The organism is Pantoea stewartii subsp. stewartii (assembly GCF_008801695.1).
In the GTDB taxonomy this organism is placed as follows: domain Bacteria; phylum Pseudomonadota; class Gammaproteobacteria; order Enterobacterales; family Enterobacteriaceae; genus Pantoea; species Pantoea stewartii.
On the sequence record NZ_VZPF01000012.1, the window covers coordinates 1 to 57,671 of the forward strand.

41 protein-coding genes and 9 pseudogenes (1 of these 50 running past the window's edge) are annotated in these 57,671 nt (G+C 54.7%); 15 read left to right on the forward strand and 35 right to left on the reverse strand.

Features of this window, described 5'->3' with window-relative positions; genetic code table 11:
- Positions 1-174, reverse strand: a pseudogene (locus F7Q90_RS04855) (IS630 family transposase); the annotation flags it as partial.
- A gap of 335 nt (positions 175-509) precedes the next feature.
- Between F7Q90_RS04855 and tsgA the strand changes: the two are divergent.
- On the forward strand, positions 510-1,688 hold the full coding sequence (tsgA, locus tag F7Q90_RS04860; protein ID WP_006120993.1) for an MFS transporter TsgA: 1,179 nt from the start codon (positions 510-512) through the stop codon (positions 1,686-1,688).
- Between the two features lie 36 nt (positions 1,689-1,724).
- Here tsgA and F7Q90_RS04865 read toward each other — a convergent pair whose 3' ends face one another.
- The 14 genes and pseudogenes from F7Q90_RS04865 to pilM form a co-directional block, all read right to left on the reverse strand.
- Positions 1,725-3,008 (reverse strand): cytosine deaminase, encoded by a 1,284-nt coding sequence (locus tag F7Q90_RS04865; protein WP_006120994.1) that lies wholly within the window; start codon positions 3,006-3,008, stop codon positions 1,725-1,727.
- Between the two features lie 353 nt (positions 3,009-3,361).
- Positions 3,362-4,366, reverse strand: coding sequence for a tryptophan--tRNA ligase (trpS, locus tag F7Q90_RS04870; protein WP_006120995.1), 1,005 nt, complete (start codon positions 4,364-4,366; stop codon positions 3,362-3,364).
- A gap of 17 nt (positions 4,367-4,383) precedes the next feature.
- Positions 4,384-5,061 (reverse strand): phosphoglycolate phosphatase, encoded by a 678-nt coding sequence (locus tag F7Q90_RS04875; RefSeq protein WP_006120996.1) that lies wholly within the window; start codon positions 5,059-5,061, stop codon positions 4,384-4,386.
- A complete protein-coding gene (gene rpe, locus F7Q90_RS04880; protein WP_006120997.1) occupies positions 5,045-5,728 on the reverse strand; it encodes a ribulose-phosphate 3-epimerase in 684 nt (227 codons plus the stop codon). The genes F7Q90_RS04875 and rpe overlap by 17 nt, the downstream gene beginning before the upstream one ends.
- 66 nt (positions 5,729-5,794) lie before the next feature.
- Positions 5,795-6,607: an adenine-specific DNA-methyltransferase gene (dam, locus tag F7Q90_RS04885; RefSeq protein ID WP_006120998.1), complete on the reverse strand. Its 813-nt coding sequence runs from the start codon at positions 6,605-6,607 to the stop codon at positions 5,795-5,797.
- 96 nt (positions 6,608-6,703) lie between these two features.
- A complete protein-coding gene (locus F7Q90_RS04890; RefSeq protein WP_006120999.1) occupies positions 6,704-7,759 on the reverse strand; it encodes an SPOR domain-containing protein in 1,056 nt (351 codons plus the stop codon).
- 71 nt (positions 7,760-7,830) lie between these two features.
- Positions 7,831-8,919: a 3-dehydroquinate synthase gene (aroB, locus tag F7Q90_RS04895; RefSeq protein ID WP_006121000.1), complete on the reverse strand. Its 1,089-nt coding sequence runs from the start codon at positions 8,917-8,919 to the stop codon at positions 7,831-7,833.
- A 38-nt stretch (positions 8,920-8,957) separates the two neighbouring features.
- Positions 8,958-9,479, reverse strand: coding sequence for a shikimate kinase AroK (aroK, locus tag F7Q90_RS04900; RefSeq protein ID WP_006121001.1), 522 nt, complete (start codon positions 9,477-9,479; stop codon positions 8,958-8,960).
- A 363-nt stretch (positions 9,480-9,842) separates the two neighbouring features.
- Positions 9,843-10,742: pseudogene (pilQ, locus tag F7Q90_RS04905) on the reverse strand (type IV pilus secretin PilQ); the annotation flags it as partial.
- Positions 10,743-10,921: 179 nt separating this feature from the next.
- Positions 10,922-11,296 (reverse strand): hypothetical protein, encoded by a 375-nt coding sequence (locus F7Q90_RS04915; RefSeq protein ID WP_044242684.1) that lies wholly within the window; start codon positions 11,294-11,296, stop codon positions 10,922-10,924.
- Positions 11,232-11,627 (reverse strand): HofP DNA utilization family protein, encoded by a 396-nt coding sequence (locus F7Q90_RS04920; protein ID WP_006121002.1) that lies wholly within the window; start codon positions 11,625-11,627, stop codon positions 11,232-11,234. Before F7Q90_RS04920 ends, F7Q90_RS04915 begins: the two co-directional genes overlap by 65 nt.
- Complete coding sequence (locus F7Q90_RS04925; RefSeq protein ID WP_237166092.1) at positions 11,614-12,000, reverse strand: HofO family protein; 387 nt, start codon at positions 11,998-12,000, stop codon at positions 11,614-11,616. The genes F7Q90_RS04920 and F7Q90_RS04925 overlap by 14 nt, the downstream gene beginning before the upstream one ends.
- 94 nt (positions 12,001-12,094) lie before the next feature.
- Positions 12,095-12,637, reverse strand: coding sequence for a PilN domain-containing protein (locus F7Q90_RS04930; RefSeq protein ID WP_006121003.1), 543 nt, complete (start codon positions 12,635-12,637; stop codon positions 12,095-12,097).
- Entirely contained in the window at positions 12,637-13,443 is an 807-nt protein-coding gene (gene pilM / locus F7Q90_RS04935) for a pilus assembly protein PilM (RefSeq protein ID WP_006121004.1), read from the reverse strand. Before pilM ends, F7Q90_RS04930 begins: the two co-directional genes overlap by 1 nt.
- A gap of 116 nt (positions 13,444-13,559) precedes the next feature.
- On the opposite strand from pilM, the gene mrcA reads away from it, so the two are divergent.
- Positions 13,560-16,112, forward strand: a complete 2,553-nt coding sequence (mrcA, locus tag F7Q90_RS04940; RefSeq protein ID WP_006121005.1) for a peptidoglycan glycosyltransferase/peptidoglycan DD-transpeptidase MrcA — start codon at positions 13,560-13,562, stop codon at positions 16,110-16,112.
- 62 nt (positions 16,113-16,174) lie between these two features.
- On the opposite strand, the gene nudE is transcribed toward mrcA, so the two are convergent.
- Positions 16,175-16,741 (reverse strand): ADP compounds hydrolase NudE, encoded by a 567-nt coding sequence (gene nudE, locus F7Q90_RS04945; RefSeq protein ID WP_006121006.1) that lies wholly within the window; start codon positions 16,739-16,741, stop codon positions 16,175-16,177.
- 387 nt (positions 16,742-17,128) lie between these two features.
- Between nudE and F7Q90_RS04950 the strand changes: the two genes are divergently transcribed.
- The 5 genes and pseudogenes from F7Q90_RS04950 (at position 17,129) to pckA (ending at position 23,198) form a co-directional block, all read left to right on the forward strand.
- On the forward strand, positions 17,129-19,264 hold the full coding sequence (locus F7Q90_RS04950; RefSeq protein WP_006121007.1) for an intracellular growth attenuator family protein: 2,136 nt from the start codon (positions 17,129-17,131) through the stop codon (positions 19,262-19,264).
- Between the two features lie 54 nt (positions 19,265-19,318).
- Positions 19,319-19,987 (forward strand): annotated as a pseudogene (gene yrfG / locus F7Q90_RS04955) (GMP/IMP nucleotidase).
- Entirely contained in the window at positions 19,984-20,385 is a 402-nt protein-coding gene (hslR, locus tag F7Q90_RS04960; RefSeq protein ID WP_006121008.1) for a ribosome-associated heat shock protein Hsp15, read from the forward strand. The pseudogene yrfG and the gene hslR overlap by 4 nt, the downstream one beginning before the upstream one ends.
- Before the next feature lie 45 nt (positions 20,386-20,430).
- Positions 20,431-21,297, forward strand: a complete 867-nt coding sequence (gene hslO / locus F7Q90_RS04965) for an Hsp33 family molecular chaperone HslO (protein ID WP_006121009.1) — start codon at positions 20,431-20,433, stop codon at positions 21,295-21,297.
- 281 nt (positions 21,298-21,578) lie between these two features.
- Positions 21,579-23,198 (forward strand): phosphoenolpyruvate carboxykinase (ATP), encoded by a 1,620-nt coding sequence (gene pckA / locus F7Q90_RS04970; protein ID WP_006121010.1) that lies wholly within the window; start codon positions 21,579-21,581, stop codon positions 23,196-23,198.
- Between the two features lie 36 nt (positions 23,199-23,234).
- On the opposite strand, the gene envZ is transcribed toward pckA, so the two are convergent.
- Both envZ and ompR read right to left on the reverse strand, forming a co-directional pair.
- Positions 23,235-24,599, reverse strand: coding sequence for a two-component system sensor histidine kinase EnvZ (gene envZ / locus F7Q90_RS04975; protein WP_006121011.1), 1,365 nt, complete (start codon positions 24,597-24,599; stop codon positions 23,235-23,237).
- Positions 24,596-25,315 (reverse strand): osmolarity response regulator transcription factor OmpR, encoded by a 720-nt coding sequence (gene ompR, locus F7Q90_RS04980; protein WP_001157751.1) that lies wholly within the window; start codon positions 25,313-25,315, stop codon positions 24,596-24,598. The genes envZ and ompR overlap by 4 nt, the downstream gene beginning before the upstream one ends.
- A 533-nt stretch (positions 25,316-25,848) precedes the next feature.
- Here ompR and yjbE point away from each other — a divergent pair.
- From yjbE to F7Q90_RS05000, 4 genes are all read left to right on the forward strand, one after another.
- A complete protein-coding gene (yjbE, locus tag F7Q90_RS04985; protein ID WP_006121012.1) occupies positions 25,849-26,097 on the forward strand; it encodes an exopolysaccharide production protein YjbE in 249 nt (82 codons plus the stop codon).
- Between the two features lie 148 nt (positions 26,098-26,245).
- Complete coding sequence (greB, locus tag F7Q90_RS04990) at positions 26,246-26,722, forward strand: transcription elongation factor GreB (RefSeq protein WP_006121013.1); 477 nt, start codon at positions 26,246-26,248, stop codon at positions 26,720-26,722.
- A gap of 99 nt (positions 26,723-26,821) precedes the next feature.
- A complete protein-coding gene (locus F7Q90_RS04995; RefSeq protein WP_006121014.1) occupies positions 26,822-29,146 on the forward strand; it encodes a Tex family protein in 2,325 nt (774 codons plus the stop codon).
- 224 nt (positions 29,147-29,370) lie between these two features.
- Entirely contained in the window at positions 29,371-31,056 is a 1,686-nt protein-coding gene (locus F7Q90_RS05000) for a sugar phosphorylase (RefSeq protein ID WP_151160784.1), read from the forward strand.
- On the opposite strand, the gene F7Q90_RS05005 is transcribed toward F7Q90_RS05000, so the two are convergent.
- Entirely contained in the window at positions 31,057-31,326 is a 270-nt protein-coding gene (locus F7Q90_RS05005) for a YdgH/BhsA/McbA-like domain containing protein (protein ID WP_006121016.1), read from the reverse strand.
- Positions 31,327-31,495: 169 nt separating this feature from the next.
- Entirely contained in the window at positions 31,496-32,272 is a 777-nt protein-coding gene (gene bioH, locus F7Q90_RS05010) for a pimeloyl-ACP methyl ester esterase BioH (protein WP_006121017.1), read from the reverse strand.
- A gap of 38 nt (positions 32,273-32,310) precedes the next feature.
- On the opposite strand from bioH, the gene gntX reads away from it, so the two are divergent.
- Positions 32,311-32,991, forward strand: coding sequence for a DNA utilization protein GntX (gene gntX / locus F7Q90_RS05015; RefSeq protein ID WP_006121019.1), 681 nt, complete (start codon positions 32,311-32,313; stop codon positions 32,989-32,991).
- A gap of 58 nt (positions 32,992-33,049) precedes the next feature.
- A complete protein-coding gene (gene nfuA, locus F7Q90_RS05020) occupies positions 33,050-33,625 on the forward strand; it encodes a Fe-S biogenesis protein NfuA (protein WP_006121021.1) in 576 nt (191 codons plus the stop codon).
- 37 nt (positions 33,626-33,662) lie between these two features.
- On the opposite strand, the pseudogene malQ reads toward nfuA, so the two are convergent.
- The 5 genes and pseudogenes from malQ to glpE form a co-directional block, all read right to left on the reverse strand.
- Positions 33,663-35,735, reverse strand: a pseudogene (gene malQ, locus F7Q90_RS05025) (4-alpha-glucanotransferase).
- A gap of 9 nt (positions 35,736-35,744) precedes the next feature.
- The gene (malP, locus tag F7Q90_RS05030; protein WP_006121022.1) at positions 35,745-38,138 is read right to left on the reverse strand and encodes a maltodextrin phosphorylase; all 2,394 of its coding nucleotides are present in this window, start codon (positions 38,136-38,138) and stop codon (positions 35,745-35,747) included.
- Between the two features lie 152 nt (positions 38,139-38,290).
- Positions 38,291-39,049, reverse strand: a complete 759-nt coding sequence (locus F7Q90_RS05035; RefSeq protein WP_006121023.1) for a DeoR/GlpR family transcriptional regulator — start codon at positions 39,047-39,049, stop codon at positions 38,291-38,293.
- Between the two features lie 39 nt (positions 39,050-39,088).
- Entirely contained in the window at positions 39,089-39,907 is an 819-nt protein-coding gene (gene glpG / locus F7Q90_RS05040) for a rhomboid family intramembrane serine protease GlpG (protein ID WP_006121024.1), read from the reverse strand.
- Positions 39,908-39,936: 29 nt separating this feature from the next.
- A complete protein-coding gene (gene glpE / locus F7Q90_RS05045) occupies positions 39,937-40,263 on the reverse strand; it encodes a thiosulfate sulfurtransferase GlpE (RefSeq protein WP_006121025.1) in 327 nt (108 codons plus the stop codon).
- Positions 40,264-40,494: 231 nt separating this feature from the next.
- Between glpE and glpD the strand changes: the two genes are divergently transcribed.
- Entirely contained in the window at positions 40,495-42,000 is a 1,506-nt protein-coding gene (gene glpD / locus F7Q90_RS05050; RefSeq protein ID WP_006121026.1) for a glycerol-3-phosphate dehydrogenase, read from the forward strand.
- A gap of 1,168 nt (positions 42,001-43,168) precedes the next feature.
- On the opposite strand, the pseudogene glgP reads toward glpD, so the two are convergent.
- The 6 genes and pseudogenes from glgP to asd form a co-directional block, all read right to left on the reverse strand.
- A pseudogene (gene glgP, locus F7Q90_RS05060) lies at positions 43,169-45,616 on the reverse strand (glycogen phosphorylase).
- Between the two features lie 18 nt (positions 45,617-45,634).
- Positions 45,635-47,069, reverse strand: a pseudogene (gene glgA, locus F7Q90_RS05065) (glycogen synthase GlgA).
- 63 nt (positions 47,070-47,132) lie between these two features.
- Positions 47,133-48,425, reverse strand: a complete 1,293-nt coding sequence (gene glgC / locus F7Q90_RS05070; protein ID WP_006121028.1) for a glucose-1-phosphate adenylyltransferase — start codon at positions 48,423-48,425, stop codon at positions 47,133-47,135.
- A 13-nt stretch (positions 48,426-48,438) separates the two neighbouring features.
- Positions 48,439-50,418 (reverse strand): glycogen debranching protein GlgX, encoded by a 1,980-nt coding sequence (glgX, locus tag F7Q90_RS05075; protein WP_167387054.1) that lies wholly within the window; start codon positions 50,416-50,418, stop codon positions 48,439-48,441.
- A pseudogene (glgB, locus tag F7Q90_RS05080) lies at positions 50,415-52,598 on the reverse strand (1,4-alpha-glucan branching enzyme). The gene glgX and the pseudogene glgB overlap by 4 nt, the downstream one beginning before the upstream one ends.
- Before the next feature lie 897 nt (positions 52,599-53,495).
- Positions 53,496-54,605: an aspartate-semialdehyde dehydrogenase gene (asd, locus tag F7Q90_RS05085; RefSeq protein ID WP_006121030.1), complete on the reverse strand. Its 1,110-nt coding sequence runs from the start codon at positions 54,603-54,605 to the stop codon at positions 53,496-53,498.
- A gap of 219 nt (positions 54,606-54,824) precedes the next feature.
- Here asd and F7Q90_RS05090 point away from each other — a divergent pair, with 219 nt between their 5' ends.
- Positions 54,825-55,418 (forward strand): YhgN family NAAT transporter, encoded by a 594-nt coding sequence (locus F7Q90_RS05090; RefSeq protein ID WP_006121032.1) that lies wholly within the window; start codon positions 54,825-54,827, stop codon positions 55,416-55,418.
- Between the two features lie 42 nt (positions 55,419-55,460).
- Here the strand turns inward: F7Q90_RS05090 and F7Q90_RS05095 are convergent.
- From F7Q90_RS05095 to gntR, 4 genes and pseudogenes are all read right to left on the reverse strand, one after another.
- Positions 55,461-56,402, reverse strand: a pseudogene (locus F7Q90_RS05095) (gluconate:H+ symporter); the annotation flags it as partial.
- A 188-nt stretch (positions 56,403-56,590) separates the two neighbouring features.
- Positions 56,591-56,980, reverse strand: a pseudogene (locus tag F7Q90_RS05100) (GntT/GntP/DsdX family permease); the annotation flags it as partial.
- 3 nt (positions 56,981-56,983) lie between these two features.
- On the reverse strand, positions 56,984-57,520 hold the full coding sequence (gene gntK, locus F7Q90_RS05105; RefSeq protein ID WP_006121033.1) for a gluconokinase: 537 nt from the start codon (positions 57,518-57,520) through the stop codon (positions 56,984-56,986).
- Positions 57,521-57,656: 136 nt separating this feature from the next.
- Positions 57,657-57,671, reverse strand: partial view of a gluconate operon transcriptional repressor GntR gene (gene gntR, locus F7Q90_RS05110; protein WP_006121034.1) — the 3' end only. It continues 981 nt past the right edge of the window; only the last 15 of its 996 coding nucleotides appear in the window; its start codon lies off the right edge, out of view — the gene reads right to left on this strand; the stop codon is at positions 57,657-57,659.

Below are 57,671 nucleotides of genomic sequence, written 5' to 3' on the forward strand. Positions count from 1 at the left end.
ACCAATCGATGAGCGGGCACAGCAGAGTGTTCTGGCAACATGACTGACGGTGTCACCACGATGCAGCATCAGCATGGCGGTGAGCCGCCGGGCGTGGTTTTTGTCCTTTGTTTTATGGATAGTTTTCTGCATCAGGCGTCGTTCGGTTCTGGGTATTGGTGCTATGATCGACATTGCTCAGTCCGGCTGGTGATTTGGGATATTCAGCGATTGATCAGATCGCATAAACCGGACTGAGTTCCCTCTAAGTGATCTACTATTCCGAGCAGTTATTTAGCTCAAAAACGATATTGATCGTAAAGAGCATGTAATACAAGAGCCAGCGTTTTACCTATATTTACGCTAAACGCACCCAAAAACGCCTGAAAAAGATTGCTTCCGCTTCGTGACTAAAATCACAGTATTGATGAAATCAATGACAACAGTTTTCACTCTTAGTTTATTAAGATCACGGTTCCGTTTACAATTTCTGCCGCTTCAGCGCTCCCGCTTCCCAACAGGTTCAGAACATGACAAATCGTAATCGTATCGGCCTTACCTGGATTAGCTTTCTTTCCTATGCGCTCACCGGTGCCCTAGTGATTGTCACCGGTATGGTAATGGGTGATATCGCGAAAGATTTCCAGATTCCCATCGACAGTATGGGTAACACCTTCACTTTCCTGAACAGTGGCATCCTGGCTGCCGTTTTCCTTAATGCCTGGTTGATGGTCATTGTGCCGCTCAAACGCCAGTTGATTTTTGGCTTTGTGCTGATGGTATTAGCCGTTATCGGACTGATGACCAGCCGGGATCTGTCGGTATTTTCGCTGTGCATGTTCGTACTGGGCGTCGTCAGTGGTATCACCATGTCGATTGGGACGTTCCTGATTACCCACATGTACGAAGGCCGCCAACGGGGTTCACGCCTGCTGTTCACGGATTCCTTCTTTAGTATGGCTGGCACCATTTTCCCGATTCTGGCCGGCATTTTACTGGCACGTCATCTGCCGTGGTACTGGGTTTACGTCTGCATTGGCGTCATTTACGTCGGTATTTTTATCATGACGTTATTCGTGGAGTTTCCGGTTCTGCGTAAGCCAGAGAACAGCCCAACGGTTGAAAAAGAAAAATGGGGACTGGGCGTACTGTTACTGGCGATTGCCGCCTTATGCTACATTCTTGGCCAGCTCGGCTTTATTTCCTGGGTGCCTGAATATGCCACCAAAGTGATGGGCATGAATATTGATGATGCCGGTCAACTGGTAGGAAGCTTCTGGACCGCTTATATGGTCGGCATGTGGGTATTCAGCTTCCTGCTGCGCTTCTTCGATCTGCAACGTATTCTGATGGTACTGGCAGGACTGGCCACGGTGCTGATGTACTGGTTCGTAAGCAGCCAGGATGCAAGCATGTTGCGGTGGATTATTCTGACGCTGGGCTTCAGCTCAAGCGCGATCTATACCACCATCATTACGCTCGGCTCTCTACAAACCAAAGTCGCGTCTCCCAAGCTGGTTAACTTTATTCTGACCTGTGGCACCGTGGGTACCATGCTGACCTTCGTCGTTACGTCACCCATTGTGAAAAACAGCGGCGTGCACAGCGCGCTGCTAACGGCAAATGGTCTGTACGCCGTGGTGTTTATCATGTGTGCGTTGCTGGGCCTGGTGACCAAACACCGCTCGCACGGTCATATCACGCATTAATCCTCTCAGGGCGGCGGCAACGCGCCGCCCTTTGCTTCAACGCCTGAAGGTCACCGCTTCCCAAGTGTCCAGACAGATTTTGCTCTCTGCGGGCTGCGTCGCCGCGATGACCTTTCCACGCCGAAGCGAATAACGCACCGGCACCTGCCGCCTGACCGCATCAAAACCGTTCTCTGCGGGCAGAATGATAAAACTGGCTTCATGACCGCGCTGAATACCGTACTCTGCTAAATTCAGCGTGTTGGCACTGTTGCGTGTAATCAGATCGAGCCCGGCATTAATTTGCTCGTACCCCATCAGCTGACACACATGTAATCCCATATGCAGCACCTGAAGCATATTGCCCGTACCCAGCGGATACCAGGGATCGAATACGTCGTCATGGCCAAAACAGACGTTAATCTCCGCCTCCAGCAGCTCTTTCACCCGGGTAATGCCGCGGCGTTTGGGATAGCTGTCAAAGCGACCCTGTAGGTGAATATTCACCAAGGGATTGGCAACAAAGTTGATGCCGGAGAGCTTCAGTAAGCGAAACAGACGAGAAGTATAAGCCCCGTTATACGAGTGCATCGCTGTGGTATGGCTTGCCGTGACGCGCGCACCCATCCCGTCACGGTGTGCCAGCGCGGCAACGGTTTCGACGAAGCGTGACTGCTCATCGTCAATTTCGTCACAGTGCACGTCCACCAGCCTGTCGTAACGGTTGGCCAGCGCGAACGCTTTATGCAGGGATTCCACGCCGTACTCCCGCGTGAACTCAAAATGGGGAATCGCGCCGACGACATCCGCGCCGAGTCGCAGCGCTTCTTCAAGTAGCGCTTCGCCATTAGGGTAAGACAGAATGCCTTCCTGCGGGAACGCCACGATTTGAATCGTGATCCAGGGCGCCATCTCCGCTTTCAGTTCCAGCATAGCCTTGAGGGCGGTTAACGTCGGATCGGACACATCCACATGCGTGCGCACAAACTGTATGCCATTCGCGATCTGCCATTTCAGCGTTTGCATCGCGCGCCGTTTTACATCCTCATGACTCAATAAGGCTTTCCGCTCTGCCCAGCGCTCAATACCTTCAAACAGCGTGCCGGACTGATTCCAGGCCGGTTCACCCGCCGTTTGGGTGGTATCCAGGTGAATATGAGGCTCAATAAAAGGCGCGTACGCCAGGCCGCCTTCCGCATCCAGTGCTGCGCCCTCGGCTGACAGCTGCTGAGGCTGCGCCGTGATGCGGGCGATTTTTCCTTCCACGATCTCTATCTGCCACAGCCCTTCCCGGGTGGGCAAACGCAGATTGTTTATCCAGCGAAGTGATGCTGTTGTCATTCCGGGCTCCTCATGCGTTAAGCGCTGCGAAGTAAAGCTAACACGATCTCTCTGCCGTGCTCCAGATGACTTTATTCGTTATTTAAATCACTTAGCGCGTACGAGGCTGAACCGGTGCCCTGCCTCTGCGGACAGGTCAGGCGCGACAGCAAAAGGTCGGGGACGAATAAGATGACATGATTACCGAAAGCGAAACGCAAGAAGGGTTGGCACACGTTCCGCTCCGTTTGCGCGTGGTACCTAGCCGTCATTTTCCTTTGTCGGCAGCGTGGTCAGCCTGCGCCGCCCATTACGCCGGGGGGAAAATCAAAACGGCGAGCCTTCGCTCGCCGTTTGACTTACAACGTTACCGATCAGGGTTGAGAAACAAACCCGACCGCTTCATAGACTTTTTTCAGGGTTTCCTGCGCCTGGGCACGGGCTTTCTGTGCACCGTCACGCATCACCTTTTCCAGTAACGCCTCGTCGTTGCGGAAGCGATGATAACGTTCCTGCAGGTCTGTCAGCATGCCCGATACGGCTTCTGCGACCGCGCCTTTCAGGTGCCCGTACATTTTGCCTTCGAACGCCTGCTCCAGCGTGGTCACCGGCGTACCGGTTACGCCTGACAGGATGTCCAGCAGATTCGAGACGCCCGCTTTCTCTTTAATGTCATAGCGGATAACCGGCGGCTCTTCAGAGTCGGTCATCGCACGCTTAATCTTTTTAACCACCGATTTGGGATCTTCAAGCAGGCCGATCACATTGTTGCGGTTATCATCCGACTTAGACATCTTTTTCGTCGGTTCCAGCAGCGACATCACGCGTGCGCCTGATTTTGGAATGAATGGCTCCGGCACCTTGAAGATATCGCCATACAACGCATTAAACCGGCTCGCAATATCACGGCTCAGCTCAAGATGCTGTTTCTGATCTTCACCCACCGGTACCTGCGCGGTCTGGTAAAGCAGAATGTCGGCAGCCATCAGCACCGGATAACTGAACAAACCCGCGTTGATGTTTTCTTCATAGCGTGAGGATTTGTCTTTGAACTGGGTCATGCGGCTCAGCTCACCGAAATAGGTGTAGCAGTTCAGAATCCAGCTGAGTTGCGTGTGCTCCGGCACATGCGACTGAACAAAGATGGTGCTCTTCTCGGGATCGATGCCGCAGGCCAGATAGAGCGCCAGCGTATCTAAGGTGGCTTTACGCAGTGCAACCGGATCCTGGCGCACGGTGATGGCGTGCAGATCGACGATACAGTAAATGCAGTGGAAATCGTCCTGCATCTGCACCCACTGACGCAGCGCCCCCATATAGTTGCCAATGGTCAGTTCGCCGGACGGCTGTGCGCCGCTGAAAACGATGGGTTTGCTCATGCTTATGTCCTGATAAATTACAGCCCGATAGCGGGCAAAAGTTCGTCAAAAGAGTCAAGGGTCAGATCGGGCTGGCTGCTGGCAATAGGTTCACCATAGTTATAGCCAAACGTCATGCCGACATTGGGTACGCCGGCAGACTGCGCGGCCAGAATATCATTGCGTGAATCCCCGACAAACAGCAGTTGTGAGGGCAGCAGCCCCCATTTACCCAACACCAGAAAAATCGCGGCAGGATGCGGTTTTTTAACCACCACATCATCGCCACCAATGATCAACGAAAACGCCTGGTCGATTCCCAGCGATTGCAGCAGCGGCGCGACAAACGGCGTCGGCTTATTGGTCACAATCGCCATCGGCATGCCTGTGGCCTGTAACCGTGTCAGCGTCTCTTTGACCTGAGGAAACAGGGTACTGCCCGCCTCCACCGTGCTGGCATAATGTTTGTCAAACAGCACACGCGCATCACGCTGCTCGTCCGGGTGTGGCTCGCGTCCGAGCGCCCAGGTCAGCGCACGGCACATCATAACGTCGGCACCATTCCCAATCCACGTTGACACGCGCGCCACGCCAGCAGCAGGCAACGCCAGGTCTGCCAGCGTCAAATCGATCGCATCCGCCAGCCCCGGCGCGCTGTCAACCAGCGTACCATCTAGGTCAAAGGCCAGCCCACGAATATCAGTGAAATGAGCCATTCGCTTTCTCCAGCTCGTTCCGCATGTCGTCGATCACTTTCTTGTAATCCGGATGGCCAAAGATGGCCGAACCGGCAACGAACATATCTGCACCCGCTGCCGCGATTTGCGCAATGTTATCAATCTTCACACCACCGTCGACTTCAAGGCGAATGCTGTAGCCGCTCTGATCAATCCGCTTACGCGCTTCACGAAGCTTGTCGAGCGTGCCGGGGATAAATGACTGACCACCAAAGCCGGGGTTCACCGACATCAGCAAAATGATGTCCAGTTTATCCATCACATAGTCGAGGTAGCTGAGCGGAGTGGCAGGATTAAAGACCAGGCCTGCTTTGCAACCGTGCTCTTTGATTAACTGCAGCGTGCGGTCAACGTGCTCGCTCGCTTCGGGGTGGAACGTGATGTAGGTCGCGCCAGCCTTGGCAAACTCGGGGATTAACGCGTCCACTGGCTTCACCATGAGATGCACATCGATCGGGGCTGTGATGCCATAGTCACGCAGCGCTTTCAACACCATCGGTCCCATTGTCAGATTCGGCACGTAGTGGTTGTCCATTACGTCGAAGTGAACCACGTCGCCTCCGGCCGCCAGTGCCTTCGCGGTGTCTTCACCCAGGCGAGCAAAGTCTGCCGAAAGGATGGAAGGGGCCAGCAAATATTGTTTCATCCGATTCTCCACTGTTGTACGCCAGCATGATGGCTGGCGTAGTACCCTGGTCGCGGACGAAACAGACTAGCTATAGAGTGCCAGCAGTTCGTCGACCTTGGTGCGACCGGTTATGCTTCGGCTAATAGAACGCCGGACTTTGACCACATGTAACACGGCATCCTGATACCAGCAACGCGTCAGTTCCGTATCATGGTTAGAAATCAGGACCGGAATTTGACTCTCAGACGCCAGCTTTGCGGCCAGTTGCGCCAGATGCTGCTGCTCATGCAGGCTAAAACTGTTGGTGTGGTAAGCCGTGAAGTTAGCCGTTGCGGACAGCGGCGCGTACGGCGGATCACAATATACCACAGAGCCTTTTTGGGCATTGTTCAGGGTAACATCGTAGGATTCACAGACAAACGTCGCCTTTTGCGCCCGTTCGGCAAACCAGAGCAGCTCGGCTTCCGGGAAGTAAGGTTTACGATAGCGCCCAAACGGCACATTGAACTCACCACGCAGATTGTAGCGGCACAGGCCGTTGTAGCAGTGGCGATTCAGATAGAGGAACAGCAGCGCACGCTGATAAGCGTCATGACTGAGGTTAAACTCCGTGCGCAGTTGGTAATAACGGATTTCGCTGTTTGTTTCGCTGGTAAACAGTAAACGCGCATCGCGAATAAAATCCGCCGTGCGCGTTTTGACAATATTGTAGAGATTGATGAGATCGTTGTTGATGTCGGCCAGATGATAGCGATCAAAATCGGTGTTAAGAAACACGGAGCCCGCGCCAACGAAGGGTTCGATCAGGCAATCACCTTGCGGCAAATGACGGTGGATCTCTTCGACTAAGGGAAATTTTCCCCCCGCCCATTTCAAAAAAGCGCGATTTTTTTTCATGCTGTCGTGGTAATTACATCTTATTGTGAGGCTGTGGTTGAACCGACAGCAGATCTGCGCTTAAAACAGGGCCCGCATGGGCAGGCCCCACATCACTTATTGACTGGCTTCTTTCCTGACCTGACTGACCGGTTTCACCCAGGGATTCTGTGCACGTACCTCTGCAGGCAATGTCGCAACGGCACGCTTTGCGTCGGCCGGCGTGGCGTAAGAACCACTGACCAGCACATACCAGGGTTGACCATTGCGCGTGGTTTTATACACATGGTACGCACTCAGGTTTTGCTTCTTCGCCCAGGCATTCAGGCTTTCCGCTTTAGATGCGCCGCTCAACTGCAACGTGTAGTTGCCGCCCGGTACTGATTTGCTGGCCGTAGCGCTACTGCCCGCCGCTTTTGCCGGCGCGTTATTCACGGATGAGTGCGCTGGCGTTGTGTGGGTTTTATGCTCGCTGGCTGCGGGTTTAGACGCCGTTCTGGCAGGCTCACGCGTATGACGCGGCGTGACGGGTGCCTGCGCGGCGTTTTGACGACCTGTAGCGGGAAGACTCGCCGCTGCACCTGCTTTCCCACTCACCGTAGCGGGTGCGGTCGGCAGAGAACTGTTGCCTTCTGCACCCTGTGCGGCGCCATCCACCTGCTGTTGCTGGTTGGTCAATGCGCTGTTCAGGTCGCCGGGTAATGTAATGCGTTGCTGATTAGCCGGGGTTTCAACCGGGGCTGCCTGCGTGGGTGTGGATGCAACCGGTGGCATGGAAATATCACGTGGCGCATTTGTCGCCCCCGCTGCCGGTTCCGCTCCTGCTGCATTCGGAGTGCCGGTGGAAGGCTGTGCTGTTCCCGTGGCGTTCTGACCGCCGCTCATGGCGGTGGAGCCGCTGAGATCAATATTTTTTCCGTTGCCCGATCCTGCGGCCCCGCTGGTGGCGGTGCCTTTGTCAGTAGAGGACGACGCGGATTTGCTGTCGTCAGCGCCGTTGAGCGCTAAGCCAATGCCCAGCACGAGCAGCAGCAACACAAGGATACCGACGCCCATCATGACGTGCTGGCGCGAGACCGGAGCTTTCGTCGCAGAGGACGATTTACGTGGGCGCGAGGGACGACGGTCACTGGCGTCAGGTTTTAACTCATCATCCGGTTTGAACTCATCCATTTTGCCTCCTCCGTAAAGCGGCCGTTCGCACTGCGCACCCGCGCGTCGCGTCACCACTTACCTGCTGAATATCAAGATTTCTGGCAGTCATTAATTGCCGCCATCACCATATCATGAGCCACGCCACCACGCACTTCAGCGCGGCCTATCGCCAAAGGCAGTATCAGACGTAATTCGCCCGCCAGCACTTTTTTATCGCGCATCATATGGGGCAAATAGTCTTCGGCCTGCATCTCAACCGGTCCGTGTACCGGCAAACCGGCGCGCTGCAGTAACGCGATAACGCGTTCGCAATCCTGCTCGCTGAACTGACCAAGACGTTGCGCGGTTCGCGCCGCCATCACCATACCAGCGGCAATCGCTTCACCATGCAACCAGTTGCCATAGCCCATATGCGCTTCAATAGCATGGCCAAAAGTATGACCCAGATTCAGTAATGCGCGCTGACCGTTTTCACGCTCATCCGCGGCGACAACCTCGGCTTTCAGCTCACAGCAACGACGGATGCACCAGGCCAGCGCGGCTTCATCCAGCGCCAGAAGGCGGTCAAGATTTTGCTCAAGCCAGTGAAAGAATTCACCGTCCAGAATGATGCCGTATTTAATCACTTCAGCCAGACCGGACGCCAGCTCACGCGGAGGCAGTGACCGGAGACATTCCGTATCAATCACGACCGAAGCGGGCTGGTAAAATGCACCTATCATGTTTTTGCCAAGAGGATGGTTAACCGCCGTTTTTCCGCCAACCGACGAGTCAACCTGAGACAGCAGCGTGGTCGGCACCTGAATGAACCGCACACCACGTTGATAGCTTGCCGCAGCAAAACCGGTAAGATCGCCAATCACGCCCCCACCCAGCGCCACCAGCGTGGTATCGCGCCCGTGGGGCTTTTGCAGGAGGGTGGTAAAAACCTGATCCATCACCGCCAGCGTTTTGTGCTGCTCACCGTCGGGCAAAATCACCTGATCCGTCTTCACTCCCGCCGCCTTTAGCCGCGCCGTGACCTTATCCAGGTAAAGCGGTGCCAGCGTCTCGTTCGTGACCAGCATGGCATTATCACCCGCTTTTAACGGCCAAAAAGAAGCCGGATCATTAAACAGTCCGGCGGCGATAGTGATGGGGTAACTGCGTTCCCCCAATGAAACGGTGATCTTCTCCATGATGCTCGATACCTGTCAAAGAGCTTTCAAACGTTGGATCAACTTTTTTCCAACATTTGGATAATCTGATTCGCCACCACTTTTGCACTTTGATCGTCAGTGCGGATGGTAACATCGGCGATCTCTTCATACAGCGGGTTGCGTTCAGCGGCCAGCGCTTCAAGTACTTCACGCGGTGGCGACTCGACCTGCAGTAAGGGGCGTTTTTTGTCACGCTGCGTACGTGCCAGTTGTTTCTCAATAGTGGTTTCAAGATAAACCACGACGCCGCGGGCGGAGAGACGATTACGTGTTTCCCGGGATTTTACGGAGCCACCGCCGGTCGCCAGGACGATGCCCTGCTTCTCGGTCAGTTCATTGATGATTTTTTCTTCACGATCGCGGAAGCCAGCTTCGCCTTCAACGTCAAAAACCCAGCCCACATCCGCTCCGGTGCGTCGCTCAATTTCCTGATCGGAATCGAAGAACTCCATATTGAGTTGCTGAGCCAACTGACGGCCAATAGTGCTTTTGCCGGCACCCATCGGCCCAACCAGAAAGATATTGCGTTTCTCTGCCATTTTGTCGGTATTACTAAGAATTCGTTAATGATACCCCGCTTTCAGCATTTTACTGGCGGGACAGGAACTGAGACTTCATGAGCGTTAGCAAGAGTCAGACGAAAAATTATCTCAACACTCAAGGCTGTTTGGCAACCGATTATATTGCTTACAGCACATCCATTTCTGAATTGGCCTGTTGTTCGCGAAACTGTAAGGCGTCAGTAAAGCGTTGTGACATGACTGCGTACAGAGGAATTCGCTCATCTGCTTGCCGGGTTCTTCCAACTCAGACGCTTACAACGTGTTAAAAATCGCTAAACCTTGTAAGCTAATTCCTGTCCTGCGTCAACGCAGTTAAACTTTAAGGGCACATTTTCCGTTTTATCGTGCCGTAAGCGCTGCTTCCCTGACCAATCGCGGCGTCATGAAGATCACCAGCTCGCGTTTTTTATGTTCTTCAGCCTGCTGGCGGAATAATCCCCCCACGACAGGCAGACGGCCAAGTAACGGCACCTGCGTTTGTCCCTGAGTGCGCTGCTGATGGAAAATACCGCCCAGGGCCAGTGTTTGCCCGTCGTTAACCGTCACCTGCGTTTCCATTTCCTGCTTATCAATCGACAGCACCTGCGAGGCGCTGGTCTGAACCACGCGCCCCGGCACGTTCTGGCTGATACGTATTTTCAACTGAATGCGGCCATTGCCTAAAACGGTGGGCGTGACTTCCATGCCCAGCACCGCTTCTTTGAATTCGATACTGGTTGCGCCGCTGTTACCGGCTGAGACTTCATAAGGGATTTCGGTGCCCTGTTTAATCGACGCGGTTTGCTGATGCGACGTAAAAAGCCGTGGGCTGGCGATGATTTCAACCTGGTTTTCCTGCTCCAGCGCACTGAGCTCCAGATCCAGCACTCTGCCGCCTGTCCGCGACAACGTGACGCCCAGCGAAACAGCGGGCGAGCTCAACCCCAGGGGAATAGCCAGAAGCGGGTGATGTAAAGCCCGGCTGAGGCTTTCACTATCCTCAGACAGTCGCCAGTTGACGCCCAGCTCATGCAGATTCTCTTCACTAATCGTCACGATATGGGCCGCCAGCTCAACCTGCTCCAGCGGCACATCCAGCGCCTGAATCCAGCGCTCCGTGTCTTGCAGCGCCGGTTCAGTGTCGCGCAGCAACAGGCTGTTGGTGCGCGTGTCCACAGAGGCGCTCCCGCGCGATGTCATAAGCGACTGGCGTTCCCCTTGCAGGCTGCGATGCACCTCACTGGCACTGGCATAGAGCAGGTTGATCCTGCGCTGCAGGCTTTGTTGAATAAATGGATTTTATGCTGTGGTACTATGAAAACGGTTGTTTCAGATAACATAAAATCAATGCATTACATGCTTGCGTATGACGGTGTTCTGTCTGGCATCAGCGTTTTCTACCAAAACAGTGCAGACAAAACAGAATGATTACCTATTATTCAACAAAGCCTGCGCTGCATTAAAGGACGCTGCTGACGCGCTTCCGCCTGTTGTACCTTTTCTGCTTCGCGCCGCTGCTGCTGCCAGCGCTCGGGATAAACCAGCAGAACGTTATCTTCTTCCAGCACAGTCAGTTGCGCCATCCGCGCGACCAGCGACAGCGCCTGTTGCCAGGAGACGTTGTCCAGCCGCAGTGACAGCGTTCCGTTAACCTCAGGGGAGATCATCAGGTTGATCTGCTGGTAATCAGCCAGCGCCTGTAAAATGCGCTCAATCGGCGCATCATCAAACGCGAGGCTCAGGCCCTCATCAGGGCTGGCGTGAGCGGGGATCTGGCAAAACAGCAGGAGGGTCAGAATCGCTATCCTTATCATGCAGGCGTCCTTTGAGATGAAACGTGAAACGTTGGGCCGGGCAACTGCCCAGAATAAATAGCTGAAGCGAACGGGAAGTAAACCGGAGGGTTTGCCAGGGGAACAACGGAAAAGGCTGGTCGCTCAGGACGTGAACAGATTTGCCCTGTGGCGTCAGTAGCCAGCCCTGAAACCGGGGAGCACGACCAATGATGCCCTGCAAACGCCATTCGCTGAGAGGTTCAACCTCCGCCAGGCAGGCCGCGCCAGGAAGGGGACGAAACGGATCGCGTGCCTGCGCAACGCCAGCGCCACAGCTGAGTAACAGCAGAACAACACTAATGGGTTTCATCAGCGTCCAGCCAGAGTTGCGCCACCAGATAGTCAGAATGAGCGGTTAACTGAAAGCGATCAGGAAACGCCGTTGCAGACGTTGAAAGCGCAGAAAACAACGGCGGAAACTGGGCCCATTGCAGATGGAAAGTGAGGGCTCGAGGCTGTTCATCGGGCAGCCACTGCTCAAGCGCTGCACCCCGCTCTGCGATGATCGCCTCCAGCGTCGATGACGCGGCTGACTTTTCCATCTGAATCTGCTGAAGTTGTGCCTGTAAAACAGCAAGGGCGGGATAGTGAGCCAACTGTCGCTGCAGCTGTTGCAGGCGCACCTGCTGCTGCACGCATTGATGCCTGGCATCAGCCAGCACCCGTTTTTGCGGCTGTAGCACGGTCCACTAGGCCACACACAGCAGGCAGACCGCGCCCGCCAACAGGCAGCCATAACGCAGCGGTGGAGCTAACCGCATCCAGTGCCCGGTAAGGCTACTCACTAGTCGCCTCCTTAAGGCGAATATGCAAGACGAAGCGATACTCCCCATCAGGCTGGCGTTGCACATTGCCTTGTTTGATTTGTGAAAACAGCGCCACATCGCTTAAGCGCTGACGAAAGGCGCGAATCTCCTGCATATGCTGCGCTTTGCCCTCCAGTTGTAACGACGTTTCCCGTTTATCCAGTCGCGTTAACCACAGCCCGTCGGGCAGCAAAGCAGGCAACGCAAGCCAGAGTTGCTGCCAGACGTGAAACTGCCTGCTCTGCTGGTGCAGCCAGTGGCGGCGCTGCTGCGCCTCATCCAGTTGTTTCAGCAGTCGCTGTTGCTGCACCACCTGCTGTTCAGCGGCCTTAAGGGCATGACTGAGGCCGACATGCTGACGCTGAACCCGTCTGAGCGCCTTATGGTTCCGCCAGCACTGTCCTGCCACCAGCAGCACGACCAGTCCTGACGTGACAGCCAGCATACGTAAGCTCTGACGCCGTTGACGCTGCCAGCGCCAGTGCCGCCAGGGAAGAAGGTTCACAGCGACCATCAGCAATCCTCTTTCCGCAACGCCAGCCCGGCGGCCAGGACGAAGGCCCCCGGATGCGCGGGCAAAGGTGGCTGCTGATAGCGAAATGTTTGCAGGGGAGAGAACGGCAACGTGCCAGCCGGCGGCAATGCGTTATCGGCATCACAATAATAAAGCGACGTCGCGTGGGGAAAAGCCTGCTCACGTAGCGCGTCAAAACCGCCCTCTCCGGCAAAAAGTGCGGCGTTGACGCCATCGCTCCACAGGTAACGTGCATCCTGGCGTAAAACCACTACACTTCCCGCAGCCAGTTGTGCCTGTTCTATGACGATGTTGAGTGCGTTCATCGCCAGTTCAAACACAGAGCATTTAAGGCCGGCCTGCTCCAGCGGTGTCCGCCACTGCGTAACGACATCCCGCCGTGCAGCCGTGACGCTTAGCCGTTCCAGGGTGGGATCGACACGGTAATCCAGGGCCAGTTCACTGGCGTCCACCGGGAAAAGGCGCTGAGCGGATGCCCGGACAAAGCGGCCCAGTGCGGGTTCTTTTAAGGGCGGATCAGGCAGAGAAAGCGGTTGCTGTAGTGCCAGGTGCGCGGGAAGACAGACCCGTAACGTATAGCGCCGTGGTAACAACTTACGCCACTGGCTTAATACAGACAGCAATGCAGGGGAAGATTGCAGCACACCGTTTCTTAACGTATCTTGCGGCAGCCGTTGCTGCCACCAGTGGCATAATTGCCAACCCCGGCGACGACGCAGGATGGCAAGGGCACAGCACTGCCGGTTCTGAATATCCAGTCCAATTTGCCAGGTGTGAAAAGCCATGCGCGCGATCTCCTTATCGTCCGGAAAAATGGACATATCAAAGCGTCTGGCTTGCCTTTATACTACTGCGCGGTTGCTTATAAACTGCCCAAACGACAACAGATGGGAAATCTCAGGTGAAGTTCGTAAAGTATTTATTAATCCTTGCAGTGTGTTGCATCTTGCTGGGAGCTGGCTCGATTTATGGTTTGTACAAATATATAGAGCCCCAGTTACCCGACGTTAACACACTGAAAGATGTGCGTTTTCAAACCCCTATGCAGGTTTACAGCGCCGACGGCGATCTTATCGCCCAGTATGGTGAAATGCGCCGTATTCCGCTCAGCCTGCAGCAGGTTCCACCTGACATGGTCCATGCGTTTATTGCGACGGAAGACAGCCGCTTCTATGAGCATCACGGTGTGGATCCCATCGGGATTTTCCGTGCCGCCAGCGTTGCCCTGGTTTCAGGCCATGCGTCCCAGGGGGCCAGTACCATCACACAGCAACTGGCGCGTAACTTTTTCCTCAGTCCGGAACGCTCCCTGATGCGTAAGGTAAAGGAAGCCTTTCTGGCGATTCGCATTGAGCAGCTGCTGAATAAAGACGAAATTCTTGAGCTTTACCTGAATAAAATCTATCTCGGCTACCGGGCTTATGGCGTTGGCGCAGCCTCGCAGGTGTATTTTGGCAAACCCGTTGGCGAGCTGTCGTTGAGTGAAATGGCGACCATCGCCGGGCTGCCGAAAGCCCCGTCAACCTTTAACCCGCTGTATTCCCACAGTCGTGCTGTCGCCCGGCGCAATGTGGTGCTGGCTCGTATGCTGGACCAGAAATACATCACCCAGCAGCAATATAATGAAGCACGTAATGCGCCGCTGGTCGCCAGCTATCATGGCCCGAAAATCGTCTTCTCCGCGCCCTATCTGACCGAGATGGTGCGCCAGGAAATGGTGAAACGCTATGGCGATAATGCGTATACCGATGGTTACAAGGTTTACACCACCGTGACGCGCCGTCTGCAGGAATCCGCGCAGGAAGCCGTGCAGAACAACGTCATCGCCTACGATATGCGTCACGGCTATCGTGGCCCTACCAGCGTGCTGTGGAAAGTCGGCGAGCCAGCCTGGGGGCAAACGCAGATTGTTAAAGCATTAAAAAATCTGCCTCTGTACGGGCCGCTTCATCCGGCCGTCGTAACGCATGTCCAGAGTGACGAAGCCACCGTCATGATGAAGGATGGCAGCAATGTGTCACTGACGATGGCGGGCGTGCGCTGGGCGCGTGCCTTTAAATCGGACACAGTACAGGGACCGACACCAAAAAGCATTGCACAGGTGCTTCAGCCGGGCCAGCAGATCTGGGTACGCCAGGTCGGCGATACATGGTGGCTGGGCCAGGTACCGGATGTGAACTCGGCCCTGGTTTCACTGGACCCTAACAACGGCGCGGTTCGCGCACTGGTCGGGGGCTTTGACTTTAACCAGAGCATGTTTAACCGCGCGACTCAGGCGCTGCGCCAGGTGGGTTCAAACATCAAGCCGTTCCTGTATACCGCGGCGATGGATCGCGGGTTAACGCTGGCCTCCATTCTGAACGACGTACCGATTTCTCGCTGGGATGCCGGTGCCGGTGCGGACTGGCGTCCAAAGAACTCTCCGCCCACTTACGATGGTCCGATTCGTCTGCGTCAGGGGCTGGGGCAGTCTAAAAACGTTGTCATGGTTCGTGCCATGCGTGCAATGGGCGTGGATTACGCCGCAGAGTATCTCCAGCGTTTTGGCTTCCCGGCACAGAATATTGTGCATACCGAATCGCTGGCCCTGGGTGCCGCGTCGTTCACACCGCTGCAGGTCGTGCGGGGCTATTCGGTCATGGCTAACGGCGGCTTCCTGATCGATCCTTATTTCATCAGTAAGATCGAAAATGAACAGGGACAGACCGTTTTCGAAGAGAAACCCAGAATTGCCTGTCCGCAGTGCAACTTACCGGTGATCTACGGTGAAACCAAAAAAGCGCTGGCGCTGAATGCGGAAAGCGTTGAGAACGTTGCCCCGTCCGCCCCACAGCAAAATCAAGCCGTGCCGCAGCCTGAGCTGGAGCAAGTGCCCGCCCAGCCTCAGCAGGGTGGCGATCAGCAGTATGCGCCGCACGTGATTAACACACCGCTGTCCTTCCTGATCAAAAGCGCACTGAACAGTAATATTTTTGGTGAGCCAGGCTGGATGGGCACCGGCTGGCGTGCCGGACGCGACCTGAAACGTAATGATATCGGCGGGAAAACAGGGACGACTAACAGCTCCAAAGATTCCTGGTTCTCGGGTTACGGCCCGGGCGTGGTGACCTCGGTGTGGATCGGCTTCGATGATGCGCGTCGCGATCTGGGTCGCAGTACGCTTTCTGGTGCCATTCCCGATCAGATTTCGGGCTATGAAGGCGGGGCGAAGAGTGCACAGCCTGCATGGGATGACTTTATGAAAGTGGCCCTTGAAGGTGTACCTGTTCAGCCGTTAACGCCGCCTGAGGGCATTGTTACCGTGACCATTGACCGCAGTACGGGCAAGCTGGCCAATGGCGGAGGAAACACACGTCAGGAGTACTTTATCAACGGAACACAGCCAACTGAATATTCGGTTCATGATGCAGGTACGACCATTATGGACAATGGCGAAAGTCACGAACTGTTCTGATAAACGTGAGAGGCGGCCTGGCCGCCTCTCCGCTTTATACCGCCCGGAAATCTGGTGCTCAATCAGTAATGCAGACGGCCCTGCTTCACCAGCCACTCACGCACCATAAACAACGCACTGACGTTGCGCGCTTCGCGGAAATCAGGCTCCTGCAGTAACGCCAGCATGTTGCTTAACGGCCAACGGTGGACCACCAGCGGCTCAGGCTCATCCCCTTCCAGCTTCTCCTGGTAAAGCCCTTCTGCAACCACGATGTTCATCTTGCTGGAAAAATAGGACGGTGCCATCGTCAGTTTACCCAGCAAAGTTAACTGGCCAGCCCCGAATCCCGCTTCCTCTTTCAGTTCACGGTCGGCCGCCTGATTAACCGTTTCACCCGGATCGATTAAGCCTTTTGGAAAGCCCAGTTCATAGCTTTCCAGGCCCACGGCATACTCTTCGATCAGAATCAGATGATCATCAATGATGGGCACAATCATGACTGCCTCGCGTTCCGACGGTTTCATGCGTTCATAAATGCGCCGGGCGCCATTGCTGAAGGCCAGGTCGACCGCTTCGACAGTAAACAACCGTGAACGTGCTACGGTTTCTACATTGAGGATGTCAGGTTTTTTTAACGACTTTTTCATATCAGCCTCAAACTTGCTGCGCCAGCACTCCGTAGCGAATTAGCATACCTAACCGTGGAGCATTGTGCGACTCAATGACGTCATCCGGTTACGCAGCCCACGTTTTCTCTATGCAATAACGGCTCTATTTCGGGCGCAAAAAATTTGCGTTAGTCAATATCTGCCTTCAAAATTCAGACAATGCCGATACAATACTATGTGCATGATAGTTACTATTCTGGCACTGTGTGCTGTAATAACGCCTAATCAAATGATTTACAGTACAATTTTGTTTGTTGTTAAACTTGTCAGAGTTGTTTAACCTCCCATCAATCGCCTGAAATCAGGGGCGCGTCTGGGGACGTAAGTCTAAAGTGAAGGCAGTATTTTGGCTGAATTGAGCAAAGCATGAGCACAATAATTATTATATTGGCCTTAGTGCTAACCTGTTCAATTCTGGCAGGTATTGGATTTTGGTACGCTATGCGGCGCAGGCCGCCGTTGGCGAAACCGTTGCCATTCATCAGCCCGCCCTGCCGTAAACTGACTGAAAGAGAGCGCAGAGCCGTAGAGCAGTATCTTGCCGCCCTGGAAAAACAACCCCGTATTCTCAGCCCTGGTGAATCCCGTCGTCGGCACGAAAAGCTGGTGCTGACCGCCCAGAGCAACAATGTTTATCCGGTTACCCGCGCGATTACCCGCTATGGGCTTTCCACCGACGATCCGCATAAGTGGCGCTACTATCTGGATGAAGTTGAAGTCCATTTGCCGCCGCTGTGGGAACAGTACATCACCGATGAAAATTACGTTGAGTTGATCCGTACGCAATCGATCCCACTCATCATTTCGTTAAACGGCCACTCGCTGGTGGATTACGCGATTGATCAGCAGTCACTGCCTAATCTGATACGTCCGGCATCCACAAATGCCTCTATCCGTAAGGCCGAAAGCGAAAACGTTGAGTTAGTTCGGGTGCGCAAAGAAACCCTGGAAGAGTATCGACTGTCCCGCCCGGATGGCACGCGCGAGGCCGTTATCATCTCGTTTGCGTTGATGATGTTTTTTATTGGTTTGTTATTACCCACAAGTCTGATGATCTGGCTGGTGGTGATTGCCAGCGCGATGGTCGTCGCAAGTCTGTGGTTAATGTACCGGATTCCCGGTGAAAATGATCTGCGTGAGATCCACTGCCTGCGCGGCGCGCCAAAACGCTGGGGCTTGTTTGGCGAGTCCAATCAAGAGCAGAGCAACATCACGCTGGGAATTATCGACCTGATTTATCCTGCGCACTGGCAGCCTTACGTCGCACACGACCTGGGGCAGGTTACAGACGTCGAAATTTATCTTAACCGTCAGGTGGTGCGTCAGGGCCGTTTTCTTTCTTTGCAGGACGAGGTAAAAAACTTTCCGCTTCAGCGCTGGCGGAAAAATGTCGTTCTGGCCTGCGGTGCCTTTATTGTTCTGGCCTTCTTACTCACCTGGATACCGCTCAGTATGCCCATCAAGCTCAGCCTTGCATGGGTAAAAGGTACTGACAGCCTTGATGTCAGTAGCGTCAATCAACTGAGTCGTGAAGATTTGAAAGTGGGTGACAGCCTGAAGGTTACCGGGACCGGCATGTGTGCCGTGCCGGGCAATTATCAAAGCAATCGCACTTATATCTACATGCCGTTCGACTGCTCGCAGATCTACTGGAATAACGCTACGCCTCTGCCACTGCCTCACTCAGATATTATTGAGAAAGCCTCCGCGCTTCTGGAAACCACCACAAAACAGCTGCATCCCGAAACCAATACGGACCCCAAACTGAATCCGCAGTTAGCGTCTGCGATTCAGAAATCAGGCATGATTTTGCTGGATGACTTTTCCGATCTGGTGTTGAAAACGCAGGCGCTGTGCAGCCAGGCACAGGACTGTGTTCGGCTTAAAAACGCGTTGGTGAATTTGGGCAATGCCAAAGACTGGGACACATTAGTCAGCCGCGCCGATTCCGGTCAACTTAACGGGATGAATGTCCTGCTGCGCCCTGTCAGCGCGGAAGCGCTGGAAAATCTGGTGCACACCGCGACGTCGACCTTCTTTTATCGTGAAACGCGTCGTGCCACAGAAAATCTCAACAGCCCACCGCCGGGCGGGTTTGTGATTGTCAGCGACGAAGGGCATCAGTTAGTCAACCAGCCTCAGCCCGCGGTTCCCTTGTTTGATCTGGATGCGGCCTCACAATGGCAGGAGCTGCAACGTCTGTCCTCACTGCTGTTGCACACGCCGTTCAGCGCGACGGGCATCATCACGAACATCTACACAGATGCCAACGGCACGCGCCATATCGCCCTGCATAATGAACCTGATGCGATGGCAAAATGGCGCTATCTCGGTGCCGCCTTGCTGTTAATCGTGCTTCTGGCCTGTGGCCTGACTAACGGCCTGCTGGCGCTGCGTCGTATGCATCTGAATCGTCAGCGTATGCTCGCGATTCAGCAATACTACGACACGTGCTTTAACCCTTCCCTCAGCACTATACAGGGCGTGCGCTCCGTATTCTGACCGGCCTGCAACTGTGCTACCCTGTTGCGCGAAAAGGCAATGGGTAAATCCGCCATGATGTGTAACGGTTCTGATATTGATACCGTGCTGTTGGATATGGACGGCACGTTACTGGATCTGGCGTTTGACCGCGTCTTTTGGCGGGAACAGGTGCCGGATGCGCTGAGCGCGCATCGGGGCATCCCTGTCAAACACGCGCGGCAGTTGATGGAAGAAAAATATCAGGCCGTGTCCCATACGCTAAACTAGTATTGTCTGGACTACTGGTCAGAGGCCCTGCAACTGGATATCCACGCGATGCTCTGGGCACACCGTCATCGCGTCCGCTTACGGCCCGATACGCTGCCTTTTCTGCAGATGCTGCGGCGCGCAGGTAAGCGCACTATTCTGCTGACCAATGCGCATCCCTGGAATCTGGACGTTAAACGACGACAAACAGGTTTAGCACCACACCTTGATTTATTACTTTCCACCCATACCTTTGGCTATCCGAAAGAAGATCAACGTTTGTGGCAGGCGGTCGCGCAACACACGGGCTTTGATGCATCACGAACATTGTTCATTGATGACAACGAAATCCTTCTTGATGTCGCTAAATCCTGGGGAATCGGCTGGTGTTTAGGCATCCGTAATCCTGATTCCGGTCGTCCCGAACAACCCTTTCAGCGTCACTATGCGATAAGCCATTACCGCACAGTGATCCAGGCCTGGGAGCAGCTATGAAAGAAAAATCTGAAGACGGTGTTCGTCTTGATAAATGGCTTTGGGCGGCGCGGTTCTATAAAACCCGTTCCATTGCGCGCGAGATGATTGAAGGCGGTAAGGTTCATTACAATGGTCAGCGCAGCAAACCAAGTAAGCTGGTTGAACGTGATGCGGAGCTAACACTGCGCCAGGGCAATGATGAACGTACCGTCGTAATTACCGGGATCAGCGAACAACGGCGTCCGGCCAGTGAAGCGCAGCAGCTTTATCGTGAAACGGACGCCAGCATTGAGAAGCGCGAAAAAATGGCGCTGGCGCGCAAAATGAATGCGCTGACTATGCCCCATCCCGATCGCCGGCCTGACAAAAAAGAGCGCCGCGATTTGATGAAATTTAAGTTATCGGGTGATGAGTAAGACAGGCCTTGATGCCCTCACCGCCCGCCCAAAGAGAGAAAAATTATGTCTGTAAACGATCAACTGCGCCGTTATCTGTTTGAAAATGCTGCTGTTCGCGGCGAACTGGTCAACGTTTCAAACACCTGGCGTGAAACCATTAAAAACCACGATTATCCACCCGCTGTGCAAACCCTGCTGGGTGAGTTACTGGTGGCAACCAGCCTGCTTACCGCGACGCTGAAATTTGATGGTGAGATCACCGTGCAGTTGCAGGGCGATGGTCCGCTGACGCTGGCCGTGATCAATGGGAATAATCAGCAGGAATTACGCGGTGTCGCGCGAATGAAAGGCGAGATCCCTGACGACAGCACGCTTAAGAGCATGGTGGGCAACGGCTATCTGGTGATTACGATTACGCCAGAAAAAGGTGAGCGCTATCAGGGCGTGGTCGGTCTGGAAGGTGACACGCTGAGCGAATGCCTGGAAGATTACTTCATGCGTTCAGAACAGCTGCCAACCCGACTGTTTATCCGCACCAGCGATGCAGGCGCCGCCGGGATTCTGTTACAGGTTCTGCCCGCGCAGGACACGGACAAAGAGGATTTCGACCATCTCGCTACGTTGACAGAGACGATTAAAACAGAAGAATTGATCGACCTGCCGGCAACTGATGTGCTCTGGCGACTGTACCATCAGGAAGAAGTGACCGTTTACGATCCCCAGCCGGTGATCTACAAATGTACCTGCTCGCGCGAACGTTGCGGCGAGGTCCTGAAAACGCTGCCGCAGGAAGAAGTCGATGAGATTATTGCCGAAGACGGCAAAATCGATATGCATTGCGACTATTGTGGATCGCATTATGTTTTCGATGCTGTCGATATTGCCGGTATCCGCAGCAACTCCGTGGAAAACAGCAACCGTCTTCACTGATCCGACCAAGGCGGTTCTGCCGCCCTCACATCTACTCTGCTATGCCATTAATTTACTTGATAAATTATCTTTTTTTACTTTCTTAACATCTTAAAAACGTTCGAAACACGACCTTAACGCGCCCTGAGTCGCATTTTTAAAAGAACATACCTTCCCCTTCAGACTCAGTAGAGTACACTGCGCGCGATCTGTCTCCTCGCCTGACCGGGCGGCCTTTGACCGACACGATCCCAAACTCTTTTTGCCCGTACAGAACAGACACCGATTTAAGGAGCAGTAAAATGCGCGTTAACGGCCTGACCTCGAAAGCCCTTGCCGATCTGGGCATCACCGATACCACTGAGGTGGTTCACAACCCTGATTACGACACGTTATTTCAGGAAGAGATGCGCCCGGAGCTCGAAGGTTTTGAGCGTGGCACCCTGACGCAAAGCGGCGCAATCGCAGTCGATACCGGGGTGTTTACCGGGCGCTCGCCTAAGGATAAGTACATCGTCCGCGATGACACCACGCGCGATACGCTGTGGTGGAACGATCAAGGCACCGGAAAAAACGATAACCAGCCTCTGTCGCAGGAAACCTGGCAAGCGCTGAAAAAATGCGTGACGCAGCAGCTTTCAGGTAAGCGTCTGTTTATTGTGGACGCCTTCTGCGGTGCCAATCCTGACTCACGCCTGAGCGTACGCTTTATTACCGAAGTGGCCTGGCAGGCACACTTTGTGAAAAACATGTTTATCCAGCCCAGCGCTGCCGAACTGGATAACTTCACGCCGGATTTTGTGGTCATGAACGGCGCAAAATGCACCAATCCGGACTGGCAGGCGCAGGGACTGCATTCTGAGAACTTCGTGGCCTTTAACCTGACGGAAAGGATGCAGCTGATTGGCGGCACCTGGTATGGCGGGGAGATGAAAAAAGGGTTGTTCGCAATCATGAACTACCTGCTCCCACTGAAAGGCATTGCGTCAATGCACTGCTCGGCCAACGTGGGTAAAGCCGGTGACGTGGCGGTGTTCTTTGGTCTGTCCGGCACGGGTAAAACCACATTGTCTACCGATCCGGATCGCCAGCTTATTGGCGATGATGAACATGGCTGGGACGATGACGGCGTGTTTAACTTTGAAGGCGGCTGCTACGCTAAAACGATTAATCTTTCTGAACAGGCCGAACCCGAAATCTACCGCGCCATTCGCCGCAATGCGCTGCTGGAAAACGTGGTGGTGCGTGAAGACGGCAGTATCGATTTTGCGGATGACAGCAAAACCGAAAACACCCGCGTCTCCTATCCGATTCATCACATCGATAATATCGTGCAGCCGGTTTCCAAAGCAGGTCATGCGAAGAAGGTGATTTTCCTGACCGCCGATGCCTTTGGCGTACTGCCTCCGGTCTCCCGTTTAACGCCAGAGCAGACGCAGTACCATTTCCTGTCGGGATTCACCGCCAAGCTTGCCGGCACGGAACGCGGTGTGACCGCCCCCACGCCGACATTCTCAGCCTGCTTTGGTGCCGCCTTCCTGACACTGCACCCCACGCAGTATGCAGAAGTGTTGGTGAAGCGCATGGAAGCGGCCGGTGCGCAGGCTTATCTGGTTAACACCGGCTGGAACGGCAGTGGAAAACGCATTTCGCTGAAGAACACCCGCGCCATTATCAACGCGATTCTGGCCGGTGAGCTGGATGATGCGCCAACGGAAACGCTGCCGGTATTCAACCTTCAGGTCCCTAAAACCCTGGGCGATCTGGATGAAGACACCCTGGATCCACGTCGTAGCTGGGAAAGTGAAGCGAAGTGGCACGCTGCGGCGGATGATTTGGCCCAGCGTTTTATCACTAACTTTGAGAAGTATACCGATAATGCGGCAGGTGCCGCGTTGGTTAAAGCCAGTCCACAGCGCTAACCGCCACGGCGCGGCCTGAACCGCCGCGCCGTTTTTTTAGCTCAGCGAAAGATTGCCGCTGTTTTGAACCGCTTCCGGGGTTTCTGCTAACGGCAGCCAGGCACGGATGCGTAATCCTCCCCGCTCACTGTCGCCAATTTCCAGCGAACCCTGATGTGCATCGATAATACGCTGCACGATAGCCAGTCCCAGACCGGTACCACTGGTGCTACGCGCACTGTCACCGCGCACAAAGGGCTGGAACAAATGGGCCAGTTGATCGGGTTTAATACCCGGGCCATCGTCTTCAACCTGAAACCAGGCGCGATGCAGTTCCCGACCGCTGCTGACCTTGATCCAGCCATTTCCATAACGTGCTGCGTTCACCACCAGGTTAGCCAGCGCACGTTTAATGGAAAGGGGATTAATCTCCAGCATCAACTCTTCCGCCATCACCGCATTTTCGATTTCACGCTCGTAACCGCTTTCTGCGGCCACCACTTCACCCAAAACGCTGTTCAGGTCGGCCAGTTCGGTCTGCATTTCCTGACCGGTGCGCAGGTAGTCAATGAACTGCTCAATGATGGCATTGCACTCTTCGATGTCTTTATTGATCGATTCGGCCAGATAGCCATCCTGCTCGTTCATCATCTCTGTGGCGAGGCGAATACGGGTTAACGGCGTACGTAAATCGTGGCTGACGCCCGCCATGAGCAACGTTCTGTCGTCAGCGAGCTGTTTAACGCCTGCCGCCATCTGGTTGAACGCGCGCGTGACCGAGCGCACTTCTGACGCGCCATACTCACGCAGTGGCGGCGGGATAATGCCTTTACCGACCTGCAGTGCGGCGTGTTCCAGGTCCACCAGCGGGCGGTTTTGTATACGGATAAATAGCCAGGCTCCGCCGATCGCCAGCAACATTATCGCCAGGGTATAGCGGAACAGCGGCGAGAAATCACCCTGGTGAATTTCAGTCAGCGGCACGCGCACCCAGATATCGGGCGACAGCCAGGTCTTTAACCAGACAACCGGGGAGTTTTTATTAACCTCGACGCGCACATCGGTCGGACCACCAAGCTGCTGCCCCATCTGATCGCTGAGGAACTTATAGTGCTGTGCCCAGCGCAGTCCGCTCTCCTCTGCCGCCGCATTGGTATAGAGCGAAATACCCAGTTCACGATAGATTTCGCGGCGAAACGCGGGTGGCACTTCCAGCTGTGTGCCATCTTCCAGTTGTAGACGGTCCGTCATCAGCATACGAACTTCATACGCCAGAACCTTATTGAACTGTTGCAGGCTGGGAAGAATGGCGAAGTTCAGCACCACCAGATAGGTCGTTACCAGGCTGACAAACAGCAAGGTAACGATCAACAGCAGGGTGCGGGCAAACGAACTTCGTGGCGAGAAGCGCAACCGCCTCATGCTTTACTGCCGTCCGGCACAAAGACGTAACCCAGGCCCCAAACGGTCTGGATGTAGCGTGGATGAGCCGGATCTTCTTCCACCATGCGGCGCAGGCGAGAGATCTGAACGTCAATGGAACGCTCCATGGCGCTGTACTCACGACCACGGGCCAAGTTCATCAGTTTATCGCGCGACAGCGGCTCACGTGGATGACTCACCAGCGCCTTAAGCACGGCGAATTCGCCGCTGGTTAACGGCATAGGTTCATCTTCACGGAACATTTCCCGCGTGCCCAGGTTGAGCTTGAACTTACCAAACGCGATGACCGCTTCTTCCTGCGAAGGCGCACCGGGCAGCTCATTGGCCTGACGACGCAGCACGGCACGAATGCGCGCCAGCAGTTCACGCGGGTTGAATGGCTTAGGAATATAGTCGTCCGCACCGATTTCCAGCCCCACGATACGGTCCACTTCTTCACCCTTAGCCGTGACCATGATGATAGGCATGGGGTTGCTCTGGCTACGCAGACGGCGGCAAATCGACAGCCCATCTTCGCCAGGCAGCATCAGATCCAGCACCATCAAATGGAAGGATTCGCGGGTTAACAGACGATCCATCTGCTCGGCGTTGGCGACACTGCGCACCTGAAAGCCTTGTTCGGTAAGGTAGCGTTCAAGCAGAGCGCGTAAACGCATATCGTCATCAACGACCAGGATCTTGTAGTTTTCTTGCATTTTTAACTCCCAAAGGCGCGATTGCCTGAGCCAATATTGTTAAAAAAACATGTGGCACAGCGACAGTGTTTAATGGTTTATATTCTAGTCAAAATTGTTACAAAGCATATTAAACAGCAGCTTATATTTAAATTCACGTTCTGCTGACGGAGAAGCCGTTCCGTTTCGTCCTCCGTGGGACAGAATACGGCAAATCTGAAATATTGGCTAAAATTCCGCTATTTACTGGTTTTAACACCGTACCAGTGATAATCGCGCTAAAAAAAACAACGGGTTGCCAGAAAATTTGACTTAAATCGAATCTGTTATTGCCCGCTTCTCCGGCAAGCTGCGGTTTATGACTCTGATAACAGCATATTCTTCCGCAAAAAAACAGGATAATACGCGACCGTTCTCGGATTAGTATGAGATCCGCTTTTAATGAGTCCACTTGCAGCTAAAGTCCAATAAATCAATCAGTAAAGCTCACTTTGCGTACTGCCTGATATCACCCAGACTAAAGCAACGCCAATCTGTCGCTTTACGGGGAAAACATGAAAAAAACGATCTTACTGCTGAGCGTACTGGCCTTGTCCAGCATCAGCCAAAGTTATGCCGCCCCTGCAGCCGGTGAAGCCGCCGGTGCACAGGCCACCACAACCGCTCAGGGCAACTCCAATGCCATCGGTATTGGTGCCATTGGCGCGCTGTTGGGCGTAGCGCTGGCGACCGCAGGCGGTGGCGGCGGTGATGGTAACAGCAGCAGCACCTCAACCACGACGTCGACCAAAGCGGGTAAATAAGTCAGCCTCCTCGCCTCATTGTGCTTCCCTGAGCGTGAAGCGCAGTAAAAGGGTTTTTAGCCTGTTAAAAACCCTTTTCTCGCCCCCTTTTTCGCCACACCGGATTTGCTTTACACTGAAGCTCTTTTGATTTGACCGGCTGCAGTACATGAGAACGCGACTGATTACCCGTGAAGGTTTTAACACCTTAAAAGCTGAACTTGATTATCTGTGGCGGGAAGAGCGACCCGAGGTCACCAAAAAAGTGACCTGGGCTGCCAGCCTGGGCGATCGGAGTGAAAATGCCGATTACCAGTACAATAAGAAGCGTTTGCGCGAGATTGACCGCCGCGTCCGCTATCTCAGCAAAAGTCTTGAGCAACTGCGTATTGTGGATTATTCGCCCCAACAAGACGGCAAAGTATTTTTTGGTGTTTGGGTGGAAGTCGAGAATGACGACGGTGAAGTGAAACGCTTTCGTATCGTGGGCTACGATGAAATTTTTGGCCGTAAGGATTACATCTCGATTGACTCGCCGATGGCCCGTGCGCTGTTAAAAAAAGCGGTCGGTGATATGGCCATTGTTGAGACGCCAGCCGGGCCGGCCGCCTGGTATGTTAATGAAATTAGCTATATTGAAGCCTGATTCAGAATATCGCTGAAAGCAGGCCCATTCTCTGGCATTTTCGCCCATCAATCCGTATAACTATCGGCTATTTCTCAACCCAGAAAGCATAATAGTCCGATGATGAATGTTCTTAGCCAGCTAATTGCAAGTGAGCTCCAGGCGCGCCCCGAGCAAGTTGACGCCGCCGTCCGCCTGTTGGATGAAGGGAATACCGTGCCATTCATTGCACGTTATCGTAAAGAGGTGACGGGCGGTCTGGATGATACGCAACTCCGCCAGCTGGAAACCCGCCTCAGCTACCTGCGTGAACTCGCTGAACGCAGGCAGGCCATCCTGAAATCCATTGAGGAACAGGGAAAACTCACCGACGACCTGGCTCAGGCCATCAATGCAACGCTCAGCAAAACAGAACTCGAAGATCTTTACCTGCCCTACAAACCCAAACGCCGCACCCGTGGGCAAATCGCCATCGAAGCCGGCCTGGAGCCGTTGGCCGAGACATTGTGGCAGGATCCCTCGCACGATCCGGAGCAGCTGGCTGCCGGTTATGTGAATGCCGATAACGGTGTCGCCGATGTGCGCGCAGCCCTTGATGGCGCGCGCTATATTCTGATGGAGCGCTTTGCTGAAGATGCCGCGCTGCTGGCTAAAGTACGCCACTATTTGTGGAAGAATGCCCATCTGGTATCGAAAGTGGTGGAAGGTAAAGAGGAAGCGGGCGCGAAATTCCGCGACTATTTCGACCACCATGAGCCGCTGCATACCGTACCGTCTCACCGTGCACTGGCGATGCTGCGCGGACGTAACGAAGGCGTGCTGCAACTGTCGCTGAATGCCGATCCGCAGTTTGATGAGCCACCGCGCGAAAGTCATGGCGAAACCCTGATTGCCGAACACCTGAACCTGAGACTGAATAACGCGCCCGCCGACAGCTGGCGCAAGGCCGTGGTCAGCTGGACCTGGCGCATCAAGGTGATGCTGCATCTGGAAACCGAGCTGATGGGCACGGTTCGCGAGCGGGCCGAAGATGAGGCCATCAACGTCTTTGCACGCAACCTGCACGATCTGTTGATGGCGGCACCTGCGGGCATGCGTGCCACTATGGGTCTGGATCCGGGCCTGCGTACCGGCGTGAAAGTTGCCGTCGTTGACGCCACCGGCAAGCTGGTCGCCACCGATACCGTTTATCCCCATACTGGCCAGGCCGCGAAAGCGGCGGCGGCCGTGGCGGCGCTGTGCGTGAAGCACCAGGTCGAACTGGTGGCGATCGGAAACGGTACCGCCTCACGTGAAACCGAACGTTTCTTCCTTGATCTGCAAAAGCAGTTCCCGCAGGTCACGGCGCAAAAAGTGATCGTCAGCGAAGCGGGCGCATCGGTCTACTCCGCGTCAGAGTTAGCGGCGCAGGAGTTCCCGGATTTGGATGTCTCCCTGCGCGGGGCGGTTTCCATTGCCCGCCGCTTACAGGATCCGCTTGCCGAGCTGGTGAAAATCGACCCGAAATCCATTGGTGTAGGCCAGTATCAGCATGACGTCAGCCAGAGTCAGCTGGCGAAAAAGCTGGATGCGGTCGTGGAAGACTGCGTGAATGCCGTCGGCGTTGATCTGAACACCGCTTCCGTACCGCTGCTGACGCGCGTAGCAGGTCTGACGCGCATGATGGCGCAAAATATCGTCGGCTGGCGTGACGAAAACGGGCGTTTTCAGAATCGTCAGCAGTTACTCAAGGTGAGCCGCCTGGGGCCGAAAGCCTTTGAGCAATGCGCAGGCTTCCTGCGTATCAATCACGGCGATAACCCGCTGGATGCTTCTACGGTTCACCCCGAAGCCTATCCGGTCGTCGAGCGCATTCTGGCGGCCACGGAACAGGCCCTGACCGATTTGATGGGCAATCCGGCCAGCCTGCGGAATCTGAACGCTGTGGACTTTACCGATGCGCGTTTCGGCTTGCCGACCGTGACTGACATCATGAAAGAGCTGGAAAAACCCGGCCGCGATCCCCGTCCTGAGTTTAAAACTGCGCAGTTCGCGGAAGGCGTGGAAACTCTGAACGACCTGATGCCGGGCATGGTGCTGGAAGGTGCGGTCACTAACGTCACTAACTTCGGTGCTTTCGTTGATATTGGCGTTCATCAGGACGGGCTGGTCCATATTTCTTCCCTGTCCGATAAGTTTGTGGACGATCCGCATCAGGTCGTGAAGGCGGGCGACATCGTCAAGGTCAAAGTCATGGAAGTGGATCTGCAGCGTAAACGTATCGCGCTTACTATGCGTCTTGACGAGCAGCCGGGTGAAGGCCATGCCCGCAGTGGTAAGAGCAGCACGGCACGTGAGGAAAGACGTCCCGCAGCGAACAAAGGCCGGGCGCGTTCCGCCAGTCAGCCAGCAGGTAACAGCGCCATGGGTGATGCCCTGGCTGCGGCCTTCGGTAAGAAGCGCTAGTTAACGGCGGTTACGTCGCCTCTTTCCCGGTGCGGAAGGAGGCGACGCTTCACCCTCCCTTCCCCTTTACGCTGTTCTTAGCCCTCCGCCAGGCTTTGCCTGCCAGCAAGCCGTTGCGCCCTTTCGCTGCCTGCGCGTGCGATTAAGTTGAAAATCCTCACCCTGACGCTACGCTAAAAAGACGCCCGTGATAATAACGACACCCGCTGTGGCAGCCCCTTAAAATGGAAAAAATCACTGCTTTACTCGATGCGATTTATGCCGATGCCTTTCCACAGGCTTTACGTGAACGCCTGCTCGTCCTGATTGCAGACGCTCGCGATACCACAAAATTGCCACGTAAAGCGCACTGGGACGAACAGGATGTCGTACTGATTACCTATGCCGATCAGTTTCTCGAACCGAATACGCCTACGCTCCGCACTTTCTCACGCTTTTATCAGCAGCATTTGCAGTCGACCTTTCCACTGGTGCACCTTCTGCCGTTCTATCCTTATTCGTCCGACGACGGTTTTTCCGTCATCGATTACCATCAGGTCAATCCGTTATGTGGCGACTGGCATGACATTGCCCTGCTGCATCAGGAAACACGACTGATGTTCGATTTTGTCTGTAACCATATGTCGGCGCACAGCGCATGGTTTAAGCATTATCTTGCACAGGATCCGGGCTGGGATGATTTTTTTATAAGCCTGCCGCCCACTACCGATCTGAGTGCGGTAACGCGGCCACGGACGTCGCCCTTGCTCACCCCGTTCACGCTGGCAAACGGTGACATTCGTTTTGTCTGGACCACCTTCAGCGCCGATCAAATTGACCTGAACTTTGCCAGCCCTGACGTGCTGCTGCGCATGGTTGAGGTCCTGCTCGACTACCTGAAACGTGGAGCCGATTACGTACGGCTGGATGCAGTGGGCTATATGTGGAAAACACCCGGCACCACGTGCATTCACCTCGAAAAAACGCATCTGCTGGTCAAACTGTTTCGCGCCATCACCGACGAGGTTGCACCGGGCACCGTGATCATTACTGAAACCAATGTGCCGCATAAAGACAACATCAGCTATTTCGGCAAGGGTTATGATGAAGCCCAGATGGTGTACCAGTTCTCGCTGCCGCCGCTGGTGCTGCACGCCATCCACACCGGCTCGGCGCGTGCGTTACGCCAATGGGCCAGTACCCTTACGACAGGCAATGGCAATACCACTTTTTTCAATTTCCTGGCATCGCACGATGGTATTGGCCTGAATCCGGCACGCGGTATTTTATCTGAAGTAGAAATTACCGCCCTGGTGCGCGATCTGGCGCTGGAAGGTGCGCTGATCTCGTACAAAAATAATCCTGATGGCACGACCAGCCCCTATGAAATCAACGTGACCTATTTCGACGCGCTCAACCGTGAAGGCGATGACGATGAAACGCGGCTCAAACGCTTTATGTTAGCGCACGCTATCTTACTGGCGTTTCCAGGCGTACCCGCCATTTATATCCAGAGCATACTGGGTGCACGTAACGATTATGAGGGCGTACGCGAAGCCGGCCATAACCGGGCGATCAACCGGCAAAAATATGCGATGCCGGAGATTGAAGACGCGCTGGCAAACAGGGACGGTTTACGCCATCAGGTTTATACGCATTTGAGTAAACTGATTCAGCAGCGTCGCCGTCCGGCCGCTTTCCATCCCGATAATCCGATGCAGCTCTTTCAAAGTGACAATGCGCTGTTAATAATGAAGCGTGATGAGCCCGTCCCCGGCGATGCGTTACTGTGTGTATTTAATCTCAGTGGCAGACAGGTTAAAGCGCAGTTACCCGAAGCGCGCCTTTTTCAGGATGTGATCAGAGGTGAGAAGGTGGATGGCACCCAGCCCGTGGTGCTGGATGCCTGGCAATTCATGTGGCTACGCTAATTACTTGTACACTTCTGCAGTTGCACTGAACTTACCGTGCTCACGGCCCGCGATCACCAGGAAGTACTTGCCGCCCTTCTCATCCGCTGCTTTTGACAGCTTCTTCTTGGCATCCATTGGCGAAGTGGTTTCTGCCGTGGTGTTTACGGTACCAATTTTGGTCAGATTCATCTTCTGCACTTCTTCTTTGGTGACTTCTTTCGCCGCCAGTGCAGAAAATGACACTGCGCCCATCATCACTGATGCAACTACCCATTTCATAACCTTCATTTGTCTACCCTCATTCATGATCCATTGTTGAGATGTAAGCAGCCGCAAATCGCTTAAGGCTATATCGAACGGCATAGTCATCTCCCTGACTAATCGCATAGAAGTGCAGCGGCCTTGCTCACTCATCAAGTATTGCCGCTACACAGAAATTTGCCAGTTACGGTCTGGGTTAACTGTCTAATCCGCTGATAAATGAAATAATATGCTGGCAGAAGGCGTCAGGATGAGAAATAAACGGCGCATGTGCGGCTTTGTCTGTCACAACAGAAGGCGATGCCGGTAACTGTTGGTCAAGCTGTTGCGCAATGCGACGGGGTACCAGACCATCCAGCGCGCCATAGATGCGCAGAAAAGGCAGCGAAAGCGTGGCAAGCCTGTCACGTAAATCGCATTCACTCAGAATCTGTAGGCCACCATTCAGCACCGCTACGTCGAGCATCGGCTGTGACAGCACAATGTCTTTCAGCTGGCGTGCATCTGCGCGGGCGCTTTCCGAGCCCATGGTTTGCAGAGCCAGAAAACGCTCAACGGTACGCTGAAAGTCCTGACTCAGCTGCTGCTGAAAGTTATGTAAGGTTAAAGGGGCAATCCCAGGCCAGTCATCGCGTGCGGTAAAGCAAGGTGACGAGGCGACGGTAATCAGGGCACGTAATCGTTCGGGGACGCTCAACGCCAGCTGCGTGGCAACCAGCCCGCCCAGAGACCAGCCCAGTACAGTGGCGCGCGAGGGCAGATGCGGCTCAAGCACCTGTGCCATCGCTTCCTGCGACATTGCCGGAAATCCCTGGCTGCGGCCATAACCGGGTAAATCCACTAAGTGCAGACGGAAATGCGTGCTGAGTCGCGGCACGATGTTTTGCCACACTTCCGCATTCAGTCCCCAACCGTGCAGCAGCACAAGATCGTTATCTCCTTCGCCGCAGGTATGCCAGTAAAGTGAGCTCATCCGTTATGCTTCCATCATTCATGAATAAGGAGGCCACTATGCTACCAATGCCCGCCCTGTGTTGGCTATGCCAGTTGCCGCTACGTCTTGCCCGGCACGGCATTTGCTGTGTCTGTCTGCGCCAGTTGCCCCGCCTGCCCCCGTTATGCCCGGTGTGCGGTCTGCCTGCCGCTTCTGGCAACCTGGCCTGCGGGCGCTGCCTGCGTCACCCGCCGTCCTGGCAGACGTTAGTCTGCGTCAGCGCCTGGCAGCCCCCGCTCAGCACATGGGTAAACCAGTTAAAATTCTCCGGGACAACCGCACTAAGGGTGATGCTGGCGCGTTTGCTTTTGTTAAGCTGGTTGAATGCGTACCGTAGCAAACGGACGAGCCGTCCCGATCTGCTGATGTGTGTTCCGCTGCATTCACGACGCTGCTGGTGGCGCGGCTACAATCAAACGGCCCTGCTGGCCGCCCCCCTGGCTCACTGGCTGGGCTGTGCATTCAGTCCGGCGTTATACCGACGGCGCGCAGGTGCCGTTCAGCATCACTTAAGCGCCCGCCAGCGTCGTCGCAACTTGCGAGGAGCATTTCATCTTGAAGCCGATGTCACCGGACGCCATATCGCCCTGATCGATGATGTGGTCACCACTGGCAGTACGGTCAAAGAAATCAGCCGGCTGCTCCGGGCGCAAGGCGCAGCCAGCGTGCACATCTGGTGCCTGTGCCGTACCTTGTAGAGCCCGAATGATGGGCGTATTATAACCAACTAAATTAGTCAACTATTGAGCAACTGACATGATCCGAATTACTGATTCTGCCCAAGAGCATTTTTCAAAACTGCTGTCTAAACAAGAAGATGGCACCCAGATTCGCGTATTCGTGATTAACCCGGGTACGCCAACGGCCGAATGCGGCGTGTCATACTGCCCACCCGATGCGGTTGAAGCCACGGATACTGAACTTAAGTTTGAAAAACTGTCCGCGTATGTTGATGAACTGAGCGCGCCCTATCTGGAAGACGCTGAAATTGACTTCGTCACCGATAACCAGGGCTCGCAGCTGACGCTGAAGGCGCCTAACGCTAAGATGCGCAAGGTTTCTGACGATGCGCCACTGGTTGAGCGCGTTGAGTACCTGTTACAGGCGCAGATTAACCCACAGCTGGCCGGACACGGCGGACGCGTTTCGCTGATGGAAATCACCGACGACGGTTTTGCTATCCTGCAGTTTGGTGGCGGCTGTAACGGCTGTTCGATGATCGACGTTACCCTGAAGGATGGCATTGAGAAAGAGTTGCTGGCAGCCTTCCCGCAGTTGAAAGGCGTGCGCGATATTACTGAGCACCAGCGTGGCGAGCACTCGTTCTACTGATGTTTACGCGCGACAGCCCGGCTGTCGCGCGTTCCCGTTATCCCGCCTTTCGCCGTTTAGTCACGGTTTTCAGTAGCTTATTGACGTCATCATCGGCAAAGATGCTTTCCAGTGGCTGCACCAGCTTGCGGCGCCAGTTGGGATATTTATCGACGGTGCCCGGCACGTTAACCGGCGTGGTCATGCCCAGCCAGTCCTCAGGCTGCAACCCAAGCAGTGCACTGTTAGTATCCGCCAGAAAGCGGTGAACAGACTGATTCAGACCGGGCGTCATCGCGAGCGACGCCGCCTGTTTTGCGCTCCGTGCCGGCACCGCGCCCGCTTTATGTAGTGCATCGAGCAGCGCCTGCTTTTGCTTCAGTCGCTGCTGCTGCAGGTTGAGGACAGTTTTTTTATCGGGATAAAGCCCAAGCTCCTCGCCAAGCTGCAAATCGCCGCCACTCCAGAACCCTGTCAATGTAGGCAGATCATGCGTGCTGGCGCTGGCGATTGACTGCCGTGGATAGGCCCGGGGCGCGCGATACTGGCCCTGCCTGCCCTGTTCAAACCACAACACTTTCCACGAAAAGACGCCACTGTCGCGCAGCAGACTGACAATCTCTTCAGGCACGGTACCTAAATCCTCGCCGATCACCATACAGCCCTGTCGGTGGCTTTCCAGCGCCAGAATACCTAACAGATCGTGAACCGGATAAGCCACATATGCCCCTTTATCCGCCGTTTCACCCGCCGGTACCCACCAGAGGCGCAGAAGCGCCATTACGTGGTCGATACGTAGCGCGCCGCAGTCACGCATATTCGCACGCAGGATGTCGATAAAGGGCTGATAACCTCTGGCCTGCAGAACATGGGGATCCATCGGCGGCAGCCCCCAGTTTTGGCCCAGCGGACCAAGTCGATCGGGCGGCGCGCCGATGGACGCTTTCAGCCGGTAGAGCTCGGGATCGTGCCAGGTTTCAGCGCTGCCTTCTGCTACGCCGACGGCCAGATCGCGGTACAGGCCGACACTCATACCCAGCGCCTGACTGCGCGCCCAGCACTGCGAAAACTGCTGCTGCGCCAGCCACTGCAACCACTGCCAGAAAGCAATCTACTCGCCGTGCTGTTCGCACCAGTTCTGCACCTCCGCGGAGCGGCAGTCACGCCAGCTTTCGGACCAGGCAGGCCACCCTGTCAGCGCGGAGCCTTCACGCTGCATGTCTGCCTGCAGACCGTCATAAACGGCCTGATAGCGCAAACTGTCGCCCCCTTGCTGGATAAATTCGGCAAAGCGTTGTTTCTGCTCATCTTCCGCACGCCGGGCCTGGAACTGAGTCCAGCTATGGCGCAACGCCGTCAGCTTCAGCGCCATCACTGCATCGTAATCCACCCACTCACTTTCCCGGGCCTTGCTGAGTGCTTTTTGGGTTTTCGCGCTTTTCCACCACTTTTGCGCCGCGCGGCTCTGCTGGAAATCCTCTACCTGTGCCACATCAATATAGATGATGTTTAACCAGCGACGGGACGACGGACTGTAAGGGCTGGCAAAAGCGGAGCTTGCCGGATAGAGCGCGTGCAGGGGATTCAGGCCGACAAAATCACCACCGCGCGCGGCAAGCTGCTCCAGCAAATATTCCAGATCGCCAAAATCACCAATGCCCCAGTTTGTTGCTGAACGCACGGTATAAAGCTGAACCAGCGCGCCCCAGCGTTTCTCTCCGGCACGCAAGGCCGGGGGCAGATAACAGCGGCGCGGCGCGACGATCACTCTCGTCTGCCACGTACGCTTGCCCTTGCTCAGGGTAAGCTGGTGATAACCCTGCCCCAGAGGAGAAGGCAGCGTAAAGGGCGCACCACCTTCGAGTGTTCCGCTAAAAGTTTTGCCTTTCTCTGTCTGCAACTGCCAGCTTATGCGACCGTCAATCTGTGGCGCCAGCATACGTTGGCGATTACCGCTGAAGACCACAACAGGCGGCAGCGGTGATTTGCTGGCTTTCTGCGGGTTTTCCATCACGGCGAGCAAGGCACGCTTTGTCTCATCACTGATCGCTTCCGGTTCACCGTTCGCATTGAAGTACGTCAGCGCTATTCCTGCCGCCAGTGCGGCTTTATCAAGTGAAGTGGATGTCATCGCAATTCCTTAGCGTTGCGCCTGCCAGATGCGCTGTTGGTAGTCCCGAATCGAACGATCCGAACTAAAAAACCCGGCTCGTGCCGTATTGAGAATGGCGGCGCGCGTCCAGGCTTCCTGATCGCGCCATAACGCCTCAACGCGTTTTTGCGCATCGACGTAAGCCTGATAATCCGCCAGCACCAGCCAGGGATCGCCATTTTTTGTCAGACTCTCCAACATTAGGTCGAATGCATGCTTATCGCCATTACTGAACTTCCCTTTTTTCAGAGACGTCAGTAATTCATCCAGCTCTTTGTTATGCTTGCGGATCTTTTGCGGCTTGTAACCTGCCGCTTTAAGCGCCTTAACCTCATCCACGGTATGGCCGAAAATAAAGATGTTCTCTTCGCCGACCTGTTCGGCGATTTCTACATTCGCCCCATCCAGCGTACCAATAGTGAGTGCGCCATTTAATGCCAGCTTCATGTTGCCTGTGCCTGAGGCTTCGTGGCCCGCTGTGGAGATCTGCTCCGACAGATCGGCAGCAGGGATCAGGTATTCGGCTGCCGTAATGCGGTAATCCGGCATAAAGACGACTTTGAGTTTGTCGCCAACAAGCGGGTCGTTATTCACCACGTCTGCCACCTTGTTGATGGCATAGATAATGTTTTTTGCCAGGTAGGCTTTGGCACCAAAGAGAAACACGCGGGGAATCATGCTGGCATCATCGGGATTATCGCGAACGCGTTTATAGCAGTGCAGAATATGCAACAGGCCTAAATGCTGACGCTTATACTCATGCAGTCGCTTGATCTGCACATCAAAGATCGCTTCTGGATTAACAAGGATGCCGGTGCGCTGCGCAATGTAGGTAGCCAGACGCGCTTTGTTATGGCGCTTAACCGCACGGAAGCGCTCACGGAAGGCAGGATCATCCGCACAGGGCTCCAGGCCCTGTAAGGCCGTCAGATTACTGACCCATTCGCATTGAAGCGTGTCGTCAATCAGGCTCGACAGGGCGGGATTACACTGCTTAATCCAGCGGCGCGGCGTGATGCCGTTCGTGACATTGTGGAATTTTTGCGGCCAAAGCTGATGGTACTCGAGGAAAAGATCGGTCACGACCAGGCCGGAATGCAGGGCCGCCACGCCATTCACTGCAAAACCGCTCACCACGCACAGGTTTGCCATGCGCACCTGACCATCGGCCACCACTGCCAGCTTCTTCCATATCGCTTTATCACCTGGCCAGCGCTGTTTAACCTGCTGTTTCAGGCGGCGATTGATCTCTTTGATAATGACCATATGACGCGGCAGCACACTGCGCATCAGCTTTTCATCCCAGCGTTCCAGCGCTTCAGGCATTAAGGTGTGATTGGTATAGGCAAACACGCGGCTGGTGATATGCCACGCCTCATCCCAACTCAGCTGATGCGCATCCAGCAATACACGCAGCATTTCCGGTATAGCGATAGTGGGATGCGTATCGTTTAGCTGGATCACTTCATGGTCTGGCAGGGCATGGATACTGCGCCCTGCCTGATGATGACGTCGCAAAATATCCGCCACTGCGCAGGCACACTGAAAATATTGCTGCATCAGGCGCAGGCGTTTTCCCTGTGGGTGATTATCGTTGGGATAAAGCACTTTGGTCAGGCTGGCGGCATCAATCCCCTGCTGTTCAGCCTGTAAAGGCTTACCATCGTTAAACAGCGTCAGGTCAAAAGGATGTTCGCTGGTGGCTTTCCACAGCCGTAACGGCAGCGTCACCCCGTTACGGTATCCCGTGATCGGCAGATCCCAGGCTTCCCCGCGAAGATAAAGGGCAGGTACCCATTCCAGGCGACCTTCATCGCGCTTGATCACTTTTCCACCCAGCCCGACACGCACATCCAGCGCTGCGTTATGGCGAAACCAGGGATAGGTGTCGCGTTCCCAGTCATCCGGTTCTTCAACCTGTTTGCCCTCTGCGAAGCGCTGGCGGAACAGGCCATATTGATAATTCAGCCCATGTCCGGTTGCAGGTTGGCCTGCCGTCGCCATGGCGTCCATGTAACAGGCCGCCAGCCTTCCCAGGCCGCCGTTACCTAAGGCTGGATCGACTTCTTCTTCCAGCAGTTCGCTCAGCTCAACCTGATGTTCAGCCAGCAGGGCTTTTACCTCATCAAACCAGCCCAGATTAAGCAGGTTATTGCCCGTAAGACGTCCCAGCAGAAATTCCATCGACAGATAGTTCACATGACGTTGTGGCGAGAGGGATCGGGCGGTGGGCTGCACACTGATCACATCATTCACTGCGGCACTGAGTGCCTGCCACCACTGATGCGGCGTCATTTGCCTGGCGGAGGTGTAGCCAAGATGTTGCCATTGGCGGGTTAATGCAGCCTGAAAGCGGGATTTATTGAATTTCTGCTGTGGCATATCACTCCCTTTGTATCCATATGGGTAAGGTAAACATGGCATGCGCATGGGCCGGCAACATGGCCAGCGACCGTTTTAATTAAATACGTGAGTGCGGGAAAAAGCGACAGACTGAGGTAAAAAACGCCAGTTTACTCACTGGCGGGCAGGAATTAGCAAAGTTCGAGGTGAACGTCGTGCTGCTCAATCACCTTCATGACGCTGGCGGGCGGCATTTTATCGGTATAAAGATAATCAAGCTGGCTCATATTGCCCAGGTTGACCATGGCATTACGTCCAAATTTCGAGTGATCCACAACCAGCATGACACAGCGTGAGTTCTCGATGATGGCGCGCTTGGTGCGCACCTCGTGGTAGTCGAACTCCAGCAGTGATCCGTCCATATCAATGCCGCTAATCCCGAGGATGCCGTAATCAAGGCGAAACTGTGAAATAAAGTCCAGCGTCGCTTCGCCCATGACAGCGCCGTCACGGGTACGTACTTCGCCACCCGCAATAATGACTCTGAAGTCCGGTTTGCCCATCAACAACATGGCTACGTTCAGGTTGTTCGTCACCACGCGCAGATCGCTGTGGCCCAGCAGCGCATGCGCCACCGCTTCCGGCGTGGTGCCGATATCAATAAACAGCGTTGCGCCGTCGGGAATCTGGCTGGCAACGCGCTGGGCAATGCGCGCTTTTTCGGCCGACCACATCATTTTACGGTCCTGCCAGGCGGTGTTCTCCGAGCTGGAGGGCAAAGCCGCCCCACCGTGGTGCCGTTGAATTTTATTTTGATCGGCAAGGTCGTTTAAATCACGACGAATCGTTTGTGGGCTGACTTCAAAATGGTCGACCAGCTCCTCAGTACTGACATATCCCTGACGCCGAACCAGATCAATAATGGCGTCATGACGTTGCGTCTGCTTCACATTCCTCTCCTGTTTCGGGCTTATTCTTCTTCGTTGTGACTAGCGTTTTTTCTTGCGCGTATCAACAAATGCCATCGCCAGGCCAACCAGTAGCCCACCCACGTGCGCGGCATTGGCGATGGCCAGACCAAAGGCCCCAAACCAGCCGACCACCAGCCAGACGAGGGCAAATCCGATTAACCCGCGCTCCAGACAGATACCACTCTCAGGATCGCGTTCGCCACGCAGCCAGCAATATCCCATTAATGCATAGACCACGCCGGACAGACCACCAAACCAGATGCCGCTGAACTTTGCCTGCAGCCAGCCACTGAGCAGGGCGGAGATCAGTAAAATGACAAAAAGTTTGCCGCTGCCTAACCGTTTTTCTACCGCTCCGCCGAGATACCACCACCACATCAGGTTAAACAGGATATGCAGCAGCGAAAAATGCAGCAACGCATGACTAAACCAGCGCCAGACCTCAAAGTGCTGATCGGCATCGGGCCAGGCTAACCAGTACATTACGGTGCGATCGCCCAGCACCTGCATCAGAATAAAGACGGCGATACAGGCCAGCATCACGACGGTCGTCAATGGTCCGGCCCGCTCACGTATGTTTGCCCAGATGTTGCTGCGCTCATAGCGCAGGCCGCTGTCGGTTTTACCACTTTGCCAGCTCGCTGCCTGGTAGCGCGGATGATTGGGATCGCGCACGAACGCCTGAAGTTCGTTTTCGACCATTGAAAGCTGACTTTCATCATCCAGCACAATGACATAGTGACTTTCATGCTCAATACGCAATTTCACGCCACGCGTCGCCATGTAGTCAACAAAAGCCTGCGCCATGCGCGGCTGATTAAATTGGGTAATGCGCATTACTCACTCTCCGTGTTACGCCCGCTTATTTATTCAGCGCCGCTGGCAACCTGTTGAGGAAAGGCGGCGCGCCAGGCGTCAAATCCGCCATCTATACTGTAAGCCGTGGCAAATCCCTGACCATGCAGATAGTCCGCCGCGCCCTTACTGCTGTTGCCGTGATAGCACATCACCAGTACAGGCAGGCTCATGTCAGTGGTGCTGATGAAATCATTGAGGTTGCTGTTCGACAAATGCAAGGCGCCGCGGGCATGGCCGAGTGCAAAACTTTGCGCATCGCGAATATCCACCAGCACTGCGCCCTGCTCAAGATGCGCCTGCGCCTGGTGAACATCGATACATTGGTAGGTTTCCATGGTGTCTCTCATCATGTTTCATCATCAAAATGACAGCTAGTGTAACCCGATAATCCTCGGCAATAACCTCACAATAATTGTGGCTACTCACCTTTCCGCACACATAATGTTATCCATATCACGCAAAATTGTTTTTAAGCGGTTAAATACTGGCATCAATGTTGGTTTGCGATTATGATTATGCTCGAAAACAAACATAAGTGAACTATTCCGAACATCGGAGGAGACAACGTGGAAACCAAAGACCTGATCGTTATCGGCGGCGGCATCAACGGTGCTGGCATCGCAGCAGACGCTGCAGGACGCGGACTGTCGGTGTTAATGCTAGAGGCGCGGGACCTGGCTTGCGCGACCTCTTCCGCCAGTTCAAAACTGATTCATGGTGGCCTGCGCTACCTTGAACATTATGAGTTTCGTCTGGTAAGTGAAGCGCTGGCTGAGCGCGAAGTGCTGCTAAAAATGGCACCGCATATCGCGTTCCCGATGCGTTTCCGCCTGCCGCACCGTCCGCATCTGCGCCCGGCCTGGATGATTCGCACCGGTCTGTTCATGTATGACCACCTGGGCAAACGCACCAGCCTGCCGGGCAGTAAAAGCCTGACCTTTGGGCCGGATTCGGCGCTGAAGCCTGAAATTAAACGTGGTTTCGAGTATTCCGACTGCTGGGTCGATGATGCCCGTATGGTCGTCCTCAATGCGCAGGAAGTGGTTAAGCATGGCGGTGAAGTGCGCACCCGTACCCGCGTTACCCGCGCGTGGCGTGAAAATGGCCTGTGGATGGTCGAAGCAGAAGACATTGACAGCGGCAAAACCTTAACCTGGCAGGCTAAAGGTCTGGTCAACGCAGCCGGCCCCTGGGTTAAGCAATTCTTTGACGACGGGCTGGCGCTGAAGTCGCCTTACGGTATCCGCCTGATTAAAGGCAGCCATATCGTGGTGCCACGCGTTCACAACGAGAAGCAGGCTTATATCCTGCAAAACGAAGATAACCGCATTGTGTTTGTCATTCCGTGGATGGACGAGTTTTCCATCATCGGCACAACCGACGTGGAATACAAAGGCGATCCGAAAAATGTCGCTATTGACGACAACGAAATCGACTACATCCTGAAAGTGTACAACAGCCACTTTAAAAAGCAGTTAACGCCTGACGATATCGTCTGGACCTATTCCGGCGTGCGCCCGCTGTGTGATGATGAATCGGATTCTCCGCAGGCCATCACCCGTGACTACACGCTGGACGTTCGTGATGAAAACGGTAAAACGCCATTACTGTCGGTCTTTGGCGGTAAATTAACGACCTATCGCAAGCTGGCTGAGCATGCGATGGAGAAACTGGCGAAGTATTATCCCAAGGCTGGCCCGGCCTGGACGAAGAACTGCGTATTGCCCGGCGGTAATATCTCTGGCACCAGTGATGACTACGCTGCCAGCCTGCGCCGCCGTTATCCGTTTATTACTGAAAACATGGCGCGCCACTATTCCCGCACTTACGGCAGCAACACGGAACTGCTGCTCAACGATGCAACGTCGCTGGAAGATCTGGGTGAGAACTTTGGCCACGAGTTTTATGAGGCCGAACTGCGTTACCTTGTTCAGCATGAATGGGTGCGTGAAGTCGACGACGCTATCTGGCGCCGCACCAAGCAAGGTATGTGGCTCAACGAAGCCCAGCAGGCCCGTATCGCTGAGTGGCTGGCGGAGAAGGCCAAGCCGACGCTGTCGCTGGCCTCGTAACAGCGCGTCAGCGTTGAGCGTGCGGCACAACAGGTTACGGCCTGTTGTGCCGTTTTTTTTTGCCTGCGCGGCTGGGCAGTGGTGGGAAAGCGGCTGATGAAACGCTGAGAGGGTTTCGCTCGCCAGACGGCCTGGAGTTTCAGCCAGCCCGATGCGGGCGACCGCCCAACTCCCCCGCTTTGAGATTTACGCCCGCTCAGGCGTTTTTATTGCTTTGGATACCGATAATTGATGCTTGTGCGAGAAGTCTTTTCAGGCACTGAGAAGGTTTGAGTCGCTGACATCTGATGAAGCGCTGAGAGGGTTTCGCTCGCCAGGCGGCCAGGAGTTTCAGCCAGCCCGGTGCGGGCGACCGACAAGGGGCCGCCAGCCGCCGCGGCCCCTTGACCCCGGGCTCCCGTCCTGCCCACCCGCCGCTTCGCGGTGCCTTCGCTCCTTCAGGATTTCTGCGGACCGCCAGGACGCGCCATCCGTGGCGCGGCCCGGCTCTCGCCGACGTCCTGTCGGCTCATCCGGAAATCCCTCATCCGCTCAGCGGGTGGGAAGGCCGCCCCAACCCCCCGCTTCACTGTCTCTGTGTTAAAGCCACTTCCGGTGTCGCTGTAGGTGACCGGAAAGTCCTACAGTCTGCTGGTTTTGAATCAATGCCTGTTTATAAAAACTTTTTTGAATCCCACTGTACACATTCACTACAGACAACACCCGCTTTTAAAAGAAACCAGGACTGACAGGCGGGGGTTTTGCTGCCGGCATCCGGCGCGCTGAGGAGGGAACGGAGGCCAGGGCGGAGCGGCAGGGATGCCGCGCAGAGGACGGCTGCGCCAGGGAGGGCGCATCCGGACGGTCCGTCAGGCCGGAGTGAGTGACGAAGGCACAGCGACGGCTGACGGCCGCCGGGATTGTTAAGGGGCTGGCGCGAGCCCCTTAACCCGGCCGCCTGCACGGACTGGCTGAAACTGCCATCGCCTGGCGGGCGGAAAACTCCCGGTGTACGACCGTAATCTCCCCCGCCCGGCGCGCAAAATATTCCCGACACACAACCGTAATCTCCCCCGCCCCGCGGGCAAAATACTCCCGACGCACAACCGTAAACCCTCACCCCACGAACAACGCCCCAATAAAAAAAGGGGCTGTCACCAGCCCCCTCAATCTCAACTTTATCGCCAGACTACAACCTCACCGGCGAAATATTCCAGATCTCATCCGCATACTCCTGAATCGTGCGGTCAGACGAGAAATAGCCCATGCCGGCGATATTCATGGCGGCGCGGCGCTGCCATTCGTCTGGCTGACGATACAGTTCATCGACCTTATCCTGCGTATCCACATAACTGCGGTAATCCGCCAGCAACTGATAGTGATCGCCAAAGTTCACCAGCAAATCGAACAGGTTACGGTAGCGGCCCGGATCCTGCGGGCTAAAGACGCCCGAGGCGAGCTGGGTGAGCACCTGGTGCAGTTCGGCATCTTCTTCATAGTACTTACGCGGGTTGTAGCCTGCCTGACGCAAGGCTTCAACCTGCGGAGTGGTGTTACCAAAAATAAAGAAGTTTTCTTTGCCCACATGCTCAAGCATTTCGACGTTGGCACCGTCCAGCGTGCCAATGGTCAGCGCACCGTTGAGGGCAAATTTCATGTTACTGGTGCCCGAGGCTTCGGTACCTGCCGTCGAGATTTGCTCAGAGAGATCGGCCGCCGGAATAATAATCTGCGCCAGACTCACGCTGTAGTTAGGGATAAAGACGACCTTCAGCTTATTTTTAACCTGAGGATCATTGTTAATCACCTTCGCCACATCGTTAATCAAATGGATAATGTGCTTGGCAACGTAGTACGCCGAAGCCGCTTTACCCGCAAAAATATTCACGCGCGGCACCCACTCGGCATCGGGATCGGCCTTGATGCGGTTGTAACGGGTAATCACGTGCAGGACGTTAAGTAACTGGCGCTTATACTCATGAATACGCTTGATCTGAACGTCGAACAACGCGTTAGGATCGATCACCACATCGAGGTTTTTCGCTACCCAGACGGCGAGCCGTTTTTTGTTTTCCAGCTTGGCATCCGCCACTTTCTCAATAAAGGCCGGTTAATCGATACAGGCTTTCAGCTCGCTGAGCTGGCTTAAATCTGTCCGCCAGTTACGACCAATCTGCTCATCCAGTAATTCAGACAGAGGTGGGTTTGCCAGCGCCAGCCAGCGGCGCGGCGTAACGCCATTGGTTTTGTTGCAGAAACGGCCGGGGAACAGGCGGGAGAAATCGGCAAACAGGGACTGAACCATCAGGTTCGAGTGCAGCTCTGAAACGCCATTGACCTTGTGACTGACGACCACGGCCAGCCAGGCCATGCGCACCCGGCGCCCGTCGTTCTCATCAATGATAGAAATGCGCGACAGCAGATCCCAGTCGTCAGGATAATATTCCTGAATCGTTTTAAGGAAAAAGTCGTTGATTTCAAAAATGATGCTGAGGTGGCGCGGCAGGATCTTGCCAATCATATCTACCGGCCAGGTTTCCAGCGCTTCGCTCATCAAGGTGTGGTTGGTATACGAAAACACCTGGCAGCACACATCGAACGCATCATCCCAGGTAAATTTATGCTCATCAATCAACAACCGCATCAGCTCGGGAATCGCCAGCACCGGATGGGTGTCATTGAGGTGAATGGCAATTTTGTCCGCCAGGTTGCCCCAGGTCCGGTGCATCGTCCAGTGACGATTCAGAATGTCCTGCACGGTAGCCGACACGAGGAAATATTCCTGGCGCAAACGCAGTTCCCGACCGGAATAGGTTGAGTCGTCGGGGTAAAGCACGCGGGACACGTTTTCTGAGTGGTTCTTGTCTTCCACAGCCGCAAAATAGTCACCCTGATTGAATTTACCCAGGTTGATTTCGTTACTGGCCTGCGCGCCCCACAAACGTAACGTGTTAGTAGAATCCGTATCGTAGCCCGGGATGATTTGATCGTAGGCCATAGCCAGAATCTCTTCGGTTTCCAGCCAGCGAACCTTGACCCCTTCGTGCTGAACACGGCCACCGAAGCGAACTTTATAACGGGTGTTGAAACGCTGGAACTCCCACGGGTTGCCGTATTCAAGCCAGTAATCCGGTGACTCTTTCTGCTCGCCATCCACAATATTCTGTTTGAACATGCCGTAATCGTAGCGAATGCCGTAGCCGCGGCCCGGCATACCGAGCGTTGCCAGCGAGTCCAGGAAGCAGGCCGCGAGGCGACCCAGGCCACCGTTACCCAGACCGGGATCGTTCTCTTCTTCCATCAACTCGGCCAGATCGAGGCCCATTTCGTCGAGCGCCAGATTGAGATCGTCGTAGATCCCCATCGCCAGCAGAGCATTACCCAACGTGCGCCCCATCAGAAATTCCATCGACAGGTAATAAACCTGCCGCACATCCTGAGAAAGTTGCGCGCGGTTAGAACGCAGCCAGCGCTCAACCATACGATCGCGCACGGCCAGCAGTGCGGCGTTCAGCCATTCGTGTTTATTCGCAATAGAAGGGTCTTTACCAATGGTGAACATCAGTTTGTATGCAATTGAGTGCTTTAAAGCATCAACCGTCAACGTAGGTGAAGCGTAAGTGAATGGTGTATTCATTTTCAGTTTCCCAATCCGTTACAACAAACGTTGATAAAGATCGCGGTAGGCTTGAGCGGCGACCTGCCAGCTAAAATCCATCCCCATCGCCTGACGCTGCACATAACGCCACAGTGAAGGACGAGACCACAACACAAACGCGCGACGAATGGCCCTTAATAAAGACCAGGCATTACTGTCTTCAAAACTGAATCCACTGGCAATACCATCCGCCAGGTTTTCCAGCGAACTGTCGTTTACCGTATCGGCCAGGCCGCCCGTGCGACGCACTAATGGCAGGGTGCCATATTTCAGTCCGTAGAGCTGTGTCAGACCACAAGGCTCGAAGCGAGCTTGGCACCATGATGACATCCGCGCCGCCAACAATGCGATGCGAAAACGCTTCGTGGTAGCCAATCTGTACGCCAACACTGCCGGGATGTTCCGCCGCAGCGGCCAGAAAACCCTGTTGCAGTTCGGCATCACCCTGCCCTAACAGCACCAGTTGTCCGCCCTGAGCCAGCAAACCGGGCAGAGCTTCCAGTACCAGATCCAGCCCTTTCTGTCGGGTCAGGCGGCTGATCACGGCAAAGACGGGGGCTTTGTCGTCCACCTTTAGTCCCATCGCCACCTGCAGCTGACGCTTGTTTTCCGCTTTGGCTTCCAGCGTATCGCGGTTATAGCGTGAGCTCAGCAGCAGATCATGGGAGGGATCCCAGATTGCCGGATCGACACCATTTAACACACCGCTTAAACGCCCTTCGCGCATCCGTTGGGCCAGCAGGGTTTCCATGCCGTAACCGTATTCGGGCGTGGTGATTTCATGCGCATAGGTTGGGCTTACGGCCGTCACATGATCTGCGTAAAACAGGCCCGCTTTCAGATACGAGATCTGTCCAAAAAACTCCAGGCCGTACATATTAAAAAACGATTGTGGCAGTTGAATCTGATCCAGATGATGCGCGGAAAACAGTCCCTGATAGGCCAGGTTATGCACGGTGAAAACGGATTTTGCAGGCCGTCCACGCGCTTCAAGATAGGCACAGGTCAGCCCTGCATGCCAGTCGTGTGCGTGAACGATATCGGGCCGCCAGTAGCTGTCCAGACCGCAGCCTAACTCACAGCCCATCCACCCCAGTAAAGCAAAGCGTAAATAGTTGTCGACGTAGGCAAACTGCGATTCATCATGATAAGGACTACCCGGACGATCATAGAGATCAGGGGCATCAATAAGGTAAATGCCTACCCCATCAAACTGCCCAAACAGTAAGCGAACGGGCCCGGCAAACGTCTGCAACTCCGCCACCAACTGCGTATCCGGTATTCCTTTACGTAATGCAGGAAACGCGGGAAGTAACACTCGCGTATCTGTTCCACCCGCAATTTGTGCCTGAGGTAATGCCCCGACTACATCAGCCAGCCCGCCCGTTTTCAACAGCGGGAAAAGTTCTGAACAGACATGTAAAACCTGCATCCTCGACCTCATTAAGTTACCAGGCACGATCCTCGTGCCGATGGGTTGTGTGCCGCTTGTCGTTTATTGTCCCGCACTACTGAGTTTGGCCAGCATGGCGCGGGTCACCAGTACAATGCCTTCTTCTGAACGGAAAAAGCGGCGGCTGTCTTCATCAGGGTTTTCACCAATCACCATCCCTTCTGGCAACACACAGGCGCGGTCAATGACGCAGCGGCGCAGACGACAGGATCGGCCAACCACCACATCAGGCAGCAGTACCGTTGAATCAATGTTGCAAAATGAGTTCACCCGCACGCGGGAAAACATAACCGAATTCACGACCACCGAGCCCGAAATAATGCAGCCGCCAGAGACCAGGGAATTCATTGTCATACCATGGCTACCGGAACGGTCCTGGACAAATTTCGCCGGGGGTAAGGGTTCCATATGGGTACGAATCGGCCAACTGCTGTCGTACATATCCAGTTCCGGTGTGACCGAGGCCAAATCGAGGTTCGCACGCCAGTAAGCCTCCAGCGTACCGACATCCCGCCAGTAAGGCGGAGCCTCGTGATCGTTTTGCACACAGGAGATCGCAAATGAATGGGCGTAGCCCTCGCCACTTTCTACGACCTTCGGCAAAATATCTTTGCCGAAATCGTGGCTTGAACCGGCCTGATGCAGATCGTCCTCCAGCAAACCATAGAGATACTCGGCGTCGAAAACGTAAATCCCCATGCTGGCGAGCGATTTTGTGTCATCGCCCGGCATGGTTGGCGGCTTCGGCGGCTTCTCCACGAAATCGATTACTTTATTGTTTTCGTCAACCGCCATCACACCAAACGCGGTCGCCTCTGCGACGGGCACCGGCAGACACGCGATCGTGCAGCGGGCATCGTTCAGCACGTGATCCAGCAGCATTCTGGAGTAATCCATTTTGTAGATGTGATCGCCTGCCAGGATAACCACATACTGCGCGTTGTAACGCCGGATAACGTCGAGGTTCTGGGTCACCGCATCCGCTGTGCCGCGATACCAGTGCTCGGTGGAAAACCGCTGCTGAGCCGGAAGCAGATCAACAAATTCATTCATCTCTTCGTTGAAGACAGACCAACCACGCTGAATATGTTGGGTTAACGTATGAGATTGATACTGCGTAATGACGCCGATACGGCGAATGCCGGAGTTAAGACAGTTGGAGAGCGCAAAATCGATAATGCGGAATTTGCCGCCAAAATGAACGGCGGGCTTGGCGCGTTTGGCGGTCAGATCCACCAGGCGCGTCCCGCGTCCTCCAGCGAGTACAAGGGCGATGGTTTGTGTAGGGAGCTGGCGCGCCAGCATAAGATGTTCTGCTCTTTCTAATTTAACCATGTCTGACTCCTTATCATTGCTTTTGGAACACACACACAGCGTGTGCGGGACCATGCCAGACAGTTAATCGGATGGGGTTACATTCCCCGGTAAAAGGAGGAAGGACGTGCCATTCTCCGTCTGGTAAGGCGATATCACATTGCGTATCTGTCGCATTTATTGTTATTAACCAGCAACCAGAGAGCAGAATTTGCAACCTGCGCATGCCCTGCTTCCAGCCGCCTTCATCCACAGGTTTACCCTGGTCATCCAGCCACTCGACATTGCCGTCCTCGTTCTGCCACCAGCTATCCGCAGTGAGTGCCGGAATGCGCTTACGCAGGTGAATCAGCGATGCGGTAAAGTCGACAAGGCCTTTTTCTTCATCGTCCCACTTGAGCCAGGTCAGTGGGTTGTCCTGGCAGTAAGCATTATTGTTGCCGTGCTGGGTTTGACCACGCTCGTCCCCGGCCAGCAGCATCGGTGTGCCCTGAGCAAGCAACAACGTCGTCAGCAGCGCTTCCGTGCTGCGCCTGCGGCGCTGGGCCACATCCGCACTGACCACCAATCCTTCTGTACCATGGTTATGGCTGTAATTGTTACCGTGTCCGTCACGGTTTTGTTCGCCGTTGGCTTCATTATGTTTTTGACTGAAGCTCACCAGATCGCGCAGCGTGAAACCATCATGCGCGGTGATCATATTCAGGCTGGCATGGGGCTTGCGGCCATTGTGCTGAAAAAGGTCGCTTGAGGCGGCAAACCGGCGGACAAAATCCCCCATCGTCACATCCCCATGCAGCCACGTCCGGCGGGCCGTATCACGAAACTGATCGTTCCATTCAGCAAACTGTGCGGGGAAATTCCCTACCTGATAACCATTGGGGCCAATATCCCAAGGCTCGGCAATCAGTTTGACCGTTGAGAGGATCGGGCAGGCGCGCATGGCCTCGAACAGCGCGGCGTCGCGATGGTAGTCAGGCTCACGCCCCAGAACCGGTGCCAGATCAAAGCGAAAGCCATCCACGTGGCAGACGCGCACCCAGTAGCGCAACGCCTCCAGTATCCAGTTCATGACCTGAGGATGGCTCAGATTGAGTGTGTTACCGCAGCCAGTCCAGTTGTGATAACCGCCCTGGTCGTCGAGCCAGTAATAGCTGGCATTGTCGATGCCGCGAAAGGATATTGTCGGCCCGGTCTCATCCAGTTCTGCCGTATGGTTAAACACCACGTCCAGGAGCACTTCAATGCCCGCAGCATGCAGGCGCTTCACCGTCTGCTGAAACTCCTGCAGCGGAGACAGCCCATCCTGGCCGGAAGCATAACGGGGATCGACCGCCCAGAGGGCAAAAGGGTTATAGCCCCAGTAGTTGGTTAAGCCCAGACGCAACAGGCGCGGCTCGCTGGCAAAGTGGGCCACAGGCAGTAACTCGATAGCCGTAATGCCCAGTTGGAGCAGGTAATCGATCATCACAGGATGCGCCAGTGCGGCATAAGTGCCACGCAGTGCCTCAGGAATACCGGGATGCAGCTGGGTCAAACCGCGAACATGGGCTTCATAAATCACGCTGCTGCCCCATGGCGTGCGCGGTGCCTGATCTCCCTGCCAGTCGAAATCCTCCATCACCACGACAGATTTGGGTGCCAGCGCCGCGTTATCGCGTGTGTCGGGCTCCCTGTAGCCACAGTGGAAACGCGGATCGTCGGGAATGTCGCCCAGCACCGCTTTGGCACAGGGATCGACCAGCAGCCTGGCGGGATTGAAAACATGCCCCGCCTGCGGTGCCCAGGGGCCATAAACCCGGTAACCATAGCGCTGTCCGGGCTGGACGCCCGGGAGATAACCGTGCCAGATATCGCCGCTACGCGCAGGGAGTTCAACGCGCTGCTCAAGCCCGTTCTCGTCGAACAGGCAGAGTTCAACGCGCTCAGCATGATGGGAAAACAGCGTAAAGTTTACGCCCTTCCCGTCATAGCTGGCACCCAGCGGGTGGGGATGTCCGGCACGCACAATCATTCTCCCTCCCGCACCAACCATACCGTCGCCAGCGGCGGTAAGTTCAGGCTCAGTGACTGGGGACGACCGTGGCTTTCCTGCTGATCGGTATGGACACGATGATTACGTACGTCGCTGCCGTGATAGTCATGCTGATCGGTATTGATGACTTCGCGCCAGCTGCCCGCCTGATTGACGCCAAAGCGATAGCCCGGCCGCGGTACAGGCGTAAAGTTGCTGACGACAATGATTTCATTGCCTTCACGATCGCGACGCACAAAGGCAAAAACTGAATGTTCGGCGTCATCCACCACCAGCCACTCGAATCCGGCCGGATCGAAATCAAGCTGATGAAGCGGGGTGTAATATTGGTAGGTATGGTTCAAATCGCGCACCAGACGCTGCACACCGTGGTGCCAGTTGTCTTCCCCTTCCAGCAAATGCCAGTCCAGGCTGACATCATGGTTCCACTCTTTGCCCTGTGCGAATTCGTTGCCCATAAACAGCAGTTTTTTACCCGGGAACGCCCACATCCAGCCGTAGTAGGCGCGGAGGTTGGCAAATTTTTGCCAGGCGTCGCCGGGCATGCGATCCAGGATAGAGCGTTTACCGTGCACTACCTCGTCGTGGGACAACGGCAGGACAAAGTTTTCGCTGTAGTTGTACATGATGCCGAAGCTCATCAGGTTGTGATGGTAACGGCGATGAACGGGATCGAGCTTCATGTAGTCGAGCGTGTCATGCATCCAGCCCAGATTCCATTTGTACCAGAATCCCAGGCCGCCGCTTTCAGGAGGACGTGAAACGCCGGGATAATCGGTAGACTCTTCGGCCATCGTCACCGTACCGGGCGCAACATGCCCCAGCGTGCGGTTGGTGTAGCGCAGGAAGTTAATCGCTTCGAGATTTTCCCGACCGCCATATTGATTGGGGATCCATTCGCCCTCGGCGCGGCTGTAATCGCGATAGATCATTGAAGCAACGGTATCCACGCGCAGACCATCAATACCAAAACGTTCCAGCCAGTAAAGCGCGTTGCCTGACAGATAGTTACTGACTTCGCGGCGACCAAAGTTGTAAATCAGTGTGTTCCAGTCCTGATGGTAGCCTTCACGCGGATCGCTGTGTTCGTACAGTTCTGTGCCATCGTATTTCGCCAGGCCAAAGTCATCGCTGGGGAAATGGCCTGGCACCCAGTCCAGCAGAACGTTGAGTCCCGCTGCATGGGCCGTCTCGATAAAGTGACGGAAATCATCCCGGGTGCCAAAACGGCGCGTGGGCGCATACATGCCCAGCGGCTGATAGCCCCAACTGCCGTCAAAAGGATGCTCATTGATGGGCAGCAATTCGATATGGGTAAACCCCATCTCTTTCACGTAAGGCACCAGCTGCTCAGCCAGCTCTTTGTAGCTGAGCCAGAAGTTGTTGTCGGTATGGCGGCGCCACGATCCCAAGTGAACTTCGTAAATAGAAACAGGCTTGTCGAAGCCATTGGCCGCTTTACGGGCCTCTGACATCTCGACTTTTTCTGGCAGGCCACAAATCATCGAGGCCGTTTGTGGCCGCATTTGCGCCTCAAAGGCATAGGGATCGGCTTTGATTCGCAACTGACCCTGCGCATCGATGATTTCAAATTTATAGAGCTGCCCGTTAATGGCCCCAGGAACAAACAGCTCCCAGACCCCCATTTCCTGGCGCAAACGCATCGGATGGCGACGGCCATCCCAAAAGTTGAAATCACCGACAACGGAGACACGACGCGCATTAGGAGCCCAGACGCAGAAACGCGTGCCGATGACGCCATCAATCACATCACCGTGCGCGCCCAGGGTTTCATAAGGCCGAAGGTGAGTTCCTTCCGCCAGCAGTCACAAATCCATCTCCTGCAACAGAGGACCAAAGCGGTAAGCATCATCGATGAGGTTTTGCTGACCATGCCAGTTCACAGCCAGTTGATAGCGAAAGGGATTTTTACGACGAGGAATAACGCCGCTGAAAAACCCGCGCGCGTCATCGCATTTCAGTTGAGCAAGCTTACGTCCTGTGGAGGTTTCGATAACCCAGACTTCAAGGGCCTCGGGGAGCAACGCCCGCACTTCAAGACCGTTTTCTGTTTTATGCATCCCCAGCAGCGAAAAGGGGTCGGAATAGTTACCCGCAAAAAGGGCATTGATCGCCTGGCGATCGGGTAGCTCTGACATGACTTTCTTCCTGTGATAGTTGGCAGGCTAAAAGACCACGATGCACGCGCTATCGCATATCTCTTGCGCTGCTCTTCATTGAGCCATGAGTACAGCGGCGTGGGCGCCAGCAAAAAACGCTTGTCACCACGCGCCTCCTTAAATCACAACCAGTAAGCATTAAGCCTGTCTGCTTGATGCCAATCCCGCAGTATCACCAGACGACTATCCGGCACTCCGAGACATTAGATAATTTTGACTTTCCCCTACCGTCCGTTTCCTGATGCAATCCTGCGTCATTCGGACGATTTTCCTGTATACCGTCGACTTCAACCGCGGAGCCGGTATGTGAGCGCCCTTGCACAATGATGAAAAACAGTAAAATATATTAATACATAACGGATTTATGTCTCATAATCTTCACTCAAATGCAGTATCTTTTTTTGGCGCGATCATCATGCCTGCGTGCCGTATGGACGAAAGGCGGTCAACGGCCTGCCGGACTCGCCACCTGTCTTACGCGCCGGGAGCCGTGAGCCACGGCGACATTTCCCTGGCCGCTTTAACATGACATAAAACGGACAACTGCCGAGTGTGCGTTAACAGTGTGACAGGATGCTGCTCACACGCCGGAACCACGCGCCTTTTGAAAAAAAACGCGGCCAGCTTGCACCGAAAAAAGTCTGTCTTTACCAGCCACAACAACCAGTTAGTGAATACATTAAAACAGCCCGTCTGTTACACGCCCTTGTTAAATCATAGCTTGGCGGCGAGCGTTGACAGAGCAGATCAGCAAAAATTTATTTCTGGACAGGCAAAAAGGGGAAGCGGATCACTTAGTGATCGTAACGGTAGAACCGTTTGCAGGGATTTGTAGAAAAAAGACCGGAAAAACCCGGTCTTTTTCGTCTTTCAGATTTAGTCGATCAACAGACGTAACATGCGGCGCAACGGCTCAGCCGCACCCCACAGTAGCTGATCGCCCACGGTAAAGGCCGAGAGGTATTCTGGCCCCATATTCAGTTTGCGCAGACGGCCGACCGGCGTGTTCAGCGTCCCCGTTACCGCCGCAGGCGTCAGTTCACGCATAGTGATTTCACGATCGTTAGGCACGACTTTTACCCATTCATTATGGGACGCCAGCAGTTGCTCAATCTCGGCCAGCGGCAGATCCTTTTTAAGTTTCAGCATGAAGGCCTGACTGTGACAGCGCAGCGCACCGACACGGACGCAAAGTCCATCGACAGGAATGACGCGCGGGGTCGCCAGAATCTTGTTAGTCTCAGCCTGTCCTTTCCACTCTTCGCGGCTTTGGCCATTATCAAGCTGCTTGTCGATCCACGGAATCAGGCTGCCCGCTAACGGCACGCCGAAATTATCCGTCGGCAACGTGCCAGAGCGCGTGAAATCCGTCACGCTACGTTCGATATCCAGAATGGCAGAGGCAGGATTTTGCAACGAGGTCGCCACGTGATCGTGCAGCATGCCCATCTGTGTGAGCAGCTCGCGCATGTGACGGGCACCGCCCCCGGACGCAGCCTGATACGTAGCCACGGAGACCCATTCAACCAAATCATGTGCGAACAGGCCGCCCAGTGACATCAACATCAGACTCACCGTACAGTTGCCGCCAACAAAAGTTTTGATGCCGCTGTCGATGCCCTGACGAATAACCTGATGGTTAACCGGATCCAGGATAATAATGGCATCGTCTTTCATGCGCAGCGTGGACGCCGCATCAATCCAGTAGCCATTCCAGCCACTGGCACGCAATTTCGGATACACCTCAGAGGTATAGTCGCCGCCCTGGCAAGTAATGATGATATCCAGCGCCTTCAACGCGTCAATATCAAAGGCGTCCTGCAATGTTCCCTGCTGTTTGCCCGCAATCGTCGGGGCCGCTTCACCATGTTGTGAAGTGGAGAAAAAGACCGGATTGATTACATCAAAATCACGTTCTTCACTCATGCGGGACATCAGCACTGAACCCACCATACCGCGCCAACCCACTAAACCTACATTCTTCATGTCATATCCGTTTCAGGGTGATAAACACCTGACTTTCTCATCGAAGGGAAAAGTGTCGTGGTATTTTCACGCCACTCTGCGTAATAATCAACGTTGCCTGTGATGATTAACTCTACAAAATGCAGATTTTCTGGCAAGTGAATTAATGTAATCGGGCCAACTTTTTCAGCAGCCCTGCTAATAACCCGGCTTTATCTATAACGAGAAGATGTTAAACGAATGACTGAAATGATCTCAGCAACAATATTATTGTTGTTAATAATGGATCCGTTGGGCAATTTGCCGATTTTTATGTCGGTTTTAAAGCATCTGGAACCCAAACGTCGGCGCGTCGTGCTTATTCGCGAAATGCTGATTGCCCTTATCATCATGTTGTTGTTTTTATTCACGGGCGAACGCATTCTGGCCTTCCTTAATCTGCGTACCGAAACCGTCTCCATTTCCGGTGGCGTTATCCTGTTTTTAATCGCTATTAAGATGATTTTCCCCTCGCCGGAAAGCAGCAGTACCGGGTTACCGGCGGGCGAAGAACCCTTTCTGGTGCCGCTGGCCATCCCACTGGTGGCGGGGCCTTCACTGCTGGCCACACTGATGCTGTTATCCCATCAGTATCCGAACCAGATGTCGCATCTGGTTGGAGCCTTACTCATCGCCTGGGGCGTAACGGTGATGATCCTGCTGTTATCGGGCCTGTTTCTGCGTCTGCTGGGGGACAAAGGCGTTAACGCACTGGAGCGCCTGATGGGATTGATCCTGATTATGCTGGCGACGCAGATGTTTTTAGACGGGATTCGTGTGTATCTGAAGCTATAGCTGTCGGCGTTAACCCGGGCAGCGTTGCCCGGGTTAAATCGCTCAGGTGAGCAGGGTAAAGGCGATCATCCCGACCACCGCGCCCACGGTGCCTAAAATGGTTTCCATCAGCGTCCATGTCTTGAGCGTTTCACCTTCGGTCGCGCCGGTGAAGCGGCCAAACAACCAGAAGCCCGCATCATTAACATGGCTGATAATAATGGAACCGCCGCCGATGCAAATGGACAAGGCTGCCAGTTGTGCGCCGGAGTAATGCAACGGTTCTATCACCGGCATGATCAAGCCCACCGTCGTCAGGCAGGCCACCGTCGCCGACCCCTGAATCACCCGGACCGCACCGGACAGAATAAAACAGGCCAGAGCAACCGGCAGCCCGGCACCGGTTAAGGCATTGCCCAGTACCGGCCCTACGCCAGAATCGACCAGCACCTGTTTAAAGACGCCGCCCGCCCCTATTACCAGCAAAATAATCCCTGCAGGCTGCAGCGCACTGCCACAAATCTGCATCACTTTTTCTTTATCCATGCCCTGACGGTACGCCAGGCCATAGATAGCGACCAGACAGGCCAGCAGAATCGCGATGAAGGGATGCCCGATGAATTCCAGCCACTCGTAAAGTGTAGAGCCCTCAGCGGTGAAGCGTGCACCAATGGTTTTCAGCCCCACCAGCACAAGTGGAAACAGGATAAGCGCCAGGCTAAAGCCAAAAGAGGGCAGCTTGCCGGCATCAACGTCGGGCTGATGATCTTCCGGTGGTGCGCTGAACGTTACGCGCTTCGCGATAAAATTGCCAAACAACGGCCCGGCAATCAGCATGCCCGGCAGAGCGGCACACAGCCCAAGCAAAATCATCCAGCCGAAATCCGCATGCATTTGCGAAGCTAACAGCATGGGCGCAGGGCCCGGCAGCAAAAAGGCCGCCGCCGCCACACCGGCAAATAAGGGAATAACCAGCCTGACCAAGTTATCCCCTGTCCGCCTGGCGACAGCGAATGCGAGGCTTTGTTGAATAAATGGATTTTATGCTGTGGTACTATGAAAACGGTTGTTTCAGATAACATAAAATCAATGCATTACATGCTTGCGTATGACGGTGTTCTGTCTGGCATCAGCGTTTTCTACCAAAACAGTGCAGACAAAACAGAATGATTACCTATTATTCAACAAAGCCCGAATGCGATGCTAATCAGCAGCACTACGGCCACCTCAAAGAACAGCGGCAACGCGCAGATTAAGCCGGCAATGCCCATGGCAAAATGCGCCCGGCTCTCGCCAAAGGTTTTCAGCATGCGAATCGCAATCTGATCCACCGCCCCGGTTTCGTGCAGGATCTTGCCAAACATGGCACCCAGCGCCACGACGATGGCTAAGAAACCGAGCGTGCCGCCCATGCCTTTCTGCATCGTTTCCGCGATTTTATCCAGCGGCATGCCCGACAACAGACCCGCGCCCACAGAAACCAACATCAGGGCAAGAAAAGCATGCATCCGGGCTTTCATCACCAGAAAAAGCAGCAGCAGGACAGAGCCTGCTGCAGTCAAAATAAGTGTTGCGGTATTCATGGTCTAGCCTTGATTGATTGCATCCTTAATGGTTGCAACCGTTGCCGCTACAACCTCGTCCAGGGAGTGCGTGATATCGACAGCCAGCACATCCGTTTCATCCGCACCCGGCTCTTCCAGCGTCGCAAATTGTGTTACCAGCATTTGCGGCTTAAAGAAGTGCCCTTTGCGCGCTTTCAGACGCGATTCGATGGTGTCGAAATCCCCTTTCAGGTAGACAAAACGCAGGTTGTCGTTGCCCTGTCGAAGCATATCGCGGTAATGCTTTTTCAACGCTGAGCAGACGATGATCGAGATCGCCTGCGTACGTTGCATGGCGAACGCCGCGTCGTTCAATGCCTGTAACCATGGCAAACGGTCGTTATCGTCCAGCGGATGGCCTTCTGCCATCTTTAAGATATTGGCGCGGGGATGAAGAAAATCGCCATCGAGAAAAGCGGTGTTCAACTGGTGGGAGACCCGGTTTGCCACAACGGATTTGCCGCTGCCTGAAACACCCATCAAAATAAAAACGTGATGTGGCGTGGATTGCGTCGTCATTTTCTACTCCGGCAAGTCAATGTGCCATGTTACCGATAACAATGATGCTTATCATTCTCCTGGTGACATTACACTCTGGCAACCTTTTTACTGACTGAAGCCTTAAAGTGTGAGCTGACTCATAAATTTGCGCGAATCAGATACTGCCGCC

Excerpts from the sequence above, each read along its gene's own strand:
- tsgA (WP_006120993.1), top strand. The coding sequence starts at position 510 with ATGACAAATCGTAATCGTATCGGCCTTACCTGGATTAGCTTTCTTTCC.
- F7Q90_RS04865 (WP_006120994.1), bottom strand. The coding sequence starts at position 3,008 with ATGACAACAGCATCACTTCGCTGGATAAACAATCTGCGTTTGCCCACC.
- trpS (WP_006120995.1), bottom strand. The coding sequence starts at position 4,366 with ATGAGCAAACCCATCGTTTTCAGCGGCGCACAGCCGTCCGGCGAACTG.
- F7Q90_RS04875 (WP_006120996.1), bottom strand. The coding sequence starts at position 5,061 with ATGGCTCATTTCACTGATATTCGTGGGCTGGCCTTTGACCTAGATGGT.
- rpe (WP_006120997.1), bottom strand. The coding sequence starts at position 5,728 with ATGAAACAATATTTGCTGGCCCCTTCCATCCTTTCGGCAGACTTTGCT.
- dam (WP_006120998.1), bottom strand. The coding sequence starts at position 6,607 with ATGAAAAAAAATCGCGCTTTTTTGAAATGGGCGGGGGGAAAATTTCCC.
- F7Q90_RS04890 (WP_006120999.1), bottom strand. The coding sequence starts at position 7,759 with ATGGATGAGTTCAAACCGGATGATGAGTTAAAACCTGACGCCAGTGAC.
- aroB (WP_006121000.1), bottom strand. The coding sequence starts at position 8,919 with ATGGAGAAGATCACCGTTTCATTGGGGGAACGCAGTTACCCCATCACT.
- aroK (WP_006121001.1), bottom strand. The coding sequence starts at position 9,479 with ATGGCAGAGAAACGCAATATCTTTCTGGTTGGGCCGATGGGTGCCGGC.
- F7Q90_RS04915 (WP_044242684.1), bottom strand. The coding sequence starts at position 11,296 with ATGATAAGGATAGCGATTCTGACCCTCCTGCTGTTTTGCCAGATCCCC.
- F7Q90_RS04920 (WP_006121002.1), bottom strand. The coding sequence starts at position 11,627 with ATGAAACCCATTAGTGTTGTTCTGCTGTTACTCAGCTGTGGCGCTGGC.
- F7Q90_RS04930 (WP_006121003.1), bottom strand. The coding sequence starts at position 12,637 with ATGGTCGCTGTGAACCTTCTTCCCTGGCGGCACTGGCGCTGGCAGCGT.
- pilM (WP_006121004.1), bottom strand. The coding sequence starts at position 13,443 with ATGGCTTTTCACACCTGGCAAATTGGACTGGATATTCAGAACCGGCAG.
- nudE (WP_006121006.1), bottom strand. The coding sequence starts at position 16,741 with ATGAAAAAGTCGTTAAAAAAACCTGACATCCTCAATGTAGAAACCGTA.
- F7Q90_RS04950 (WP_006121007.1), top strand. The coding sequence starts at position 17,129 with ATGAGCACAATAATTATTATATTGGCCTTAGTGCTAACCTGTTCAATT.
- hslR (WP_006121008.1), top strand. The coding sequence starts at position 19,984 with ATGAAAGAAAAATCTGAAGACGGTGTTCGTCTTGATAAATGGCTTTGG.
- hslO (WP_006121009.1), top strand. The coding sequence starts at position 20,431 with ATGTCTGTAAACGATCAACTGCGCCGTTATCTGTTTGAAAATGCTGCT.
- pckA (WP_006121010.1), top strand. The coding sequence starts at position 21,579 with ATGCGCGTTAACGGCCTGACCTCGAAAGCCCTTGCCGATCTGGGCATC.
- envZ (WP_006121011.1), bottom strand. The coding sequence starts at position 24,599 with ATGAGGCGGTTGCGCTTCTCGCCACGAAGTTCGTTTGCCCGCACCCTG.
- ompR (WP_001157751.1), bottom strand. The coding sequence starts at position 25,315 with ATGCAAGAAAACTACAAGATCCTGGTCGTTGATGACGATATGCGTTTA.
- yjbE (WP_006121012.1), top strand. The coding sequence starts at position 25,849 with ATGAAAAAAACGATCTTACTGCTGAGCGTACTGGCCTTGTCCAGCATC.
- greB (WP_006121013.1), top strand. The coding sequence starts at position 26,246 with ATGAGAACGCGACTGATTACCCGTGAAGGTTTTAACACCTTAAAAGCT.
- F7Q90_RS04995 (WP_006121014.1), top strand. The coding sequence starts at position 26,822 with ATGATGAATGTTCTTAGCCAGCTAATTGCAAGTGAGCTCCAGGCGCGC.
- F7Q90_RS05000 (WP_151160784.1), top strand. The coding sequence starts at position 29,371 with ATGGAAAAAATCACTGCTTTACTCGATGCGATTTATGCCGATGCCTTT.
- F7Q90_RS05005 (WP_006121016.1), bottom strand. The coding sequence starts at position 31,326 with ATGAAGGTTATGAAATGGGTAGTTGCATCAGTGATGATGGGCGCAGTG.
- bioH (WP_006121017.1), bottom strand. The coding sequence starts at position 32,272 with ATGAGCTCACTTTACTGGCATACCTGCGGCGAAGGAGATAACGATCTT.
- gntX (WP_006121019.1), top strand. The coding sequence starts at position 32,311 with ATGCTACCAATGCCCGCCCTGTGTTGGCTATGCCAGTTGCCGCTACGT.
- nfuA (WP_006121021.1), top strand. The coding sequence starts at position 33,050 with ATGATCCGAATTACTGATTCTGCCCAAGAGCATTTTTCAAAACTGCTG.
- malP (WP_006121022.1), bottom strand. The coding sequence starts at position 38,138 with ATGCCACAGCAGAAATTCAATAAATCCCGCTTTCAGGCTGCATTAACC.
- glpG (WP_006121024.1), bottom strand. The coding sequence starts at position 39,907 with ATGCGCATTACCCAATTTAATCAGCCGCGCATGGCGCAGGCTTTTGTT.
- glpE (WP_006121025.1), bottom strand. The coding sequence starts at position 40,263 with ATGGAAACCTACCAATGTATCGATGTTCACCAGGCGCAGGCGCATCTT.
- glgC (WP_006121028.1), bottom strand. The coding sequence starts at position 48,425 with ATGGTTAAATTAGAAAGAGCAGAACATCTTATGCTGGCGCGCCAGCTC.
- glgX (WP_167387054.1), bottom strand. The coding sequence starts at position 50,418 with ATGATTGTGCGTGCCGGACATCCCCACCCGCTGGGTGCCAGCTATGAC.
- asd (WP_006121030.1), bottom strand. The coding sequence starts at position 54,605 with ATGAAGAATGTAGGTTTAGTGGGTTGGCGCGGTATGGTGGGTTCAGTG.
- F7Q90_RS05090 (WP_006121032.1), top strand. The coding sequence starts at position 54,825 with ATGACTGAAATGATCTCAGCAACAATATTATTGTTGTTAATAATGGAT.
- gntK (WP_006121033.1), bottom strand. The coding sequence starts at position 57,520 with ATGACGACGCAATCCACGCCACATCACGTTTTTATTTTGATGGGTGTT.